Annotated in this window: 50 protein-coding genes (1 of these 50 cut by a window edge); 23 read left to right on the top strand and 27 right to left on the bottom strand. The window is 68.1% G+C overall.

Annotation, left to right across the window (positions count from 1 at the left end; genetic code table 11):
• The 10 genes from EV657_RS18140 to EV657_RS18095 form a co-directional block, all read right to left on the bottom strand.
• A protein-coding gene (locus EV657_RS18140; RefSeq protein ID WP_134079227.1) for a type I secretion system permease/ATPase crosses the window boundary here: on the bottom strand, positions 1-714 show its beginning. 1,011 nt of this gene lie to the left of the window's left edge; the window shows 714 of its 1,725 coding nt (coding positions 1-714); the start codon lies at positions 712-714; the stop codon falls past the left edge of the window.
• Complete coding sequence (locus EV657_RS18135; protein WP_134079225.1) at positions 711-1,997, bottom strand: glycosyltransferase family 4 protein; 1,287 nt, start codon at positions 1,995-1,997, stop codon at positions 711-713. The genes EV657_RS18140 and EV657_RS18135 overlap by 4 nt, the downstream gene beginning before the upstream one ends.
• Positions 1,994-4,183, bottom strand: a complete 2,190-nt coding sequence (locus EV657_RS18130; RefSeq protein ID WP_134079223.1) for a hypothetical protein — start codon at positions 4,181-4,183, stop codon at positions 1,994-1,996. The genes EV657_RS18135 and EV657_RS18130 overlap by 4 nt, the downstream gene beginning before the upstream one ends.
• Entirely contained in the window at positions 4,180-5,415 is a 1,236-nt protein-coding gene (locus EV657_RS18125) for a glycosyltransferase (protein WP_134079221.1), read from the bottom strand. Before EV657_RS18125 ends, EV657_RS18130 begins: the two co-directional genes overlap by 4 nt.
• Entirely contained in the window at positions 5,412-7,451 is a 2,040-nt protein-coding gene (locus EV657_RS18120) for a hypothetical protein (RefSeq protein WP_134079220.1), read from the bottom strand. The genes EV657_RS18125 and EV657_RS18120 overlap by 4 nt, the downstream gene beginning before the upstream one ends.
• 87 nt (positions 7,452-7,538) lie before the next feature.
• Complete coding sequence (locus EV657_RS18115) at positions 7,539-8,600, bottom strand: calcium-binding protein (RefSeq protein WP_075787021.1); 1,062 nt, start codon at positions 8,598-8,600, stop codon at positions 7,539-7,541.
• Positions 8,601-9,044: 444 nt separating this feature from the next.
• Positions 9,045-11,699 carry a calcium-binding protein gene (locus EV657_RS18110; RefSeq protein ID WP_134079218.1) on the bottom strand — a complete coding sequence of 885 codons (2,655 nt, stop codon included), beginning with the start codon at positions 11,697-11,699 and terminating at the stop codon, positions 9,045-9,047.
• 385 nt (positions 11,700-12,084) lie between these two features.
• Positions 12,085-12,555, bottom strand: coding sequence for a GNAT family N-acetyltransferase (locus tag EV657_RS18105; RefSeq protein WP_113668148.1), 471 nt, complete (start codon positions 12,553-12,555; stop codon positions 12,085-12,087).
• 157 nt (positions 12,556-12,712) lie between these two features.
• Positions 12,713-14,356, bottom strand: coding sequence for a chaperonin GroEL (gene groL, locus EV657_RS18100; RefSeq protein WP_075787018.1), 1,644 nt, complete (start codon positions 14,354-14,356; stop codon positions 12,713-12,715).
• A 44-nt stretch (positions 14,357-14,400) separates the two neighbouring features.
• Complete coding sequence (locus EV657_RS18095) at positions 14,401-14,688, bottom strand: co-chaperone GroES (protein ID WP_075787017.1); 288 nt, start codon at positions 14,686-14,688, stop codon at positions 14,401-14,403.
• 312 nt (positions 14,689-15,000) lie between these two features.
• Here EV657_RS18095 and EV657_RS18090 point away from each other — a divergent pair, with 312 nt between their 5' ends.
• The 6 genes from EV657_RS18090 to EV657_RS18065 all read left to right on the top strand — a co-directional run bounded on the left by EV657_RS18090 (position 15,001) and on the right by EV657_RS18065 (position 20,104).
• Complete coding sequence (locus EV657_RS18090) at positions 15,001-15,921, top strand: manganese-dependent inorganic pyrophosphatase (RefSeq protein ID WP_134079216.1); 921 nt, start codon at positions 15,001-15,003, stop codon at positions 15,919-15,921.
• Positions 15,922-15,983: 62 nt separating this feature from the next.
• Entirely contained in the window at positions 15,984-16,853 is an 870-nt protein-coding gene (locus EV657_RS18085) for a TIGR01459 family HAD-type hydrolase (RefSeq protein WP_075787015.1), read from the top strand.
• A gap of 268 nt (positions 16,854-17,121) precedes the next feature.
• A complete protein-coding gene (locus EV657_RS18080) occupies positions 17,122-17,565 on the top strand; it encodes a MaoC family dehydratase (RefSeq protein ID WP_075787675.1) in 444 nt (147 codons plus the stop codon).
• 31 nt (positions 17,566-17,596) lie between these two features.
• On the top strand, positions 17,597-18,559 hold the full coding sequence (locus tag EV657_RS18075) for a bifunctional riboflavin kinase/FAD synthetase (protein ID WP_134079214.1): 963 nt from the start codon (positions 17,597-17,599) through the stop codon (positions 18,557-18,559).
• A 4-nt stretch (positions 18,560-18,563) separates the two neighbouring features.
• Positions 18,564-19,043 (top strand): YcgN family cysteine cluster protein, encoded by a 480-nt coding sequence (locus tag EV657_RS18070; protein WP_256359710.1) that lies wholly within the window; start codon positions 18,564-18,566, stop codon positions 19,041-19,043.
• Between the two features lie 5 nt (positions 19,044-19,048).
• Positions 19,049-20,104: a threonine aldolase family protein gene (locus EV657_RS18065; protein ID WP_134079213.1), complete on the top strand. Its 1,056-nt coding sequence runs from the start codon at positions 19,049-19,051 to the stop codon at positions 20,102-20,104.
• A 33-nt stretch (positions 20,105-20,137) separates the two neighbouring features.
• Here EV657_RS18065 and EV657_RS18060 read toward each other — a convergent pair whose 3' ends face one another.
• Positions 20,138-20,737, bottom strand: coding sequence for a 2-hydroxychromene-2-carboxylate isomerase (locus tag EV657_RS18060; RefSeq protein WP_134079211.1), 600 nt, complete (start codon positions 20,735-20,737; stop codon positions 20,138-20,140).
• 104 nt (positions 20,738-20,841) lie between these two features.
• Between EV657_RS18060 and EV657_RS18055 the strand changes: the two genes are divergently transcribed.
• Positions 20,842-21,867: a ribose-phosphate pyrophosphokinase gene (locus tag EV657_RS18055; RefSeq protein WP_075787011.1), complete on the top strand. Its 1,026-nt coding sequence runs from the start codon at positions 20,842-20,844 to the stop codon at positions 21,865-21,867.
• A gap of 410 nt (positions 21,868-22,277) precedes the next feature.
• Here the strand turns inward: EV657_RS18055 and EV657_RS18045 are convergent, their stop codons facing one another.
• Both EV657_RS18045 and EV657_RS18040 read right to left on the bottom strand, forming a co-directional pair.
• Positions 22,278-24,260: a cation:proton antiporter domain-containing protein gene (locus EV657_RS18045; RefSeq protein WP_113668144.1), complete on the bottom strand. Its 1,983-nt coding sequence runs from the start codon at positions 24,258-24,260 to the stop codon at positions 22,278-22,280.
• 106 nt (positions 24,261-24,366) lie between these two features.
• Positions 24,367-27,111 (bottom strand): hypothetical protein, encoded by a 2,745-nt coding sequence (locus EV657_RS18040; RefSeq protein WP_134079209.1) that lies wholly within the window; start codon positions 27,109-27,111, stop codon positions 24,367-24,369.
• A 169-nt stretch (positions 27,112-27,280) separates the two neighbouring features.
• On the opposite strand from EV657_RS18040, the gene EV657_RS18035 reads away from it, so the two are divergent.
• Positions 27,281-27,967, top strand: a complete 687-nt coding sequence (locus EV657_RS18035) for an SIMPL domain-containing protein (protein ID WP_134079208.1) — start codon at positions 27,281-27,283, stop codon at positions 27,965-27,967.
• Between the two features lie 45 nt (positions 27,968-28,012).
• Here EV657_RS18035 and EV657_RS18030 read toward each other — a convergent pair whose 3' ends face one another.
• The gene (locus tag EV657_RS18030) at positions 28,013-29,299 is read right to left on the bottom strand and encodes an O-acetylhomoserine aminocarboxypropyltransferase/cysteine synthase family protein (RefSeq protein WP_134079206.1); all 1,287 of its coding nucleotides are present in this window, start codon (positions 29,297-29,299) and stop codon (positions 28,013-28,015) included.
• 201 nt (positions 29,300-29,500) lie between these two features.
• Between EV657_RS18030 and EV657_RS21675 the strand changes: the two genes are divergently transcribed.
• Positions 29,501-29,659 carry a hypothetical protein gene (locus EV657_RS21675; RefSeq protein ID WP_166673733.1) on the top strand — a complete coding sequence of 53 codons (159 nt, stop codon included), beginning with the start codon at positions 29,501-29,503 and terminating at the stop codon, positions 29,657-29,659.
• 752 nt (positions 29,660-30,411) lie between these two features.
• On the opposite strand, the gene EV657_RS18025 is transcribed toward EV657_RS21675, so the two are convergent.
• The 3 genes from EV657_RS18025 to trxB all read right to left on the bottom strand — a co-directional run bounded on the left by EV657_RS18025 (position 30,412) and on the right by trxB (position 33,850).
• Positions 30,412-32,121: a bifunctional sulfate adenylyltransferase/adenylylsulfate kinase gene (locus tag EV657_RS18025; protein WP_075787006.1), complete on the bottom strand. Its 1,710-nt coding sequence runs from the start codon at positions 32,119-32,121 to the stop codon at positions 30,412-30,414.
• A 242-nt stretch (positions 32,122-32,363) separates the two neighbouring features.
• Positions 32,364-32,849: an RES family NAD+ phosphorylase gene (locus EV657_RS18020; RefSeq protein WP_113668141.1), complete on the bottom strand. Its 486-nt coding sequence runs from the start codon at positions 32,847-32,849 to the stop codon at positions 32,364-32,366.
• Positions 32,846-33,850, bottom strand: coding sequence for a thioredoxin-disulfide reductase (gene trxB / locus EV657_RS18015; RefSeq protein ID WP_075787004.1), 1,005 nt, complete (start codon positions 33,848-33,850; stop codon positions 32,846-32,848). Before trxB ends, EV657_RS18020 begins: the two co-directional genes overlap by 4 nt.
• A 103-nt stretch (positions 33,851-33,953) precedes the next feature.
• Here trxB and EV657_RS18010 point away from each other — a divergent pair, with 103 nt between their 5' ends.
• Positions 33,954-34,343, top strand: coding sequence for a hypothetical protein (locus EV657_RS18010; RefSeq protein WP_134079204.1), 390 nt, complete (start codon positions 33,954-33,956; stop codon positions 34,341-34,343).
• Between the two features lie 117 nt (positions 34,344-34,460).
• On the opposite strand, the gene EV657_RS18005 is transcribed toward EV657_RS18010, so the two are convergent.
• Positions 34,461-35,276, bottom strand: a complete 816-nt coding sequence (locus EV657_RS18005; RefSeq protein WP_134079202.1) for a VPLPA-CTERM sorting domain-containing protein — start codon at positions 35,274-35,276, stop codon at positions 34,461-34,463.
• A 339-nt stretch (positions 35,277-35,615) separates the two neighbouring features.
• On the opposite strand from EV657_RS18005, the gene EV657_RS18000 reads away from it, so the two are divergent.
• Positions 35,616-36,116 (top strand): Lrp/AsnC family transcriptional regulator, encoded by a 501-nt coding sequence (locus tag EV657_RS18000; RefSeq protein WP_108028493.1) that lies wholly within the window; start codon positions 35,616-35,618, stop codon positions 36,114-36,116.
• 62 nt (positions 36,117-36,178) lie between these two features.
• On the opposite strand, the gene EV657_RS17995 is transcribed toward EV657_RS18000, so the two are convergent.
• On the bottom strand, positions 36,179-36,943 hold the full coding sequence (locus EV657_RS17995; RefSeq protein WP_134079200.1) for a Hint domain-containing protein: 765 nt from the start codon (positions 36,941-36,943) through the stop codon (positions 36,179-36,181).
• Positions 36,944-37,109: 166 nt separating this feature from the next.
• Positions 37,110-37,841 carry a hypothetical protein gene (locus EV657_RS17990; protein ID WP_075787000.1) on the bottom strand — a complete coding sequence of 244 codons (732 nt, stop codon included), beginning with the start codon at positions 37,839-37,841 and terminating at the stop codon, positions 37,110-37,112.
• Positions 37,842-38,093: 252 nt separating this feature from the next.
• On the opposite strand from EV657_RS17990, the gene parA reads away from it, so the two are divergent.
• A complete protein-coding gene (gene parA / locus EV657_RS17985; protein ID WP_134079198.1) occupies positions 38,094-38,729 on the top strand; it encodes a ParA family partition ATPase in 636 nt (211 codons plus the stop codon).
• Positions 38,730-38,732: 3 nt separating this feature from the next.
• Here parA and EV657_RS17980 read toward each other — a convergent pair whose 3' ends face one another.
• The gene (locus EV657_RS17980; RefSeq protein WP_134079197.1) at positions 38,733-39,206 is read right to left on the bottom strand and encodes a DUF427 domain-containing protein; all 474 of its coding nucleotides are present in this window, start codon (positions 39,204-39,206) and stop codon (positions 38,733-38,735) included.
• 102 nt (positions 39,207-39,308) lie between these two features.
• Here EV657_RS17980 and EV657_RS17975 point away from each other — a divergent pair, with 102 nt between their 5' ends.
• Entirely contained in the window at positions 39,309-39,779 is a 471-nt protein-coding gene (locus EV657_RS17975; RefSeq protein WP_134079195.1) for a YdcF family protein, read from the top strand.
• Here EV657_RS17975 and EV657_RS17970 read toward each other — a convergent pair.
• The 4 genes from EV657_RS17970 to EV657_RS17955 form a co-directional block, all read right to left on the bottom strand.
• The gene (locus tag EV657_RS17970) at positions 39,757-40,149 is read right to left on the bottom strand and encodes a hypothetical protein (RefSeq protein WP_134079193.1); all 393 of its coding nucleotides are present in this window, start codon (positions 40,147-40,149) and stop codon (positions 39,757-39,759) included. The genes EV657_RS17975 and EV657_RS17970 overlap by 23 nt on opposite strands.
• A 100-nt stretch (positions 40,150-40,249) precedes the next feature.
• Entirely contained in the window at positions 40,250-40,570 is a 321-nt protein-coding gene (locus EV657_RS17965; RefSeq protein ID WP_134079191.1) for an antibiotic biosynthesis monooxygenase family protein, read from the bottom strand.
• Positions 40,571-40,603: 33 nt separating this feature from the next.
• Positions 40,604-41,011: a universal stress protein gene (locus tag EV657_RS17960; protein ID WP_075786994.1), complete on the bottom strand. Its 408-nt coding sequence runs from the start codon at positions 41,009-41,011 to the stop codon at positions 40,604-40,606.
• Positions 41,012-41,180: 169 nt separating this feature from the next.
• Positions 41,181-42,071 (bottom strand): LysR family transcriptional regulator, encoded by an 891-nt coding sequence (locus EV657_RS17955; protein ID WP_075786993.1) that lies wholly within the window; start codon positions 42,069-42,071, stop codon positions 41,181-41,183.
• Between the two features lie 136 nt (positions 42,072-42,207).
• Here EV657_RS17955 and EV657_RS17950 point away from each other — a divergent pair, with 136 nt between their 5' ends.
• The 8 genes from EV657_RS17950 to EV657_RS17915 are packed head-to-tail and all read left to right on the top strand — an operon-like array spanning position 42,208 to position 51,249.
• Positions 42,208-43,758 carry an ABC transporter substrate-binding protein gene (locus EV657_RS17950; protein WP_075786992.1) on the top strand — a complete coding sequence of 517 codons (1,551 nt, stop codon included), beginning with the start codon at positions 42,208-42,210 and terminating at the stop codon, positions 43,756-43,758.
• Complete coding sequence (locus tag EV657_RS17945) at positions 43,755-44,654, top strand: dihydrodipicolinate synthase family protein (RefSeq protein WP_134079189.1); 900 nt, start codon at positions 43,755-43,757, stop codon at positions 44,652-44,654. The genes EV657_RS17950 and EV657_RS17945 overlap by 4 nt, the downstream gene beginning before the upstream one ends.
• Before the next feature lie 42 nt (positions 44,655-44,696).
• Positions 44,697-45,662 (top strand): nucleoside hydrolase, encoded by a 966-nt coding sequence (locus EV657_RS17940; protein WP_134079188.1) that lies wholly within the window; start codon positions 44,697-44,699, stop codon positions 45,660-45,662.
• On the top strand, positions 45,659-46,642 hold the full coding sequence (locus EV657_RS17935; RefSeq protein WP_134079186.1) for a nucleoside hydrolase: 984 nt from the start codon (positions 45,659-45,661) through the stop codon (positions 46,640-46,642). Before EV657_RS17940 ends, EV657_RS17935 begins: the two co-directional genes overlap by 4 nt.
• A complete protein-coding gene (locus EV657_RS17930; protein ID WP_113668131.1) occupies positions 46,639-47,610 on the top strand; it encodes an ABC transporter permease in 972 nt (323 codons plus the stop codon). The genes EV657_RS17935 and EV657_RS17930 overlap by 4 nt, the downstream gene beginning before the upstream one ends.
• Position 47,611: 1 nt before the next feature.
• A complete protein-coding gene (locus tag EV657_RS17925) occupies positions 47,612-48,544 on the top strand; it encodes an ABC transporter permease (RefSeq protein WP_113668130.1) in 933 nt (310 codons plus the stop codon).
• A gap of 3 nt (positions 48,545-48,547) precedes the next feature.
• Positions 48,548-50,371, top strand: a complete 1,824-nt coding sequence (locus EV657_RS17920) for an ABC transporter ATP-binding protein (protein WP_134079185.1) — start codon at positions 48,548-48,550, stop codon at positions 50,369-50,371.
• Positions 50,368-51,249: a ribokinase gene (locus tag EV657_RS17915; protein WP_134079183.1), complete on the top strand. Its 882-nt coding sequence runs from the start codon at positions 50,368-50,370 to the stop codon at positions 51,247-51,249. The genes EV657_RS17920 and EV657_RS17915 overlap by 4 nt, the downstream gene beginning before the upstream one ends.
• Before the next feature lie 49 nt (positions 51,250-51,298).
• Here EV657_RS17915 and EV657_RS17910 read toward each other — a convergent pair whose 3' ends face one another.
• Positions 51,299-51,733, bottom strand: coding sequence for a DUF1489 family protein (locus tag EV657_RS17910; RefSeq protein WP_113668127.1), 435 nt, complete (start codon positions 51,731-51,733; stop codon positions 51,299-51,301).
• A 157-nt stretch (positions 51,734-51,890) separates the two neighbouring features.
• On the opposite strand from EV657_RS17910, the gene EV657_RS17905 reads away from it, so the two are divergent.
• Both EV657_RS17905 and EV657_RS17900 read left to right on the top strand, forming a co-directional pair.
• Positions 51,891-54,155 (top strand): adenosylcobalamin-dependent ribonucleoside-diphosphate reductase, encoded by a 2,265-nt coding sequence (locus EV657_RS17905; RefSeq protein WP_134079181.1) that lies wholly within the window; start codon positions 51,891-51,893, stop codon positions 54,153-54,155.
• A gap of 316 nt (positions 54,156-54,471) precedes the next feature.
• Positions 54,472-55,569, top strand: a complete 1,098-nt coding sequence (locus EV657_RS17900; RefSeq protein ID WP_134079179.1) for an AAA family ATPase — start codon at positions 54,472-54,474, stop codon at positions 55,567-55,569.
• Positions 55,570-55,810: 241 nt separating this feature from the next.
• On the opposite strand, the gene EV657_RS17895 is transcribed toward EV657_RS17900, so the two are convergent.
• Positions 55,811-56,419: a hypothetical protein gene (locus tag EV657_RS17895; protein ID WP_208323304.1), complete on the bottom strand. Its 609-nt coding sequence runs from the start codon at positions 56,417-56,419 to the stop codon at positions 55,811-55,813.
• Between the last annotated feature and the right edge of the window lie 111 nt (positions 56,420-56,530).

The raw sequence follows: 56,530 nt of genomic DNA, 5'->3' as shown, positions 1-56,530 counted from the left end.
CGCCAGCTTCGCCCCGCGTTCGGACATCTCGATGGCGCGGTTTTGCGCCGCGCGCCAGCGCCGGGCCAGCGCGGGCAGCATGCCCATGGAAGTGATCAGTTCGGCATGGCGGATCGCCTCGGCGGTCTCGCCATTGACCCGGGCGGTGGCCTGGGTGCCCTCTTTCGAGGGGCCGCGCAGCAAGAGTTCGGTCGCGATGGCCGCGGCCGCCAGCGCCAGCGCGCCGCCAAGCCCGACAAAGCCGTAGACCGGGTGCAACAGAAACAGCGCCAGTAGAAAGACCGGCGCGAAGGCCAGATCGAGCGGCAGCGCCAGCGCCCCCCCGGCCAGGAAGGCGCGCAGTTCCGAGACGTCCTGCATCGCGCCGCTGGCGGCCTGGGGACCTTTGGTCAGGCTCGATTCGATGGCGGCTTCGAAGACCGGCTTGCCCAGCCGCGCGACCGTCCGGTTGGCGAGGATCACGAAGATTCGCTGGCGCATCACGTCCAGCAGGGTCTGGAAGGCCAGAAGCGTCAGCGCGAGGATGGCCAGCGCCGTCAGCGTCTCGACGCTGCCGCTGGACAGCACCCGGGAATAGACCTGGATCGTGAAAAGCGGCAGGCCCAGATGCAGCAGGTTGACGAAAAAGCCGACCGCGCCTGCCGCGACGCCGCCGCGCAGAAGATCGCGCAGCGTCTCGTCGAGACGCCCCGCCGGATCGGCGCGCCGCATCATTCGGCGGCCACCGGTCCGGCGCGCCGGTCGTTCTGGCGGGCCAGCAGCTTGCCGAACAGTTCGGCATGGCGGGCGCCAGCCTCGTCGGCCGTGGTCGGCGGACGGATGCCCGCATGCAGCCGGTCCCAAAGCCGGGGCTGCTGGATCGCCTGGGTCATGGTCTCGGCCAGGCTGTCGGCATTCGAGACCTTGAAATGCAGCCCGTCGACGCCGTGGCGCACCTTTTCGGCCATGCCGCCGATATCCGAAGCGATGATCGGGCGGCCGTGGAAGAAGGATTCCTGGATCACCACGGGGGCGTTTTCCCACCAGGTCGAGGGAATGATCATCCAGTCCGCATCGCGCATCAGGTCGGGCATCTCGTGGCTCTTGTAGGACCCCCGGAACCGCACCCGGCGCCCGGCCTGACGGAACAGATCCTTGACCGAGGCCTGGAAATCCTCGGGCTGGTGTTCGAGATTGCCGCCATAGACGTTGAGGATGCTGTCGCCCCAGACGGGTTCGGGGATGCGGGTGACCGCGTCGATCAGCACCTTGATGCCCTTGAACGGGTTGAGCTGCCCGAAATAGGCAAACCGGTTGCGCCGCCCGCCCGGCGCCAGCGGGCGCAGCGGTGCGGGCGTTCCGGCATCGAGCCCGTTCTCGATCATCACCAGCTTGTCCTGCGGCAGGCCCCAGTCGGCAAAGCGCGACAGCAGGAAATGCGAGGGGCTGACGAAGGCGTCGACCTCGGCGAAGAAGCTCTTGATGAAGGCCTCGCGGCGCAGCAGGTTCGCGGCCCCGATCTCGGGGAAGCACATGCCGCAATCGGAGGGCGTGGCCTTCAGGCACAGCGCATGGGTCTTGGGCTTGATCATCTGGCCGTGATGGGCGCAGATCGGCAGGTATTCGTGCAGCGTGTAGACGATGGGCACATCGCCCAGTGCCCGGCGGATCGACCGGATCGCCTGCACCCCGAAGCCCATCACATGGTGCATGTTGACGACGTCGGGCTTCAGCTCGGCCAGGAAGCGCTCGAAATGCGCCATCAGCCCGCCAACGTCCTTGGACCCCAGATGGAACCAGTCGAAATCGTTCGACCAGAACAGCGATTCATCGGGCGCGCGGTCCATCGCCATCAGCGGCGTGTCGCGATGCGGCATCACCGGGGCGCCGATGCCCGCGAGGTAATGCGAGGTCCAGCCGGGTTGCTGGCGCAGCCCGCGATGCAGGTTGTAGGAGGCCACCTGCGCCCCCCCGATCGAGAAATCGGGATGCGCATGCGAGATGATGAGGGCCTTCATGTGCGGTCTCCCTTGCTGTCGGCCTTCTGCCCGACGGGTGCCAGATGCGGGCCGCCCGCGCGGCGGCGCTGCAATGCGATCAGCGCGGCATCGACCCGGTCGACCAGCTCGCGCCGCGCCGGATCGCCCTGGGGCGGGGCGGCGTCCAGCATCCAGAATTCGGCCGAGGGGTCGCACCAGGGCCGTGCGCCCGAGCGCGCCAGCCGCAGCGTCAGGTCCTGGCCGATGAACCGGTCGCCCCAGAGCCCGCCGCGGAACCCGCCCGCCTGATCGAGCGCGGCCCGGGCGATCAGCGCGATCTCGGCCGGGATCGCGGCAGCCGGGCGGGGCGCGCCATCGGCGATGCGGTGCCGCTCGAACCCGACCAGCGCGCAGACCGCGCCGCGGGGCGGCGTCGCAGCCTCGCTGCCGCCGAAATAGACCGATCCGTCCTCGTAGCAGAGCATCGGCGAGACGACGGCCGCGCCCGGAAGCCCGGCCGCGCCCGCACGCAGCCGGTCGAGCCAGCCCGGAGATTTGGGCAGGACCGAGGTTTGCCACACCAGGATCTCGGGCGCGTCCGAGGCCGCGGCCCCGGCATCGAGCCGGCCCGCCAGCGTCTCGTGATCGGGCACCAGCACCAGCGCCCCGGTCAGCCCGAAGAAGCGGAACTGATGGTCGAGTTCCTCGGCCAGCCGGGCCGCGCCCTCACGCCCGGCGACCAGGATCAGGTCAAGCTCGGATGCCTCGGGCTGGCCCGCGAGGCAGGCCATGACCGGATGCAGATGGGCCAGATCGGTGACCGGCATGACGGCGGCGACGGTGCGCCCGGCGGGGCCGCCCGCCAGCGGCTGGACCGTCAGGCGGTTTGGCGCGCCGCGCCGGGGCAGGCTGGCGAGGAAGGGCGCCGCGTGGTCCGAGATCAGGCTGCCCAGCGCCGGATCGTGCGGCTGCAGCGCGCTGAAGACCGGATGGGCGGCGCCGGGACCGTCGCAGGGGGTCAGCTCGACCGGCAGGAAGAGGCAGCCGTCGTCCTTCATGACAAGTTCCAGATAGGCTTCGGTGCCGTCCAGCTTTTCGGCCGGGGCCGAAACCGCGCAGACGAAACCGTGCAGCCGTTCGCGCGGGTCGATCAGCCCCTGAAAGCGCGGATCGGGGGCGAAGGCGTCGTTCAGGTCGGGCCGGTCGGTACGGTGCCAGCGGTCATGCAGCGGCGCGTACAGATTGGCCGAGGTCTTCAGGATCACCCGCTCGACCCGGTCCAGCGGATCGAGCAGCCAGCCGGTGACGAAGATCCCGCCCGCGGGCGTGCGCAGGATGCGGTCGATGGCGGCGGTGGTCGGGCCGGGATGTTCGGCAAGCGTGTTCCGCCCGTCGAAGCGCGGCCGGACGATCCGCTTGAAGGGTTCGACCGAGGCGCCCGAGGCCGCCAGCCGGGGCAGCATCGCGCGGACATGCTCGGTGGCGTCGGCGCCGGTGATCGGGGCGGGCGCGTCGGGCACCAGATCGAGCCTGAGAAGCCCGCCTTCGTGTTCGACGAACAGCACCTTGCAGCCGTCGAGGCGCCCGGCCCAGTCCTTGACGAAGATGCAGAAGCCCGCGGCCGGGGCGAGGATGTCGTCGCGGCGGAAGACGGCCGCGACGGCCTCGACGCCCGCGGCCTGACCCAGAAGGCTGAGCGGCCCGGTCAGGCTGCTATGGGCCCAGCCTTGCAGGAAAAGCCCGCCGCAATCGGGGCGCACCACCAGTTCGACGAAGCCGTCGGCCTGCGAGGTCTCGCGCAGAAGATCGGTCTGGAACCGCTGCGCGGCCTCGCTGCCCGAGGCCTCGAACGCCTCGTCGAGAAACTGCACCAGCTCGGCGACCGGCGCGCCGGTCTCGCGCAGATGGGCGGCCAGGGCTGCGGCCTCGGTCGCGACCGAGGCGGGGGTGCCGACCTCTGCGACCGGGGCGCCCGAGGCATCGGTCAGCGCGAAGGGGCCAAGGGTTGCCGCGCCAAGGATGGCCAGCCCGTGCCAGCGCCCGTCCGCCTGCCAGAACCGCGCGGCCCAGGCCGGGGCCGCATCGCCCTCGGGCCGTGCCGCCTCGGGGGCGGGGGCGTCCAGATCCGAAAAGCAGTGAATCGCCAGCGCGCCGCCCGGCAGCACGATCGGCCGGGGCTGCAGGATCGCGAGCGGGGCGGCGGATATGTCTTTCAGGGCGGTCATGCGGGCAGAACCTCGGTCAGCCGGGAATAGTGGTCGAGATGCCAGCGGGCGCTGTCCTCCAGCGTCGGCGGCGGGCGCAGGTTGGCCGACAGCCGCGCCCAGAGTGCCGGATCGGCGGCCACGGCTTCCATCCGGTCGGCCAGCGCCACCGGATCGGCGCGCGGCACGTGCAGTCCGTCAATGCCGTCGCGCACCAGCTCTTTCAGCCCGCCCTGGGCGGTGCAGATCACCGGACGCCCGGCGCGCTGCGCCTCGAGCGCGACCAGCGGCGCGTTCTCGTACCAGAGCGACGGGATCACCACCCAGTCGGCCTCGGCCATCAGCCCGTGCACCTGATCGCGGTCATAGGGGCCCAGATGCCGGGCCAGTGGTGCTGCGGCGGCCAGTCCTTCGGCAAAGGCGGCCTCGGCCTCGGGCGCGGGGTGGTTCAGCCGCCCGTGCAGGGCCAGCCGCAGATCGGCGCCCCGCCCGGCCAGATCGGCGGCCGCCGCCAGCAGGACCCCCACGCCCTTGTGCGGCGCAAGATTGCCGAAATAGGCAAAGCGGTTGGGGCGCGGCCGGGCCGTGGCGGCGGGCGGCGCCAGCGGTGCGACCGCATTCGGCAGCACCGCGATCCGTTCGGCGGGCAGGCCCCAGGCGACGAAGCGGTCGCGCAGGTCGCGGCTGGGCGCCAGGATCGCGTCGATCTGATCGAGGATCGCCAGGAGCCGCGCCTTGCGCAGGGCATGCGCCCCGACCGCGATCTGCGGCAGGCACTGGCGGCAGGCATCGGCCGCGGGCCGGGTGCAGAGCCCGCCGTCGCGGCGCAGCATCAACCCGTCGGCCGGACAGATCGCCTGAAAGTCGTGCAGGGTCAGCACCAGCCGCGCGGCGGGGCGCAGCCGCCGGATCAGCGGCACGATCTCGGCGCCGATCCGGTCGAGCCCGTGCAGGTGCACGATGTCGGGTTCGACCGTCTCCAGCACCCGGGCGACCGCGCCGGTCCAGTCGGTGCCGTCCATCCGCCGCATCGAGAAGGCGTCATAGGCCCCGGTCCGCAGCAGAAGATCGCGGCCGATGCCGTGCAGGCTGCCGGGCCGGACCTCGGGATGCGTGAGCGAGGTCGAGGCGGCAAGAAACCGCGCCGAGATGCCCGGCCGAGCGTCAAGCGTGCGGCACAGGTCATGCGCGGCATGTTCGGTGCCGCCATCGGTGAAGGCGGGGTGGTCGTGGCAGATGACAAGGATCTTCACGGCTGCACCTCGGTGGACAGGATCAGGTCTTCGGCATGGCGGACTGCCTCGGGGCGCGGCAGGGGCGCGGCATGGGCGGTGGCGCAAAGCCCGGGATGAAGCGCGATCCGCGCGGCTTCGTCCTGCCGCAGCGCCGCCGCCAGAAGCGCCATGTCGGCGCCGATGCCGGGCACGCGCAGCGGGCTGGCCAGCAGCCGGGCGCGGGCGGCCGCGTTCAGGCCGAGGCAGGCCTCGGGCAGAAGCCGTGCTGGGTCGGTCCCGGCGGTGAGCCCGTCGCGCAGCGTGCCGTCATGGTTCATCAGGATCGCGCCGCCAAGTGCCGGGCCGGGCCGGTCGAGATCGGCGACCCAGTTGGCCAGCCAGTCGGCGCCCTCGGGCAGGGTGTCCTGCGCCAGCAGGATCGACACCGGCGCCGTCACGGCGGCCAGGATTGCGCGGACCCGCTCGGCCGGCAGCAGATCGCGGCGCGGCAGATCGGCGATCTCGACCCCGATCCCGTGAATCGCATGCAGATCGGCCGCGATCCGGCGCAGCGCCGGCACCGCGTCGGGGTCGCGGTGGTGCAGGATCAGGCCGGTCTCGCTGGCGTCGCCCAGGGTCGCGGCCAGCGCATGGGGATAGTCGAGCGAGCCGTCGAGCGCGACGATCAGGGCGCTGCGTTGCGGCCGCTCGGGCGCCCCGACCGGCAGCAGCTCGGCTGCGATCCGGGGCCGGGCGGGCAGCGCGTCGCCAAGGACGGACGCCAGCACCGGGGCCAGATCGGCGGCGGGCAATGCCTCGAGCACCGGGGGCAGTGTGGCGGGCAGGGCGTCGATCCGCGCGGAGCCTGCACGGGCGCGGTGGCCCGAGCGATAGAGCAGCGAAAGCGCGGCCTCTTCGCCCGGCTCGAACCCGGCGATCCCGGGCAGGAAGCCGACCTGCAACCGCCCCAGCCGGGGGTGATGCAGCGGGCGGCCCAGCGGCAGTTCGGCGGTGGCGTCGCCGCTGGCAAGCGCGATCCCGGTCAACAGCCGCCGCGGGTCGGACAGCGCGAGGATGTAGAACAGCCCATGCGGCGTCGCCATCAGTCGTTCGGCGCGGGCGGTGGGGCGATCGGCCTCGGGGCAGGCGATCTCGGCCAGCAGCGCGGCGGCGCTGTCATCGCGTTCGGACAGCCGCGCCAGCCGGTCGCGCATCCGCTGGCGCAGCCGCGGCGTGCGCCGGGCGAGCCAGGGGCCGAGCGGGCGGCCGGGCTGGCGCCGGGCGGGTCCGGCCAGCCGAAGCGGCGCGTCCGACAGCGCAACCAGCGTGCTGTCGACGGGGAGGCCCTGGGGCAGGAAGACATGCAGCAGCCGCCCGGCGGCCGCGCCGGTGCCCGAGGTCTCGACATCGATCTCGAAGCCCGACAGGCGGCGCACCCGCTGGCGGCTGACCACCACCAGATCGGTGAAGCCGTCCGCGGTCAGGCCGCGCGGCAGCAGATAGCTTGCGACCGCCGCGCTTTGTCCCACCGGGCACCAGGCGCGCAAGGGCAGGCTGGCGGGCGTCAGGCTTTCCAGAAGCTGGGCGATCACATCGCGGAAGCCGTCGACCGAGCCCTTGCCGAACAGCGACAGCCCCGTGGTCAGCAAAAGCCGCAACAGCCGCCGCCCGCCATCGGGCGAGAGCCCGGCCATCAGCGCCAGCGGATCGACCAGCGGCGATTGCAGCGCCATCGGGTCGATCTCGGCCAGCGTCTCGCCGTCGCGCAACACCCGCAGCCCGTCGCGGCAAAGCCGCCGCGCGGGCAGGCCCAGCAGCGTGACATGGCGCTGCCCGCCACCGGCGCGGGCCAGCTGGCTGGCGATCTGCGGCAGGCACAGCACGTCGTCGCCGCTGCGCGCCGAGATCGGGCCCTGGCCGTGCCGGGCGTCGTCGGGCGCGTCAGCGGGACTGTCGAAGAACGCGGCCGCGACGGCATCCGACAGCGGAACCACCTGCAGCCGGTGACGGCGGGCAGGCAGGCCGGGGCGGGGGGCGGGTTCGGCAAACTTGGGAAAGGGGGCGATGGCACTCATGGCAGGGGCGCTGGGTCCGGACGTGGGGGGGCACAGGGTCAGGCAGGGGTACGGACCGGCCCCGGGGGCCGGCCCGCGTCAGTCGGTTCAGACGACGGTAAAGAACTTCGACGGATCCGCCGCCACGTCGTCGTAGGAGACGCCGTAGAGCATCACGCTGTCGCCCTGGCCGAAGTCGATCAGGGTGTTGGCGCCGCCGATATCCATGGCGTAATCGGCCACGCTCGACGCGTCGGTCAGGGTAACGCCGCCCGGCAGCGAGGCCGAGAACTGCACAAGGTCGCCCTCGGTGAAGTCCATCACCACGTCGCCGCCGCCCGAGAAGACGAACAGGTCGTCGCCCGCCCCGCCGATCAGCACGTCGTCGCCCAGGCCGCCGCTGAGCACGTCGTTCCCGGCTTCGCCGTTCAGGACGTCGTCTCCGTCGCCGCCGAGGATCGTATCGTCCCCGTCGCCGCCCTGCAGCAGATCGCCACCGGCGCCGCCGTCGAGCAGGTCGTCGCCAGCGCCGCCATAAAGCTGGTCGCCGCCGGTGCCGCCGAAGAGCTGGTCGTCGCCCGCCCCGCCGTCGAGAACGTCATCGCCCTCGCCGCCGTAAAGCTTGTCGTCGCCAGCCTCGCCGTAGAGGTAGTCCGAACCTTCGTCGCCGTAGAGCGAGTCATTGCCGGTCCCGCCTTCGAGCAGGTCGTCGCCCTCGCCGCCGTAGAGCTTGTCGTTGCCGGCATCGCCGTGCAGCGCGTCGGCCCCTTCGCCGCCATAGAGCATGTCGTCGCCGGTGCCGCCGTAAAGCTGGTCGTCGCCGGAATCGCCGAACAGCATGTCGGTGCCGTCATTCCCGTGAAGGATGTCCGACCCCGACCCGCCCGAGACGACGTCGTCGCCCGAACCGCCCATCAGCATGTCTTCGCCGCTGCCGCCCGAGAGCTGGTCATTGCCCGAGCCCCCCATCAGCAGGTCGTTGCCCGACCCCCCGTCGAGAACGTCGTCGCCGGCGCCCCCGTTCAGGAAATCGTTGCCTTCCTCACCGAACACGGTGTCGTTCCCGTCCCCGGAAAGGGCCGTATCGTCTCCTGCGCCCGCGGCGATCAGATCCGCGGCGGACGTTCCGTAGACAAAGTCATTGAACGCACCACCTGGAATTGTGGCCATAGGTCCCTCCTTGACGTTTGTGTGCGTGTTTCGACCAAGGCCGTGTTGCCGCAATGCAGCTTACCAAATCCTTAACGGACCTCGGGCGGGGGCCGCGGGACTCGGTCAAAATGTGGTAAAAAGTGGCCGTATTTGTTACTTGTCGGGGGTAAGCCATTGACGACGCTGGGTTAGCGCGGTCACATTCCTTAATGCCCGCCGGTGGGCAGAGCGATTGTGCAATTGCAGCAATTTTCGGGATCGGTGTGGCGGCTGTTCACCTTTTGCCCATTGTCACGCCACAGAGCAGGCAAGATGTGCAACCGCTCTAAGACAACCTGCGGTAGGGGCCGATCCCGGCCCGTCCGGACCGCGCGGCGGGGCGCAGATTCTCTGTCCGCCGGACAGGCGGCCGTCGCGGTCTCGCGGCCGGGAGGGTATTTGCCCCCTCCCGCGCGGCCCCGGCTATAGCAGGAAGTCGGCCTCGGTCAGCAGATGCAGCCCGTCGAGACGGATTTCCAGATCGACCTGCCCGTTGCCGCTGATATCCCCGAGGATCACCGTCGTTCCGGGCAGCGAGACGGTATCGACCCGCAACTCGCCCGCCGTTCCGCTGAAGGCTGCCGCCCCGATCAAGGCGAAGCTCTGGTCGCCTGCCAGACCGCTATCGGCATCGACGCCCGAGAGGTCGATCAGGTCCTCGCCGCTCTGGAAATCGGCGATCACGTCGACGGACGAGCCCCGGCTGTGGCTTGCGTTATTGAAGTCGAACACGTCCGCCCCGGCCATCCCGGTCAAGATGTCGGCACCCGCGCCGCCCTCGATCAGATCGGCCCCGGCCGAACCGGTGATGGTGTCGTTGCCGCCCTTGCCGTCGATCCGGGCCACGCCGCTTAGCGCGACGGAGGAAAAATCCATGACATCGGCGCCGTTCAGCCCCACCAGCGTAAAGCCGGTATGGCCGCCCGACGAGATCGTCTCGATGTCGGTCAGCGTCTCGCCGGTGACCGTCATCGCCACCGAATTCGCGATCGCCAGGATCGTGTCCTGGCCGCTGCCGCCGCGGAAGATGTCGGTCCCGGCACCAGCCGCCACCTGGAAGATGTCGTCGCCCGCGCCGCCCTCCAGACTGTCGGCCCCCTTGCCGCCGATAATGGTATCGGCCCCCGCCGTTCCCAGGATGGTGTCGCTGCCCGATCCGCCGTCGATGGTGCCGATGCCGATCAGGGTGCTGGCCGAAAGGTCGATGAGGTTGCCGGCGGCCGAGCCCAGCAGCCGCACGCCGGTATGGCCGCCGGCATCGACGATCTCGACGCCGGTCAGCCCGGAAAGCCCGATGGTGACGTTGTCCGCCAGGGCAAGGATGCGGTCTGCCGTCCCGCTGCCGCCGTCGATCATGTCATAGCCGTTCGACCCGGCTGCATAGAGGAAGGTGTCGTCGCCCGCCTCGCCGTTCAGCACATCATCCCATGCGCCGCCGGTCAGCGTGTCGTTGCCGCTGCCACCGTAGATCAGGTCGTTGCCCGAGCCGCCGTCGATCAGGTCGTTCCCCGCGCCGCCCGACAGCGTGTCATTCGCGCCGCCGCCAGAGATATCGTCATTGCCGTCGCCGCCGAAGATCGTATCGGCTCCGGCGTTCCCCGAAAGGGTGCAGCCTAGGGCGGCGATGCTGGCGTCGATCAGATCGCTGCCGCCGGTGCCGATGACGGTGAAGAGATCCTGTTTGAGGTCGCAGGAGATCGAGGACCCGTCGCTCAGCGTGGCCGTGCTGAGATCGGCCGCAAGGTCGAACGAGACCGCGGTCGCGGTGCGGCCCGTTTCGTCGGCCTCGGAGTAGTCGAGGATCAGGTGATCGGTGCCTCCGGTTCTGGCGATCTGGGCCGAGGCGATGCCGATGCGGATGGTATCGTCGCCGTCGGCCAGCGTGATTTTGGCGAATTCGATGCCTCTGATCCCGCCGTTCTGGCTGATGTCGAGATCGTAGTCGATGCCGTAATAGGGGGCGTTGATTCTCAGGTAGTCGTATCCGGCGCCACCATCGATGTCATCCTGCCCCAGCATGGTCAGGATATAGTCATCGCCGTCGCCGCCATCGAGCAGCGGGCTGCCTTCGCCCCCGATCAGCGTATCGTTCCCCGCTCCGCCGTGAAGCTCGCCGTCGCTATCGCCCGAGTCTAGATAGTCGTCGCCGTCGTCGCCCCAGAGTTCCGAGTCCGAGTAGAGATAGCCGTAGATGCTGTCATTCCCGGCGCCGCCATGCATGATGTCGTAGTCGGAATAGCCGGTGATTTCGTCGTCTCCATCTCCGCCGTAAAGGACCGAGTGCTCGTACCCGCCCCAGATCCTGTCGTTTCCGGCACCGCCATCGACCGTGCCTCCATCGACATCTCCGAGGAATATGGAATCGTTGCCCGAAGAGCCGATGACTTCGACCTTGCGAAAGCCGTAAATCGTGGTATCCGCGACGCTGCCGTCATCCAGCGCGACGGAAATCTCGCCGTCGCTGAAGTTGATCGACGCGGCGCCGCGGCCGGTCATGTCGGTTCCGGAATAATCGACATGGACCATGCCCTGGCCGTCCATTTCGCCAAGCGCGAACCCTGCATGAACGTCGCGATCCACCCCAGAGAGGTAAAGATCGACGCGCTCGAAGCCGCTCCAGGTCACGCCGGTTCCGGCCCCGGTGGTCAGGTCGATGCTCTGGGCGCCGGACACGCCGAGATTGAGGATCAGCGTATCGGTTCCCGCGCCGCCGGTGACCACGTCACCGGTTCCGGCCCAGACTTCGTCATCGCCAGCCCCGCCGTCGATCAGGTCGGCGCCATCGCCGCCCCAAAGATAGTCGTTGCCCGCCCCGCCCAGCAGGGTGTCGTTGTCATCTCCGCCGGAAAGAAAGTCGTCGCCGGACCCGCCGATCACCATCATCCTCTCGACATTGTCGATGTCGAGATGGACGGAATTGTAGGTCGCGGACCAGCCTCCTGCCGTGAAGGAGCCGCTCAGGCCGAAGCTGAGCGCCGAGGCGTCGATGGTCACGGTGTCGATGCCGCCCAGCGCATCGAAGCTCTGGTCGCTGCCGGAGGGAACGATGGTTGCGGTGTCGTCGCCAGTGGTAAACATCGGAAGGCCCCCATGTCAGTGAAATTCTTGAAAATAAAGGAATGTGCCCATTAAAAGACGCGCTCCCCCGGGGATCGGACCGAGGACAGGCTGGACGCGGACGGACGACTCGTAAAAACAATACAATCTTGATTAAACTTAATTAAGCGCGCCCGCGCATTGCGAGTCAACCTGCAATGGGAGGGAAACGTTTTTGAAATCCGGGGCTTTCGGGCGTTAATGAATGTGAACGGAACCGGCGCCTCGGGCGGCGGCGGAAATTCCTCTTGAGGTCAGGACGATGCCCGGGGCTGCGTGGTCGCCGGGGCAGGCTGTGCGGCCGACAGGGCGGTGGGCGACGGGCGATCTGACGCAGGCGGAACGGGTGCGGATGGGGACGGGCGCGTCAGGCACCGAAGGGGGCGGCATAGACCAGCCGCGCCAGCGGCGGGCTGTCGGCCGGGGCGCGCTCGTAAAGCGCGGTCACCTCCAGCGGATAGGGCGAGACAAGGTTTGCGGCCCGGCCCACGGAAAAGCCGAAGCGCGTGTAATAGGCCGGGTCGCCCACCACCACCACCGGCCCCTCGACCACGTCGAGCGCAGCATGGATCAGCCGCCCGCCAAGGCCCAGGCCCTGCGATCCCGGCGCCACCGCGACCGGGGCGAGCGCGTACCAGCCCCTGGGTTCGACCATGTGAACCAGGGCCAGATAGGCGCGGATCTCTTCCTTGTCATTGGCCAGAACCCATTCCCGGGCCATGGCCTTGCCCAGGCGCAACGCCTCGACCAGCCGCGCCTCGTCGGGACGGGCGAAAGCGGCCTCGAGCAGCCGGGCGATTGGGCCGTAATCGGAGGCGGTGGCGGGGCGAATGGTCATGGGGGCGAACCTAGCAAATTCCGGCCCGGCGGACAGTGCCAGACCGGCCGCGCATCTTGACGCAGGCGAAACAGGCCCGTCGGGGGCCGTGGCAGAAACGGAGAAAAGGGGCCGCGCATGGCAGCCCCTTTCCGGTGACCTGACAGGGCCGGTCGGCTTACATCATGCCGCCCATGCCGCCCATGTCGGGCATGCCGCCGCCGGCGGACGCGCCCTTCGGTTCGGGCTTGTCGGCAACCATCGCCTCGGTGGTGATCAGCAGGCCGGCGATCGAGGCCGCATCTTCCAGAGCGGTCCGGGTCACCTTGGCCGGGTCGATCACGCCGAACTTGAACATGTCGCCATATTCTTCGGTCTGGGCGTTGAAGCCGAAGTGGTTGTCGTCGCTTTCGCGGATCTTGCCCGCGACCACGGCGCCGTCGACACCGGCGTTTTCGGCGATCTGACGCAGCGGCGCTTCGAGGGCCTTGCGCACGATGGCGATACCGGCGTGCTGGTCTTCGTTGGAGCCTTCGAGATCGTCGAGCACCTTGGCAGCCTGCACCAGGGCAACGCCGCCGCCGACCACGATGCCTTCCTGCACGGCCGCACGGGTCGCGTTCAGGGCGTCATCGACGCGGTCCTTGCGCTCTTTGACTTCGATTTCGGTCATGCCGCCGACGCGGATGACGGCAACGCCACCGGCCAGCTTCGCGACACGCTCCTGCAGCTTCTCGCGGTCGTAGTCGGACGAGGTTTCCTCGATCTGCTGACGGATCTGGGCCACGCGGGCTTCGATCTCGGCCTTGTCGCCATGGCCGTCGATGATCGTGGTGTCGTCCTTCTTGATCAGGATCTTCTTGGCCTGACCCAGCATGTCGAGCGTCACGTTTTCAAGCTTCATGCCCAGGTCTTCCGAGATCACCTGGCCGCCGGTCAGGATCGCGATGTCCTGCAGCATGGCCTTGCGGCGATCACCGAAGCCCGGCGCCTTGACGGCCGCGATTTTCAGGCCGCCGCGCAGCTTGTTGACCACGAGGGTCGCCAGCGCTTCGCCTTCGACGTCTTCGGCCACGATCAGCAGGGGTTTTTGCGACTGGATCACGGCCTCGAGCAGGGGCACCATCGGCTGCAGCGACGAAAGTTTCTTCTCGTGCAGCAGGATGAAGCAGTCTTCGAGTTCCGCGGTCATCTTGTCGGCGTTGGTCACGAAGTAGGGCGAAAGGTAGCCGCGGTCGAACTGCATGCCTTCGACGACTTCGACTTCGGTGTCCATGCCCTTGTTTTCTTCGACGGTGATGACGCCGTCATTGCCGACCTTCTGCATCGCGTCGGCGATGAAGCGGCCGATATTGGCTTCGCCGTTGGCCGAGATGGTGCCGACCTGGGCAACTTCGTCGGAATCGTTGACCGGACGCGAGGCGGCCTTGATCGCTTCGACGACCTTGGCGGTGGCCATGTCGATGCCACGCTTCAGGTCCATCGGGTTCATGCCGGCGGCAACCGATTTCATGCCTTCGCGCACGATCGCCTGGGCCAGAACGGTGGCGGTGGTGGTGCCGTCGCCGGCCTCGTCATTGGTACGCGAGGCGACTTCTTTCACCATTTGCGCGCCCATGTTCTCGAACTTGTCTTCCAGTTCGATTTCCTTGGCGACGGTGACGCCGTCCTTGGTGATCCGGGGCGCCCCGAAGGATTTGTCGATCACCACGTTGCGGCCTTTCGGGCCCAGGGTGACCTTGACCGCATCGGCGAGGATGTTCACGCCTTTCAGCATGCGGTTGCGAGCGTCGGTGTTGAACTTGACGTCCTTGGCAGCCATGTCGCTTGCTCCTGACTATCTGTTGGTTTCTAGGGGCGATCCGCTCAGGCGATGATGCCGAGGATATCGCTTTCCTTCATGATCAGCAGTTCTTCGCCGTCGATCGTGACTTCGGTGCCCGACCATTTGCCGAAGAGGATGCGGTCGCCAGCCTTGACGCCCATCTCGATCAGTTCGCCCGAATCCTTGCGGGCGCCTTCGCCACAGGCGATCACTTCGCCTTCGGCCGGTTTTTCCTTGGCGCTGTCGGGGATGATCAGGCCGCCCTTGGTCTTCTCATCGCTTTCGACGCGGCGAACGAGAACCCGGTCGTGCAAAGGTTTGAATGCCATGTTCGAACGCTCCTTGGTTCTGGGTGCCGAGGTTTTGTCACTCGCACCCGATGAGTGCTAACGAAGCCGGAGATAGGAAAGCCGCGACAGGCTGTCAAGCGCCACGATCCCGGAAAATCTTTGCCCGCGTGGCGGCCAGGGCGTGGATACGGTCCGGCGGCCGGCTTCGGTGGCCGACCTCGGAGGCGGGCGTCGCGACGGCGCTCCGGGAATGCCGCGGTGCAGAAAGAGCGTGCAGGCACCGGGTGACAAGCGGCACCGCCCCTTCTATAAGGGCGCCGACTTCAGACACCTGCAAATTGGGCGTATCACATGACGATCAAGGTTCTCGGCCACAAGGCCCCCGACACCGATTCCACCGGCTCGCCGCTGATCTGGGCCTGGTACCTTTCCGAGATCAAGGGCAAGGCGGCCGAGGCCAAGCTTCTGGGCGACCCCAATACCGAAGCCAAGTTCGTCCTGACCCGCTGGGGCTTCGAGCAGCCCGAGATCATCGCCGATGTTGCCCCGGGCGAGAATGTCGTCGTGGTCGATACCAACAACGTCGCCGAGCTGCCCTCGAGGATCAACGAGGCGAATGTGATCGCGATCATCGACCACCACCTGCTGCAGGGCGGGTTGAAGACCCGCTCGCCGATCGAGATCACCGTGCGCCCGGTCGCCTGCACCGCCACCATCATGTACGACCTGATGGGCGAGGACGCGGCGAAGATGCCCGACAACATCAAGGGCGCGATGCTGTCCTGCATTCTCAGCGACACGCTGGAATTCCGCTCGCCCACCACCACGCCGGTCGACAAGGCCGTGGCCGAGAAACTGGCCGCTGAACTTGGCGTTTCGATTCCCGACTATGCCGCCGAGATGTTCGCGGCCAAATCCGATGTCTCGGCCTTCTCGGATGCCGAACTGCTGCGGATGGATTCGAAGGAATACGAGATCGCCGGCAAGAAATTCCGCGTCTCGGTGCTGGAAACCACCTCGCCCAAGACCGTGCTCGACCGCAAGGACAGCCTTATGCAGGCGATGACCGGCGTGGCCGAAGAGGACGGCGCCGATCAGGTGCTGCTGTTTGTCGTCGACATCCTCAAGCAGGAAGCGACGCTTCTGGTGCCGAACGATCTGGTCAAGGCGGTGGCCGAGAAGAGCTTTGCTGCCAAGGTCTCGGGCGACACCGTGGTGCTGCCGGGCATCGTCAGCCGCAAGAAGCAGATCATCCCGAACCTGCAACTCTGAACCCCGACACGACCTCCCGGGGGCGCCGCATCCGGCGCCCTTTTGTGCAAGGATGCCCGCCCATGACCCCGATCATCGAGAGCCTCGACGAGGTCTCGTCCCGCTACAAGGCCCTGTTCGTCGACCTCTGGGGCTGCGTGCATAACGGGCGCGAGCCCTTCCCCGAGGCTGTCGCGGCGCTGCAGCGCTATCGCAGCAAGGGCGGCAAGGTGGTGCTGATCACCAATGCGCCGCGCCACCGCAAGGCGGTCGAGGGGCAGCTGGAGGAGATCGGCGTCGCCCGCGACAGCTGGGACACCATCGCCACGTCGGGCGACAGCGCCCGCGCCGCGATGTTTCGCGGTATCGTCGGCAAGCGGATCTATTACATCGGCATCGACTTCGACCTGACCTTCTTCGACCCGATCGGCATCGTCCGCGATCCCGTCGAGATCGAGCGGGTCCCGCTGGAAGAGGCCGAGGGCATCGTCTGCACCGGCCCGTTCGATTCGCATGCCGACCCTGACGAGCTGCGCCCGCAACTGCTTTACGCCAAGCAGAAGGGGCTCAAGCTGCTCTGCGCCAACCCCGATGTGGTGGTCGACCGGGGCGAGACCCGCGAATGGTGCGCAGGCGCCATCGCCGAGCTTTACACCAGAATGGGCGGCGAGAGCCTTTATTTCGGCAAGCCCCAGCCGCCGATCTACGATCTGGCCCGCCAGCGGCTGGCGGAATTCGCCGATGTGGCCGATGCCGACATCCTGTGCATCGGCGACGGCATCCGCACCGACATTGCGGGGGCCATCGGCGAAGATCTCGATTCGCTCTTCATCTCGGGCGGGCTCGCCGCGGCCGAGACCGCGACCCGGCACCAGCCGGATCCCGAGCGGCTTGAGGCCTTTCTGAAACAGCACATGGCCAGCCCGACCTACGCCATCGGCTTCCTGCGCTGACCCAAGGTCGATCCTGTCCTGCCTCTGCGCCCCGGCTCTGTCCGGGGCGCAAGTGTTTGCGGCCCTTTCCATTTCCCTTGCCTTGCCGCGCGTTCCGGCTCAGCATCGGCGGTGTGGGCAGCCCGGTTCGGGCGGACGGAGGTGAAATCGGCGGCGCAAGAAAGTTGCTATCGAACAGCGAAACGTAACGAAAAATTACCCTCCCGCATTGCAGCATGGGCGCATCTTCGTTATGCTGCAGCGCAACATGATCCACCGGGGGCCGGGAATGCTCGACAACATGCCACGCGGAACGATTTGCATCGAGGATATCGAGATCGGCATGTGCCGCCATCTGCGCAAGCAGGTGACCGACCGCGACATCGAACTGTTTGCCGAGGTCTCGACCGACTGCAACCCGGTGCATCTGGACGACGATTACGCGATGGAGACGATCTTCGAAGGCCGGATCGCCCATGGCATGCTGACCGCCAGCCTGATCTCGGCGGTGATCGGCGAACAGCTTCCGGGCCATGGCACGATCTATCTGGGCCAGAGTCTGAAATTCCTCGCCCCCGTGCGTCCCGGCGACATGGTGCTGGCCGAGGTCGAGGTCACCGGCATCGACCATTCGCGGCGCCGCGTGACCATGGATTGCCGCTGCATCGTGGACGGAAAGCCGGTTTTGAAGGGCGAGGCCGTGGTGCTGGCACCCAGCAAGAAATTCGATTGACGCGGCCCGGCCCCCGGTGCAATCGGGGGCCATGCAGACCTTTGCCTCCTGGACCGGTAACGCGACGGGCGACCGCGGCGCCGCGGCCGCTATCGGCAATTTCGACGGCGTTCATCTTGGCCACCGGGTGGTGATCGAGGGGGCGCGGACCGAGGCCGCGCGCCGCGGCGCGCCGCTGGGCATCCTGACCTTCGAGCCGCATCCGCGCGAATTCTTCGCGCCCGATGCGGCGCCCTTCCGGCTGATGAATGCCGAGGCCCGCGCCAACCGGCTGGCCAAGCTGGGGGTCGATCACCTTTACGAACTGCCGTTCGACGCGCGGCTGGCCGGGCTTTCGCCCGAGGCTTTCGCGCGGCAGGTCATCGTCGACGGTCTGGGGCTGTCGCATGTCGTCGTCGGAGAGGATTTCTGCTTTGGCAAGGGCCGCGCCGGAACCGTCGGGGACCTGGCCCGGTTCGGGGCCGAGATGGGCTTTGGCGTCACCGCCGTGCCGCTCTTGTCGAACCATGTGGGCGAGGTGTCCTCGACCTCGATCCGCCACGCCCTGACCGAGGGCCGCCCGCGCGATGCCGCCGCGATGCTGGGCCATTGGCACCGGATCGAGGGCGAGGTGCTGCATGGCGACGCGCGCGGCCGCGATCTGGGCTTTCCGACCGCCAACATGTCGATCCAGGGGCTGCACCGGCCGCGGTTCGGGGTCTATGCGGTCAGGGTCGACGTGCTGTCGGGGCCGCATCAGGGCACCTATGACGGCGCCGCCTCGATCGGCATCCGCCCGATGTTCGGCGAGAATGTCCCGAATTGCGAAAGCTACCTGTTCGATTTCGAGGGCGATCTTTACGGGACCCACCTGTCCGTCGCCCTGGTCGAGTTCCTGCGCGACGAGGCGAAGTTCGACGGGCTCGAGGCGCTGGTCGCGCAGATCGATGCCGATTGCAGGCAGGCCCGGGCGATCCTGACCGGCGACCTGCCGCTTCCCTTCGCGCGGGACTGAGACGGTGGCGCGCCCGCCTCGCAAGCCCGCCCCCGACACGCTGCGCCCGCAGTTCTGGGACCGGGTGGCCCTGAAGGACATGACCCCCGCCGAATGGGAGGCGCTGTGCGACGGCTGCGGCAAATGCTGTCTGAACAAGCTCGAGGATGCCGATACCGGCGAGGTCGTCTTTACCCGGATCGCCTGCCGGCTGCTGGATGACACTACCTGCCGCTGCGCGAATTACCCGATCCGCAAGAGCATCGTGCCCGAATGCGTGGTGCTGTCGCCGAAGACACTGGGCGAGGTCGCCTACTGGATGCCCCTGAGCTGTGCCTATCGGCGGCTCTGGGAGGGCCGCGGGCTGGCCGACTGGCATCCGCTGGTTTCGGGCGATCCCGGCAGCGTGCACGAAGCCGGGATGTCGGTTCAGGGCTGGACCATTCCCGAATTCGATGTTCCGCTTGAGGACTGGGAAGATCACGTCATCGAAGAGGAGCTGTGACAGCCATGCATTTTGCCTCGGACAACACCTCGCCCGTGCCGCCGCAGATCCTGGACGCGCTGATTGCCGCCAATCACGGCTATGCCATGCCCTATGGCGGCGATGCGATCATGGCCGAGGTTCGCACGGCGATCCGCGAGACCTTCGAGGCGCCCGAGGCCGAGGTCTATCTGGTCGCGACCGGCACCGCCGCCAATGCGCTGGCGCTGTCGGTGATCTGCCCGCCCTGGGCCACCGTCTTCTGCCACCGCAACGCCCATATCGAGGAAGACGAATGCGGCGCGCCGGAATTCTATACCGGCGGCGCCAAGCTGACCCTGGTCGAGGGCGCCGATGCCAAGCTGACCCCCGAGGCGCTGCGCGAGGCCATCGCCTTCGCCGCCCGCGGCGGGGTGCATAACGTCCAGCGCGGCGCGGTCTCGATCACCAACGCGACCGAACACGGGACGGTCTATACCGCCGCCGAGGTGTCGGCGCTGTCGGCCGTCGCCGCCGACTACGACCTGCCGGTGCACATGGACGGGGCGCGCTTTGCCAATGCGCTGGTCACGACCGGTGCCACGCCCGCCGAGATCACCTGGAAGGCCGGGATCGACGTGCTGTCCTTCGGCGGCACCAAGAACGGCTGTATGGGGGTCGAGGCGGTGGTGCTGTTCGATCCGGCCCATGCCTGGGAGTTCGAGTTGCGCCGCAAACGGGGCGCGCATCTCTTCTCGAAGCACCGCTATCTGTCGGCGCAGATGGCCGCCTATCTGAAGGACGGGCTCTGGCTGAAGCTTGCGGCGCGGGCCAATGACGCGGCGGCGCGGCTGTCGCAGGGGCTTGCCGCGCTCGACCGGGCCGAGTTGCTGCACCCGACCGAGGCCAATGCCGTCTTTGCCGCCTTCCCGCGCGAGGCGCATCGCCGCGCCCAGGCGGTCGGGGCGCAATATTACCTCTGGCCGATGGACCAGTCGCTGGAGGGCCCCGGCGACGTGCCGCTTGCGGCGCGGCTGGTCTGTTCCTGGTGCACGACCGACGAAGAGGTCGACGCGCTTCTGGCCATCGTCCGGGGCGACTGAGCCGCGCGCCCCGGTCCTTGGTCGGGTCCGGATCTAGAGCTTTCCGGACAGGTGCAGGTCGAGATCGTCAAGCCGGTCCTGACCCCAGAACCGTTCGTCGCCATCGGTGATGTAGAAGGGCGCCCCGAAGACGCCCCTGGCGGTCGCCTCTTCCAGATTGGCGGCATAGGTTTCGGCCCCTGCCAGCAGCCCCCGGTCGGCCAGCGCCGGGTCGAATCCGGCGGCGCCCAGACAGTCGCGGATGACCGCATCTTCGGCCAGATCGCGCTCTTCGGCCCAGCAGGCGCGGGTCAGGCTGTGCACAAGCCCGCCCAGATCGCCGCCGCCCGCGGCCTGTGCGGCGATGATCGCATAGGCGGCGGGCGCCGGGTTGGTCGGAAAATGCGCCGGGGTCAGGGTCAGCGGCAGCCCGGCCTTGGCGGCCTGGCGGCGCAGCTCCTGCAACCTGTAGGCTTTGCGTGCCTCGGACCGCTGGGGCAGGGGCGTGCCGCCCGTGCGGGCCAAAAGCGCCATCAGATCAACGGGTTTGTAGGTGATGGTCGCGCCGTGGCGGGCGGCGATCCCTTCCAGCCGGGTGCCGGCCAGATACGCGTAGGGCGAGATCACCGTGAAGTAATAGTCGATATGGGCCATCCTGACGCCCCCTCCCTCTCAAGGTTTTCAAGACCGTACCTCGGTGCTAAGCGCTGTCAACGTATCGTTACACGCGCGAATCGGCCGCCGCCGGAGACATCCCCATGCACAATATCCACGAACCGAAACTGATTTCGGGCAATGCCAACCGTCCGCTTGCCTCTGCCATCGCCCGGCGGATGTCGATGCATCGGGGCATCAATGTCGATCTGGTCGATGCCCGGGTCGAGCGCTTCAACGATCAGGAGATCTTCGTCGAGGTCTACGAGAATGTCCGCGGAGAGGACATGTTCGTGATCCAGCCGACCTCGAACCCGGCGAATGACAACCTGATGGAGCTGATGATCATGGCCGACGCGCTGCGCCGGTCCTCGGCCGCGCGGATCACCGCCGTGATCCCCTATTTCGGCTATGCCCGCCAGGACCGCCGCACCAAGGCCCGCACCCCGATCAGCGCCAAGCTGGTCGCGAACCTGCTGACCGAATCCGGCATCGAGCGGGTGCTGACCATGGATCTGCATGCGGCCCAGATTCAGGGCTTTTTCGACATCCCGGTCGACAACCTCTATGCCTCGCCGATCTTCGCGCTGGACATCGCGCATGAATTCAACGGTCTCGCCCCGCAGATCACCGTGGTTTCGCCCGACGTGGGTGGCGTGACCCGCGCCCGCGAGCTGGCGCAACGGATCGGGTCGGGGCTGGCCATCGTCGACAAGCGCCGGGTGCGTCCGGGCGAGGTGGCCGAGATGACCGTGATCGGCGATGTCGAGGGCCAGATCTGCTTCATCGTCGACGACATCTGCGACACCGCCGGAACGCTCTGCAAGGCCGCCGACAAGCTGATCGAGGCGGGCGCCAAGGAAGTGCATGCCTATATCACCCATGGCGTACTGTCCGGCCCCGCGGTCGAGCGGATCCGCAATTCGCAGCTGAAATCGGTGGTGGTGACGGATTCCATCCAGCCGACCGATGCCATCCTTGCGACGCCGAATATCCGTATCGTGCCGACCGCGCCGCTGTTCGCCCAGGCGATCATGAACATCTGGCAGGGCACCAGCGTGTCCTCGCTCTTCGAACACGAGACGCTTGCGCCGATCTACGAGGGGCTCTACGCGCCGCGGCGGGTCTGATCCGACGGGCCAGAGGGCCAAGGCGCCCCGACGACGGCTGGCGGCGGACGATCCGGCGCTGGTCGGCGCGCGGCATCTTATCTGCCGGAGCTTTGCCGATATGGACGGGCGCATCGCTCCGGCAAGCTCGGTGCAAAGGTCCGGCCTGGCCTCTATCGCTGCGAACTGCGCGTCGGGCGAGGGCCATGCCCGTCGGCGGGTTGGTCTGGCCGGGACACGCCTCCGGGCACTGGGTCCGCCCCGTCGGGAATTGCAGACCCGGGTCGAACTGACCGAAAACCACCGCCTCTTCGCCGGCATCGGGTTCCGGGCGGTCGGCAATCGGCGCCCATCCGGGCCATGACCGCCCGACCTCGATCACGACGCACCGGTCCGTCACCTGAGCGTCGGTCCCCGGACTGGCCGGGCGTTCAGGCCCGGTCGGCGACATCCTCGGGTGCGTCGGCCGGGGCGATCGAGCTGTCTGCCTGCGTTTCCCCTCGGGCCGGACGCTGGGTGGCCGGGTCGGTGGCGCGGCGATGGGCCGTTCGTGACAGCAGGGCGGTGTCAAGCTCGCCGTTCAGCTCGCGGGCGCGGCGCAGGTAGCCCTCGTTCTTTTCGGCGGACACGCCGGGCTGCCACAGATCGGCCAGTTCCCGCACCATCCGCCGGTCGAAGTCGTAATAGGCGCTTTCACGCTCGCGCGCCTCGGTCGTGCTGAGCCCCATCGCCTCCAGCGAATAGCGCGCGACCCGCAGCGAACTGTCGAAGAGTTCGCGCACGATCTTGTCGGCCCCGGCGCGGTACAGCTCGTAGGCATGGGCCCGGTCGCGGGCACGCGCGATGATCGTCAGATCGGGCCGCACCCGCCGGGCGAAGATCACCACCCGCGTCGTCGCCGCCGGATCGTCCAGCGCCACCACGAAGACCTGCGCGGTGCCCAGCCCGGCCGCCATCAGCGTCTCGGGGCGGGTCGGGTTGCCGAAGAAGCCCTTGATGCCGAACTTGCGCATCAGGTTGATGGTGGCCAGATCGTCGTCGAGCATGGTCGCGCGAAAGCCCGACATCTGCAGCATGCGCTGGACCACCTGCCCGAACCGGCCGATCCCGGCGATCAGGATCGGGTTGCGTTCGTCGATTTCGTCGGGGGCATGGTCGGGGCCGATCCCGGCCACCGCAAGCCGCCGCGACACCATCTCGTAGACGAAGAAAAAGAGCGGGGTCATCAGCATCGTCAGCGCGATCACCAGCAAAAGCGTCTGGGTCAGGCGTTCGGACAGCACGTCCTGCTGGACGGCGAGCCCGAGGATCACGAAGCCGAATTCGCCGGCCTGGGCCAGACCGAGGGTAAAGAGCCAGCGATCCCGCCCCTTCAGCCGGAAAAGCCGGCCCAATGCGGCCAGCACCAGCCCCTTGATCACCATCACGCCCAGCGCCAGCCCGAATATTCCCAGCGGGTCGGCCAGCAGCACCTGAAAGTCGATGCCCGCGCCGACGGTGATGAAGAACAGCCCCAGCAGCAGACCCTTGAACGGCTCGATATTGCCTTCAAGATCGTGGCGGAACTCGGAATCGGCCAGCACCACGCCCGCAAGGAAGGTGCCAAGCGCGGGCGAAAGACCGACCATCCCCATCAGGACCGCGATGCCGATCACCAGCAGCAGCGCGAGCGCCGTGTACATCTCGCGCAGATGCGCCATGCTGACGAAACGGAAGACCGGCCGGATCAGGTAATGCCCGGCCAGGATCACCACCGCGACCGCGCCCAGCGTCACCAGAGCCACGCCCCAGCCCGGCAGCCCGGCCACCAGCGACAGGTGCTCGGCGCCATGGGGCGGCTGGGCGGCCTCCAGTGCGGGGCGCACGACCGACCCGTCGGGGGCGATCCGGGCCTTGGGCGCGGCCACCAGCAGCGGCAGCGCGACCAGCATCGGGATCACCGCGATGTCCTGGGCCAGCAGCACCGAAAAGCTCGCCCGCCCGCCATTGGTCGGCATCAGCCCCTTTTCGCTCAGGGTCTGCAGCACGATGGCAGTCGAGGACAGCGCAAAGACCAGCCCCACTGCCAGCGCCTGTTCCCAGCCGAGCCCCAGCGCCGGGATGGCCGCGGCCATGATCGCCAGCGTCGTCAGCGTGACCTGCAGGCCGCCCAGCCCGACCAGCCGGGTGCGCATCCGCCAAAGCACCTTCGGTTCCAGCTCGAGTCCGATCAGGAACAGCATCAGCACCACGCCGAATTCCGCGACATGGCGGATATCCTCGACCTGGGCCCCGACCAGTGCCAGCGCCGGGCCGATGGCGATGCCGGCCGCGAGATAGCCCAACACCGATCCCAGCCCCAGCCGCGCGGCAAGGGGCACGGCGATCACCGCCGCGGCGAGGCAGATCAGGGCGGGAAGCAGGAAACTATCCATTTCTGGAGGGGTCCGGGCGTCAGAAGGGCGATGTCGTCAAAGCATAGGGGGCAGGTGTGCATCCCCCAAGCGGGGTTTGCCCCAGGGATCGCGGAAATCGCGTGGATCAGCCGCCCGGCAGGTCCAGCACGATGTTGCGGCCGTGCTTGACATAGCGCAGCTGGGTTTCGCCGATGGCGGCGACCTGTCCGCCGTCGATGCTGTCGCCGACCTTGACCTTGACGAATCGGCCGGACGGCAGCCGCAGCAGGGCGCGGCGGTCGGCCGACGAGCCGAAGACGCCGATCAGGTTCAGATCGCGCAGGTTGATCGCGTCGGGCAGGGTGGCCTGCTTGGCGACCGAGGCGGTGGTGGGTACCGAAGGGGCGACAGCGGCCGCCGCCGGGACGGCGGGCGCCGCGGCAACGGCGCGCTCTTCGAAATCCGACGGCCGCGAGGCCGGACGCAACGAGGCGACCAGCGCGTTCTCCGGCAGGTCGGCCGAGGCCTCGGCCTCGCCTTCGCCATCGGCAAGATCCTCGAGCGCGGCGGTGACAGCGGCATCGGTGTCGAGCGAGGGCGCATCCGGGACCGGCGCCAGATCGCCGGGCCGGGCACGCGGATGAAGGCCCGGCGCCTCTGCCTCTGCGGGGGGCTCTGTCCGGGCCAGAAGCGTCTCTGGACGGGCGCGGGGAAGCCGTCCGGCCAGCCGCGCGGCCGCCGCCGGATCGGCCGGAATCACGGAAGGCGTCGCCTCCGCGGGCGGCGCGGCCGCCGGGGCAGCATCTGTGCCCGGGCGCGCTGGCGGGCGCGGCGTCGGGGACCCGGCAGAAACGGCGATCTCGACCTCGGGTGCCGTCTCGGCGGTCTGGGGGATGGCGGCGTCGCGGTCGGCCTCGGACGCCTGATCCGAGAGCGCCTCCCCTGGGGCGGCGGCGTCCGGGGCCGGGGTGTCGGGAGCCGTATCGGGACCGGTCTCGGGCGCTGCGTCGGCGGGACGGCCAGGCGGCGTGACCTCGGGGCGCGCGTCATAGACCGGCACCCCTTCGGTGGTGATCTCGGCGCCTGCGGCGGTATCGCCGGGCGCGGGCACCGCGACCGGTTCGGGATCCGGCACCAGCCCGTCGGGACGGGCGGGCGGCACCACGACGGGCGCCCCGGCATGCACGGTGACGCCTTCGGGGGTCAGCGCGCCTTCGGGCGTCGCCTCGACAAGTCCGCGCTCGTCCAGTTCGAAGGTCTGGTCGGGTCCCGGCGGGTCGGATTGCATCGGCAGCGCCTGATCGACCGCCCGCGCGATCTGCGGATCGGGCAGGTCTTCGGCTTCGGGCGGGCGGGGCGCCGGGTCGATCCCGGCGACGAAAAGATCCTCGATCCGGTCCTGCGAGGGGGCGCCCAACGGATCGGGCGCGCGCTGCCAGATCCCGGTGCTGGCATAGGCCTCGAGCGCCTCGGCGGCCGTCAGCGGCGCCGGAACCAGCGACTCGGTCGGCGGCGGCGCCTCGGGTGGGGCGGCGGGCGCAGCGGTGGCTTCATCGGCTGTTCCGGCCGTGTCGGGGGAAGGGGCCGCGCCCGCATCGGTATCGCGCAGGCCTTCCGGGACGGGCTCGAGCCCGTCGTCCGGCGAGAAGCTGTCATCCTCGTCCGCACCGATATCGGGACCGGTACCATCCGGCGCCTGCGATGCCGCCCTGCCGCCGTCGGGTCCGGTCGGCAGGGTCTCGGAGACGGGCGACAGTTCGGGCGTGGAGGGCGGCGCATTCTCGCCACGGGTCAGGAACAAAGCGCCGAGGCCCAGCGTCGCCACCAGCGCCAGCCCGGCGCCGCCCAGCTTGAGCATCTGTCCCAGCTCCGGCCCGGTGGACGGGCGCTCGGCCGCGCGCAGGTCAAGCCCGCTGACCGGCCGAGGTGCCGCTGCGCCCGGCGCCGCAACGCGCCTTTGGGGGGGGGGCCGAAACGCGGGCGCCGGGGATTCCGGACGTTGTGCGGGGGCCGTGACAATGGGGCTTGCAGCGGCGGGAGGCGCTACTGCCGGGGCCGTGATCCCGGGTGCCGGGCGCCGGTCCGGCGCGGGGAGCCGGACATCGGCATGGACCGGTGCGGCCGGGACCGGCGGCGACGCGGGTGCCGCGTTTGGCGACTTGGGGGCTGGGGGGCGCTCGGCTGTTTCGGCCGCTGCTGGGAGGTCGGGCCCAATCGCGGCCGCCGCGGCTTCGGTCCGCGCGGGGGCGGCGGCGAGAGCCGTCGGGACTATCGCCGACTGGGGCGCCCTTGCGGGCTTTTCTGCTTCGACGGGCGGGGGCGCCTTGCGGCGCGGCGCGGTCTCGGCCTTCGGAGCCTTCTGGGGCGCGCGTTCGGGTTCGGCGCGCTCGCCCCCGGCCAGCAGCGAGGCGGCTGCGGCGGTCGGCCCGAAGAAGGCCTCGCCCTCGAATTTCGAGGCGGGCGGTCGGGCGACGAAACAGACCGGGTCGAACTGATGCGCCCGGGCAAAGGCCTCGGCCTCGGCCAGGGTCTCGCGCGCGACCACGGCCAGCCGCGCGCTGCCTGCCGTCTCCTGCCAGTCGAAGATCAGGTCGGTCACCGCATAGGGGGTCAGCCCGTCCAGCCCGCGTAGCAGGCTCGCGCGCTTCTCGGCGCGGCTGTCGCCCTCCAGAGCAAGCGTCGTGTACAGCACCTGACTGTCGGGCAGCACCAGCTTGACCAGCGGCCGCCCGTCGGCAAGGTTTCCGGCCGTGGCGCGCAGCAGCCGCAGCGTCTCGGCCAGCCCCGGGTCGTGCAGGGACACTTCGCCAAGCGACCGCCAGCCGCCCTTGGCCCGGTGCTGAAGTCCGATCCCGTCCTCGGAGAGCGTCAGCGCGAAATCTGGTTTCATTGCGGCTCTCTACACCGGTTATGCCCCGGGTCCATAGCTCGATCCCGCGGACTATAGCAGGAAACCGCCGACTGGCAGAAGGGGGGACGGCACAGCGTGACCGCCTGCGACTTGCCGCAGTCCGGCCAAGCGCCACCTAAGGACGACCGAAAGAACAAGGAGAGTTTTCATGCGTCTTGCCCCCCTTGCCCTGCTGGTCGCGGTGCTGGCGGTCCCGGTGGCCTCTGCTGCCGCGCCCGAACTGCGCGTGACCGGCACCGGCACCGCCACCGCAGCGCCCGATATGGCGACGATCCGGCTGGGCGTGAGCCATGAGGCCCGCACCGCGTCCGAGGCGATGGACCGGGTGTCGGCCGATCTGACCGACGTGCTGTCCGGACTGCGCGCGGCCGGGCTTGAAGACCGCGACATCCAGACCTCGGGGCTCAGCCTTTCGCCGGTCTGGACCGACTATTCCAGCGGGTCCGACCGCAAGATTACCGGCTACAGCGCCTCGAACGGCGTCACCGTGCGGGTGCGGGCGCTGGACGGGCTCGGGCCGCTGCTCGACACGGTGATCGGCCAGGGCGCCAACACGCTCGACAGCCTCAGCTTCGGGTTGCAGGAGCCCGGCCCGGTTCTCGATGAGGCTCGCCGCGCCGCGGTGGCCGAGGCGATGCGCAAGGCCCGGCTGTTCGCCGAGGCCTCGGGGCAGGGGCTCGGCCCGCTGGTTTCGCTGAGCGAGGAGGGCGCCGAGGCGCCGGTGCCGATGAAGATGGCGGCGCGGGCGCTGGGCGAGTCGATGCCGATGGCCGCGGGCGAACTGGAGCTGGATGCCACTGTCACCATGGTCTTCGAGCTGACCGACGCCGAATAGGCCCATGCAACAAGGCCGCGCCCCCGTGGGGATGCGGCCCATTCGTCAGATCTGCGCCAGCGCCTGGTCGAGATCGGCGATCAGGTCGTCGGCATCCTCGATCCCGATCGAGACGCGCACCACATCGGGATTGGCGCCTGCGGCGATCTGCTGCTCTTCGGTCAGCTGCGCGTGGGTGGTCGAGGCCGAATGGATCACCAGCGACCGGGTATCGCCCAGGTTCGCCACATGGCTGAACAGCCGCACCGAATCGACGAACCTGACGCAGGCGTCATAGCCGTCCTTCAGCGCGAAGGTGAACAGCCCGCCGGTGCCCTTGGGACAGATCCGTTTCGCACGCTGGGCATAGGGCGAGGACGGCAGCCCGGCATAGGTGACGCGGGCCACCTTGGGATGGTTTTCCAGCCAGCCCGCGACCTTGACCGCGTTGGCGCAGTGCCGCTCCATCCGCAGGCTGAGGGTCTCGATGCCCATCAGCGTGTAATGCGCGCCCTGCGGGTTCATCGTCATCCCCAGATCGCGCAGACCGATGGCGATCGAATGGAAGGTGAAGGCCGCGGGGCCGAAGGTTTCGTGGAATTTCAGGCCGTGATAGGCGGGCTCGGGCTGGGAGAGCGACGGGAACTTGTCGCTGGCCGACCAGTCGAACTTGCCGGAATCGACCACCACGCCGCCGGTCACGGTACCGTTGCCGGTCAGATACTTGGTGGCCGAATGCACGACCAGTGTCGCGCCATGTTCGATCGGGCGGCAGAGATAGGGCGTGGCCGAGGTATTGTCGACGATCAGCGGAACCCCGGCCGCGTCGGCAACCTTGGCCACGGCGTCAAGATCGGTGACATAGCCGCCCGGATTGGCGACCGACTCGCAGAAAACCGCACGGGTGTCGTCGTCGATGGCGGCCTTGACCGCGTCGAGATCGTCGAAATCGACGAATTTCGCCGACCAGCCGAACCGCTTGATGGTCTGGCTGAACTGGGTGACCGTTCCGCCGTAAAGCCGGGTCGACGCGACCACGTTCCGCCCCGGCCCCATCAGCGGGAAAAGCGCCATGATCTGCGCCGCATGGCCCGAAGAACAGCAGACCGCGCCCGCGCCGCCTTCCAGCGCTGCCACCCGTTCGGCCAGAACCTGCACCGTGGGGTTGGTCAGCCGCGAATAGATGAAGCCCACCTCCTTCAGCCCGAACAGCGCCGCCGCATGCGCGGCATCGCGAAAGACATAGGAGGTGGTCTGATAGATCGGCACCTGGCGTGCGCCGGTGGCCGGGTCGGGCTTGGCCCCGGCATGGATCTGCAACGTGTCGAACCCGTACGGACGTTCTTGGCTCATCGGATCGGAACTCCCCTGTTCCCGGTTTTTCGAAGCATTAGGCCATCGCCTTGCACCGGGCAACACGAGCCGCCTGAAAAGAACACCCGTCCCGCGCGTATCCGTGCCCGGCGAACGCCCTTCCCGCGGGCCTTGCCCGCGCGCACCCCCGTCCTTCTTCCTGGCCCAAATACCCCGGCGCTGTCCTCACGACGCGCCAGGATGCCGAAGCCGCTCGCTCAGGTCGCGCTCGGCCGGACCCAGCACGCCTGCGGCGCGACCGGCGCGCCGTCCTCGGATTCCCTGCAGCGCCAGCGCCGCCATGGCCGGGTCGCTTTGCCGCGCAGGGAAATGGGGGCCGCGGCTGCCAACACCAGGTGACATCGCCGTCGAGCCCGTTCCGCCGGGACCCGGGCCGCCCGCCGTCCTCGGCATGGACCGCCGACGGCAAGGCGACCTGATTGCGCCGGGGGGCGAGCGGCTGGAAGACCAGATCGTGCAGGCGGCGAAGAACCGGCCCGTTTTGAAACAGAGAGAGCGCCGCAAGTGATCGACAGGCCGGTCAATGCCGAGCGAACGGCCGAAGTCGCGCCCGCAGCGCGCATGAAGCGTTCGCCAGATCGCTTGGGAGCCTGGGCCGTAAAGCGAGGGCACCGGCCAGATCCCCTTGCGCTACTGCGATGGCGAGGGCCGCGCGACATCGTTGGTCAGCGACAAGCGCACGCTCCTGACCAGCGGGGCGCTCTTGGCGAAGAGGGTCGGCTCGCCTTCGGGCAGCGCCGGCAACGCCTCGATCGTGTCGCCTTGCGGACAGGCGGTGCCGAAGACGCAGGCCTGAAGAGGGGGGGAGCAATCCTCGGATCCTCGGCCCAAGCGGGCCGGGGGGCGGTTCTGCCACGAACGGCCGCCCGGCAAAGCCCGGATCCGCGGTGCGCAACGGGGCCGCGAACAGCAGGGCTTTGCAAGTCAGCGGCCCGGCCAGGCCCAGCACGGCGATATTGACCGCGGGCAGCCTTCGCCTCGGTCAGGCCGTCCCCCGGCGCGATGCCGGCATGGGGCGCGGCGGGGCGGGCCGAAACGGAAACGCGCCGCCCGTGACGGGGCGGCGCGTCTGTCTTGCGTTCTGCCGGGCCTCAGCGACCGGCGATCAGGCCCATCTGTTCGAGCTTGAGGATCACCTGCTGGGCGCAATTGTCGACGTCGATCCCGGTGGTGTCGACCCGAAGCTCGGGCGTCTCGGGCGCCTCGTAAGGGTCCGAGATACCGGTGAATTCCTTGATCTTGCCTTCGCGGGCGAGCTTGTAGAGCCCCTTGCGGTCGCGCTTCTCGCATTCCTCCAGCGGGGTGGCCACATGCACCTCGCAGAAGGCGCCATAGGCCTCGATCATCTCGCGCACCCCGCGCCGGGTCGCCGAATAGGGCGCGATCGGCGCGCAGATGGCGATGCCGCCATTCTTGGTGATCTCGGAGGCGACATAGCCGATCCGGCGGATGTTGATGTCGCGATGTTCCTTCGAGAAGCCCAGTTCCGAGGACAGGTGCTTGCGCACCACGTCGCCATCCAGAAGCGTCACCGGACGGCCGCCCATCTCCATCAGCTTGACCATCACCGCGTTGGCGATGGTCGACTTGCCGGACCCCGAAAGCCCGGTGAAGAACACGGTAAAGCCCTGTTTCGACCGCGCGGGGCGGGTCTTGCGCAGCTCGGACACCACTTCGGGGAAGGAGAACCATTCCGGGATCTCAAGCCCCTCGGCCAGACGGCGGCGGAGTTCCGTGCCCGAGATGTTGAGAACGGTCACGCCCTCTTCGATCTCGTCGGCGGGTTCGTACTGGGCGCGTTCCTGCACATAGACCATGTGACGGAAATCGACCATCTCGATGCCGATCTCGTCCTGGTGCTGGCGGAACAGCTCCTGCGCGTCATAGGGGCCGTAGAAATCCTCGCCGGCCGAGTTCTTGCCCGGGCCGGCATGGTCGCGGCCGACGATGAAATGGGTGCAGCCGTGGTTCTTGCGGATCAGCCCGTGCCAGACCGCCTCGCGCGGACCGGCCATCCGCATCGCGAGGTTCAGAAGGCTCATCGTGGTGGTGGCCTGCGGGTACTTGTCCAGCACCGCCTCGTAGCAGCGGACCCGGGTGAAGTGATCGACATCGCCGGGTTTCGTCATGCCGACGACCGGATGGATCAGCAGGTTCGCCTGGGCCTCGCGGGCGGCGCGGAAGGTCAGTTCCTGGTGGGCGCGGTGCAGCGGGTTCCGGGTCTGGAACGCCACGATCCGGCGCCAGCCCAGCTTGCGGAAATAGGCGCGCAGCTCGTTCGGGGTGTCGCGGCGGGCGCGGAAATCGTAATGCACGGGCGGCTGGATGCCGGTGACCGGGCCGCCCAGATAGATCCGGCCCGCGGTATGGTGCAGGTAATAGACCGCCGGATGCGCCAGATCGTCGGCGCCGAAGACCTTTTCGGCCTCGCGATGCTTGTCGGGTTCCCAGCGCGAGGTCACGGTCATGGTACCGAGGATCACGCCTTCCTGGTCGCGCAGCGCTATGTCCTGCCCGATCTCGATCTTGTCGGCGAACTCGGTCGAGACGTCGAGCGTGATCGGCATCGGCCAGAGCGTGCCGTCCTCGAGCCGCATCCGTTCGACCACGCTGTCGTAATCGGCCTGATCGAGAAAGCCCTTCAGCGGGTTGAACCCGCCATTCATCAGAAGTTCCAGATCGCAGATCTGGCGCGGCGTCAGATCCCAGCTGGGCAGGTCGCCCGCTTCGACCTTCAGCTTCTGGGCGCTTTCATACGAGACATAAAGTTCGGGGATCGGAGCGAGATTTGAAATCGACATAACTGGACCTGGAGAATCATGCGGAATGCGCGGCAGGGCGGGCCGTGGCCCGGGTCGGGTGCGGCTTATCCCGCAACCCGCGCGCGTTGCAAGCCATTGCCCCGGGAATCTCCCAAAAAGGTCAGGCACGCCGCATTTTCGACAGTATATGCGTTTTTTTCCGCAGATTGGCAGTGCCCGGGAAACAGGGTCTTGTCGGCGCCGCCCATCGCGGAACAGTCGTGCCGGGACGGCGTGGCGGTTCAGGGCTCGGTCGACAGTTCGGGCATCCGTTCGGGCCAGGGGCGCGCCTCTCCTGCGGGCGCCACCAGAGGGGGCGCCGGGTCGAACAGCACCAGATGGGTCAGCTCGGGTCGGCTGCGCGACGGGTACAGCATGCCCTGAGCGTTGCGGGCGCGCGCGGCGTCGGAAAAGGCCCAGGTGGGCGAGGGGCTGCCAAGGGCGCGGATATCCTGCCACACGACCGAGGCCCGGGTCGGATCGGGCAGGGCGCGCAAATCGACCAGCCGCTCGGCCGAGACCGAAAGCGGCTGGATCATCCGCGCGGCGGCACCGGGCCCAAGATAGCGGGCGATGGCCACGCCCGCGCCCTCGGGCGTAAGCGAGGCGTAAAGCACGGCCTGACCCGAATGGTGGAAGCGGCCCTCGGGGCTCTGGACCGGGGCGCAGGGCGCGGCCGCCCGCTCGGCGGGCAGGATCCGCCAGACGATACCCTTGAACGCGATCACGCCTCCTGCGGAACCTCCGCGCCATGGCCAAGCGGCAGGGTCATGTCCTTGCCCTCGTCGAGCCCGGCTTCGGCAAGGAAGCGTTCGGCCTCCAGCGCCGCCATGCAGCCCATGCCAGCCGAGGTCACCGCCTGACGGTACTTGTGGTCGGTCAGATCGCCCGCGGCGAAGACGCCCGGGATCGAGGTGGCGGTCGAGTCGGGCCTGGTCACCACATAGCCGCCCATGTGGGTTTCAAGCTGATCCTTCACCAGCTCGGAGGCAGGGGCGTGGCCGATGGCGATGAAGACGCCCTTGCAGGCGATCTCGCGGGTCTCGCCGGTCTCGACATGTCTGACCCGGATGCCCTCGACGCCCAGCGGCGTCTCGCTGCCCAGAACCTCGTCGAGATTGTGGTCCCACAGGACCTCGACCTTGGGATTGTTGAACAGCCGTTTCTGCAGCACCTTTTCGGCGCGCAGCGAGTCGCGGCGGTGGATCAGCGTGACTTTCGAGGCGAAATTGGTCAGGAACAGCGCCTCTTCCACGGCCGCATTGCCGCCGCCGATCACCGCAACCTCCTGGCCGCGATAGAAGAAACCGTCGCAGGTGGCGCAGGCCGAGACGCCGAAGCCCTTGAATTTCTCTTCGGAGGGCAGGCCCAGCCATTTCGCCTGGGCGCCGGTCGCGAGGATCACCGCGTCGCAGGTGTAGGTGGTGCCGCTGTCGGCAAAGGCGGTGAAGGGCCGTTTCGACAGATCGAGCCGCGAGATGTAGTCGGACACGATCTCGGCGCCCATGGCGCGGGCATGGGCTTCCATCTTGACCATCAGATCGGGGCCCTGGATCTCGGTCTCGCCGGGCCAGTTCTCGACCTCGGTGGTGATGGTCAGTTGGCCGCCGGGCTGGATGCCCTGGATCAGCACCGGGTCCAGCATTGCGCGCGAGGCATAGACGGCGGCGGTATAGCCCGCCGGGCCCGACCCGATGATCAGCACGCGGACATGTCTTTGCTTGGTCACTTGCAGATACCTTTCTGATGCCCGGACGTTTATAAATGGGGCCATGGGGGATGGCAAACGTGGCTTCAAGCCGGGCTTTGCGCAAGTGGGGGAAGGATTTTCGATGGATCGAGTTATTCTGGCGGTCGCCCTGGCATTGGCCGCGGCACCTGCGGCACGGGCTCAGGACGCCGCGGGCGGGGATACCGGGGATACCGCTCAACAGACCGTTTCCGTGACGATGCCCGAGCATTGCGCGGTTCTGGACAGTTCCCGGATCATCTCGGTGGTGGTCTGCGACGGTCCGCGCGACGAGGCCACCTTTGCCGAGGCGGGCCGGGCAGCCTGCGGCGCGCGGCGGCCCTGCGGGGCCTGGATCTGGCCCTCGCGCGATGTCGCTCCGGCAACGGCGCCAGCCAACCATGACGGGCTGACCCAGGCCGAGGTGGTGTCGTCCCAAGGCGTCTGGGTCGCCGAGCGCGAGCTTTTCGTCCGGATCGAACGGGCCGAGTGACGGTCGCCTGCGGACCGGATCGAAGAAAGGAAAGGCCCGCGCGGTGACGCGGGCCTTCCGATGTTGCGTTCAGGCCGTTCGGCCCCGCCCCGGTTGCGGGACGGGCCGACGGCTGTCTCAGGCCGCGGCGCCGCGGCGGCGGAGGAAGCCGAAGGCGCCGAGTCCGGCCAGCAGCATCGGCATCGCCGCCGGCAGCGGAACCACGCCGGTATTGCCGCCGGTATCGTCGATCACCTGACCGATCTTCGCCTCGATCGCCGCGCCATAGGCGGTGAAATTGGCGACCGGGATCACGAAGCCCGTCGTCGTCGCGTTCGGCAGGTTGTCGAGATCGTTCGCGATCACCCCGGCATCCGCGTCACCGCTGGTGCCAAGCCCTGCGATCCGCGCCATGTCCCCTTGCGCGGACGAACTGCTGACGCCGCTGCCGACCGCCTCGAAGCTGATCCCGTCGATGCCCGCCACATTCGCGGCCAGCGCGGCGGCTTCGGTGGCGGATTGCGAGTTCGGAGACCCGTCCGTGGTAATGTTGATCAGGCTGGTGGCGCCCAGCCCGCCGTCGTTGGTGAAGAGATTGGTGATGTAGGTGATGGCCCCGGCGGTGTCGGTGCCGCCGCTGTCCTTGTAGGCCGTCAGCACCTGGGCCTGGATCGAGCCGATGTTGGAGGCGGTCACGATCGTCGGCGGCACAGCCGTATAGGACCCGTAGCCGTAAGAGGTCACCGCCACGCGGTACTGGTTCTCGCCGCTTGTCGGGATTTGCGACAGAGCGGCCGACAGGGCCGAAGCCGCGCTGCTGAAGTCCGAGGAGCTCACGCTGCCCGACCCGTCCAGCACAAAGCCGAGGTCGATGACGGCAGCGCTGGAGGCGCCGGCGCCGAACAGAATGCAGATGGCCGTGGTTGCCCCCTTGAGGGCGCTTTTCGTGCTCATAATGATGTTCCTTCCTACAAAAATGGAAGGGACTGCAAAGATAACAATTTTCCCAAAACGGGATGTACCCCCCTAGCATACCCCTACGGCAAGCTTTGCCGAATGATCTCGTTGCGGCAAGCGATTCGAGCCTGTTCGACCGGTTTTCGGTATTGCCGCCCGGTCCGGCTGGCGCTACGGGTGCCGATGCGGTCCCGTCGGCCCTGCCGGCCCGCGGATCGCGGTCTGCGTTGCGGGTCAGGCCCGGGAAGTTTAGAAATCTTGCGCGGCCGGGAAATATTATTGCGCGGAGTGGCGTGCAGGCATATGATCCGCGAAAAAAGAACCGAAGGAGCAGCCATGCCCGGCAGCCGACTTGACGCCATCGACCGCAAGATTCTTGCCGAGCTGCAGGCCGACGGGCGGATGACCAATGTCGAACTGGCCCGACGGGTCGGGATTTCGGCGCCGCCCTGCCTGCGCCGTGTGCGCACCCTGGAAGAGGCCGGGTTCATTCGCGGCTATCATGCCGATATCAACACCCGTGAGCTTGGCTTCGAGGTTCAGGTCTTCGCCATGGTCGGTCTGCAAAGCCAGGCCGAGGCCGATCTGTCCCGATTCGAGGCGCGCTGCCGCGCCTGGCCGCTGGTCCGCGAATGTCACATGCTGAACGGTGAGGTCGATTTCATCCTGAAATGCGTGGCGCCCGACCTCTCGACCTTCCAGAGCTTCCTGACCGAGGAACTGACCGCCGCCGAGAACGTGGCCAGCGTCAAGACCTCGCTGGTGATCCGCTGCGCCAAGGATGAACCGGGCGTGCCCTTCGACGTGCTCGAGGCACGGCTGAGCAAGAGCGCCTGAGCAAGGTCGCTTTGACAAGGGGGCCCGGGCCGACGGTCGGCCCGTTCCTGCGGCGGCAAGGCTCAGGCGGCGTTCAGCCCGTCCAGTTCGAAGGCGTTCAGGCGCGGCACCGGCATCGCGCCGAATCCCGAGAATCCGCTGACATGCGGAAAGAGCGACAGGAACCGCATCCGGTTGCCATTGTCGATCAGGAGGCTGGCGTTCTCGCCGGGGTGATAGCTTTCCACCTCGACCCCGTTGGCCAGCAGCACCTGCTGGCCGCTCAGCGCAAGATGGAAGACGCGGGTCGGCCGCACGACGCGCAGCGCGATCAGCGCCATGCCGTCGACAAAGCCGGTGGCGGGGGCGAAGGCCGCCTCGGCCCCGGTCAGGGCGCGGCAGCCCGGATGGCGCACCAGCATCCGCGCCCGGGGCCCCAGCACCAGATCGGGCATCGGCCGCCCCAACCCCAGGCTGTCGGCGGTGATCCGGGTCAGAACCGGGATCTCGCCGCGCCGGTCGGTCGGCGGGGCCAGCATGGTCGACCCGACCCAAAGCAGGGGCTGCGGCCCGGCCCCGGCGGTCTCGACGGTCATGCCGGGCGCCAGATCCTCGACCGCGACCGGGCCTTGCGGGGTGGCGATCAGGGTGCCGTGTGCAAAGGCGCAGAATGCCTCGTCGACATGCGGGTCGGCGGGCATGGCGCGGGCAAAGTCCTGCGGGGTCCCGTCCGGGGTCATCCCCCGCACCTCGTAGCGGCGCATCGCCGGTTGCAGCGCGGCGGCAAAAGACGCGGCCAGGGCCTGCGGCGGGACAAAGCTGAAGCTGCCACCGTAGTGGGTTCCCATGCGATCGTTCCTTTCGGTCCGGTCACATCTGCCATGGCCCCCACCAAGACGCAGATAGACAAGGTCAGTTTGCCAGAGCGCCGGAGGGGCGTCAAAGCCCTCGCGCGATTGCCCTTGATGCCGGAGACAGCGACCGCCGAAGGGCGCGCACTGTTGCCAGAAGCGGTTAGAATTCGATCCGGCTGCCGATCACCACGCCGACCGATGGGTCGTTATGGATCCCGACGATTCCCCCCAGCCGCAGCCAGGTGCCCTTGCCGATCCGGCGCGAGACGGCGGGCGACAGCTTTACCGTCCGCGGTTCGGTGGCGGTGTCCTCGCCCCACAGTTCCAGCGTCAGCTGGGTGCGCGGGTTGGGCATGACGCCCAGCGTGATGTCGAGCTTGTAATCGACCAGCGCGCTTTGCGGGCGGGTATCGGTGCGGGCGTCCAGATTGATCCAGCCGCTGCCATCGGCGGTCGTGAAGCCGGTGCCCCAGCTCAGGCCCGTCCGGATCACCGGCTCGGTCAGCCCGCCCGGCGCCCCCGCCGCCCCGGCGCCGAATTCGGTCGCGAGCCGCCCCGGCAGCCAGCCGATCCCGGACCGGAACCGCAGGAACAGGATGGCTTTCCAGTCGTCGGCGTCATCGCCCTGGCCCGCGTCGAGCCCCAGCGTCAGCTTGGGCGTCAGCCCGTATTCGCCATAAAGCGATCCATAGCCCCATTGGCTGCCATAGGTCCGGTCGCGATCCGCCTCGTAGGAAAAGGACAGAAGCCCCGCACCCTTCTCCTTCAGCCAGGCCCCGGCCGAGGCCGGTTGCGGGTCGGCAAGAGTGAGGACGACGGCTGCCGCAAGGGCCGCCGGGGCGATCCGGGCGCCGTGCTGCGGGCGGGACGCAGGGGGGAGGCCGGGGCACATCGCGGGCTCCTTTCGCCGCAAGCTTCGGTCAAGCATGGTTAACCCAGGGTTAAGCGCAAGCCTGACGCGAGCCTAGCACGGGGCGACCGACCCCGCGCCCGGCCTGACGCCGGGGCATGCGGCGTGTCCGCCGTTGTGGCCGGGGCGGCACAGAAAGGCCCTTTCGGGTGGACCTGCTCCGCGCGGATTGGGGCTGTGCATCCTTGCGCGCTGCGGTATTCTGCGCCGCGGCATGGCAGACGGGGGGAGCACATGGCGGGCACGATCATCACCATCGCCCAGCAGAAGGGCGGGTCGGGCAAGACCACGCTTGCGGCCAATCTCGCCGTGGCGTTCCGGCGCCGGGGCATGGCCGTTGCGCTGATCGACACCGATCCGCAGGGCAGCCTTGGCCGGTGGTTCATGGCCCGGCTGGAAGGGCGCGAGGCGCCCGACATGGAATTCTCGACCGCCTCGGCCTGGGGCGTCGGCTACGAGACCGCCAAGCTGGCCCGCGCCCATGACGTGGTGCTGATCGACACGCCGCCCAAGGCCGACAGCGATCTGCGCCCGGCGCTCCGTGCCGCCGATCTGGTGCTGGTGCCGGTCGCGGCGTCGCATGTCGATCTGTGGGCGACCGAGGGCGTGCTGGATCTGGCCCGGCGCGAGGACAAGCCTGCGATCGTGGTGCTGAACCGGCTGAAGGCCAACACCCGGCTTGCCGCCGAGGTGGCCGAGACGGCGGGCGGCATGGATGCGGGGCTGGCGGCCGTGCGGCTGGCCAACCGCGTGACCTATGCCGAAACGCTGGGTCGGGGCCTCGGCGTGCAGGAGGCGGCCCGCAAGGGCCCCGCCTCGGACGAGATCGACGCGCTGGCCCTGGAAGTTCTGGCCGCGCTGGCCGACTGAGGGCTACCAGCCCTCGGTGCCGGGGCCGCCTTTGACGATGCCCGAAAGGTTCGGCGTCACCCAGCCACCATAGAAGCTGCCGGGTTGCGGTGTCGCGACCACTCCGCCGACCCGGCAGGCCTCGACCCGCCCGGCATAGAAGGCGACATGGTCCCTGAGTGCCGCGAAGGCGGGCGTCGGGTCGGGATAGCCCCAGGCCGCACCCGGCGCGGTGGAACCGCCTGCCGTCAGGTCGAAATAGGCGGCGCGGCCCTTCCATTCGCAAAAGCTGCGCCCCGCACCCGGCCGCAGCACCCCGGGCGCCACGTCTTCGGGCGGAAAGTAATAGGTCGGCGCGTGATGGGTTTCGAGCACCCGCAGACCGCGCCGGGTCCGCGCGACAAGCGCGCCGCCGAACACGACCTCAAGCGTCTCGCCAACGGGTTCGAGCGCGGGCGGACGGGGATAGGCGCGGACATCCTCGGGCAGCAGGACCATGGTTGGCAAATAGCCCGGCGCGCCGGGGCCGCAAGCCGTCTGGCCCGGCCCGGGACCGGCGCGCGAATTGACGGCGCCGCCCTGGCGCGGCAGGCTCGGGGCATGACCAGAGCCTTTCTCGTTCTCGGGGCGGCGATGCGGGCGCCCGGCCAGCCGGGTCCGGCGCTGATCCGCCGGGCCGAGCATGCGGCGGCCCTGTGGCGCGCGGCCCCCGAGGCGCTGATCCTGGCCTCGGGCGCGGGCGGCGAGGCCGAGGCGATCGTGGCGATCTGCCGGGCGGCGGGGGTGCCGCCCGACCGGCTGATCTGCGAGAGCCGGGCGCGGACCACCGCCGAGAACCTGGCTTTCTGCCGCCCGATCCTCGCGGCGCGGGGCATCGCGCGGGTGACGCTGGTCACCGATGGCTATCACGCGCCCCGGGCGCTGTTTCTGGCGCGGCGGGCCGGGATCGAGGCCGAGGCCGACAGCCCCGCGCGCCCGGCGGGGCCACCCGGCCGTCACGCCATGCGGCTGCTGCGCGAGGCGGCGGCGGTCGCCAAGGCGCTGGCGATCAGCGCGACACGCCGACCGTGACGCGATCGCCGCGCCCGTTCTGGCCCCAGATGCGCACCACCACGGTGGCGCCCCCGGCCATCAGATCGCGTGCGGCGGCCGGGTCGATGCTGCCGCGCATCACCATCTGTTCCATGGCACCGCGGTTCTCGGCGCTGGCGAAGAAGCGGTCGCCCCGGTCGCCGGGGTCGCGTCGCCCGAAACGGTGGAAATTGGCGCGGTCCTGTCGCAGCACCTGCCAGGGCGCGGTCAGCCGCGCCCCCTTGGAATTGTAAAGATCCTGAGGGCCGATAATGGCCACGTATTCTTCCAGAAGATCCTGAGCCCGGGTCGCGCCCGGCGACAGGCACAGCGCCAGAGCCGCCGCAGCGGCGGGAAGGACGGGTGTCATGGCAACATCCCCTTTTGCCTCACACGGTTATGCGCGTCTCAGGCTTCAGGCTTGACCCCAAAGCGTTAGCGGAAGGTTGACCGCCGCTGGCGCCGCGGCGTCAGTCGTAGCTGGCGGCGACCTCGTACATCACCGGCTCGAAGCTCTTGCACAGGTCGGCAAAGCGCCGGGTGCGCACCCGCATCTCGGCGCTGCGCAGCATCGCCTGGAAATCCTCGCGCCGCCGCCATTGCGAATAATTCGCGATCCGGGTCTGGGCGTCGTTCACATGCAGCGCCGCGCCGATGAAGCCCGGCTGCTTCGAGATGAACTCGGCCAGCGCCGCCTGCAACTCGTCCAGCAGGTCCTGACAGGTGCCGGGCGTCACGTCGAAGGTGGTGATGATGGTTTGCAGCTCTGCCTGGGGGGTGATCTGGGGCATGGTCGTCTCCGATCTTCCTGGGTCTGGGGGCGCTCAGCGCACGACGTGAACGGCGCAGTGCGCGTGGCGCACCACGCGGGCGGCGGTCGAGCCGAGGAAATAGTCCTTCAGTTCGGGCCGGTGCGAATGCATCACGATGCAATCGACGCCATGGCGTTCGGCATAGTCGACGATGGTCATCCCGGCATGGCCGGTCACCACCCGGATCTCGACATCGCCGACGCCCGCCAGCGCGCCGGTCAGTTCCGTCCTGATCGCCGCGCGGGTCTCTTCTTCCTGCCCTTCGGGCAGATATTGCGCCATGTAGGGCGGGATCGCCTCGGCCACGGTCAAGACCGTGATCGTCCCGTCCGTGGCACGCAGCCGCCGCGCAATCTCCAGCACATCGGCCAGATCGGGCGCATGGTCCACCGCCACGGGAACAAGAATATTGGCATACATCGCTTCGGCACCTCTCCGCCTGACGCCGAGCATCGCAGCGCTCTGGCCCGCGATCCTTGACGCAAATCATGTGCTTGCAGCCTAGTGATGTCGGACGGCGGAGGGAACCGGTTTCGCGCGACCCAGCGCCCCAGTCTGTGCCCCCAGTCTGTGCCGTCAATCTGTGCCGTCAGTCATTGGCGGGCGCGGCCAGTTGGCCCTGCACATGCCGCACGATGGCGTCGAGAATGGCAATGCGATGCGCCCCCGGCGGACGGATCGCGTAATAGCCGACGCCGATTTCCGGCAGGAAAGGAATGCCGACCAGGGCGACTCCGGCCGCGCGAATCGAGATTTCGTCGACGATCGCAATGCCCATTCCGTCGGCCGCGAAATGGCAGCAGTTCAGCATCGAGCTTTCGACGAGACTTGCCGGCGCGGCGGTGGCCTGGGCCAGCGCGGTGTCGAGTGCAAGCCTGACCGGCGAGTTCCGTCCCGGAATCAGCAGCCTCTCGCCCGCGAGATCGTCGGGGACGCAGACTGCGCGTCCGGCCAGCGGATGGCCGGGCGGCACCGCCGCGACCGCCGTCATCTGGCGCAGGCGCTGGGCGCGGGGATCCATGCGCTGGCGGCGATAGACGAAACCGATATCGTATTGCGCATTCTCGACCATGTCCCAGATGTGGCGGCTGTTCTCGACATCGATCACCAGCGGCACGTCGCGGCGGTCGCCGATCACCTCGCGGATGGCGCGCTGCAGGTAGGGACGCACCAGCGAGGTGACGGTGCCGATCCGGATCACGACGTTCTTGTGGTCGCGGATGTCCTCGGCGGCTTGGGCGATCTGGTCGAGCCCGAGGTAAAGCCGTTCGACCTCGCGATACAGCAGCGTCGCCTCGGGCGTCGGGTCGAGCCGGGCGCCGCGCCGCTGAAAGAGCGAAAGCCCGATGGTGTCCTCGAGGTCGCGGATCAGCCGACTCACCGCGGGTTGGGTGACGTGCATCGCCGTGGCGGCCGAGGTGATGCCGCCGGTCATCATCACGCTTCGGAAGGCCTCGATCTGCCTGTGCCGCAATCGCATGATCTTGCTCCTGTATAACATTAGGGCATGATGAAGACACTAAATACAATTTCATGCCGATTCACGAAATCGCTAATTTTTGGTCGGCCCGGCGTGGAGGATGCAGGGCGCCCTTGTGAATCGGAGGAGTTCCCGGATGAAACGCGTTGCCTCGGCGGCCATCCTCGCGGCCTGCGCCACCCTCGCGCCCAGCCTCGTTTCGGCGCAGGCGCTGACCATCGGTCTGGCGGCTTCGACCACTTCGATGGACCCGCAATTCTATGTCGTCGGCCCGAACAGCGCGATGGCGCGGAACATCTTCGACGGGCTGGTGAACCAGGACGACAAGCAGCAGATCCAGCCCGCGCTGGCGGTGTCCTGGCGGGTGATCGACGACACCACCTGGGAATTCAGCCTGCGCGAGGGCGTGACCTTCCACGATGGCAGCGCTTTCACCGCCGAGGACGTGGTGGCCAGCCTCAACCGGGTGCCCATGGCCTCGAGGAACAGCCCGAGTTCCTTCATGCCCTATGTCAAGGCGATCACCTCGGTCGCGGCGGTCGACCCGCTGACCGTGCGCATCACCACGGCCGAACCGACCCCGCTCTTGCCGAACGATCTCAGCCGGATAGCGATGCTGCCCGCCGAGGATGCCGAGGTCACGACCGAAGAGATGAACGCGGGCAAGGGCGTGATCGGCACCGGGCCGTTCAAGTTCGTGTCCTGGGTGCCGGACAGCGAGGTGAAGGTCGCCCGCAACGACGCGTACTGGGCCGGTCCCGCCGCTTGGGAAGACGTGACCTTCAAGATCTTCAAGAACAACAGCGCCCGGGTCGCGGCGATGCTGTCGGGCGATGTCGACATGATCGAGAGCATCCCGACCGCCGATACCCGCCGCCTGAAAACTTCCGACGATCTCAGGGTGGTCTCGGTCGCGGGCAACCGGGTGATGTATCTGCACATGGATCAGGGCCGCGAGGTCTCGCCCTTTGCCACGGGGCCCGACGGCAAGAACCCCCTTCGCGACGAACGGGTCCGCCGCGCGCTGTCGCTGTCGCTGAACCGAGAGGCCATCGTCGACCGGATCATGGACGGCCAGGGCGTGCCCGCGGGCCAGCTCGTGCCCGAGGGCTATTTCGGCTACGATCCGTCGATCGCGGTCGATCCCTACGATCCGGCAAAGGCGAAGGAGCTGCTGGCCGAGGCCGGCTATCCGGACGGCTTCAAGCTGACCTTCCACGCCTCGAACGACCGCTATCCCAATGACAGCCGCGTGGCCCAGGCCATCGGCCAGTTCTTCAGCCGGATCGGCATCGACACCTCGGTCGAGACGCTCCCCGCCAGCGTCTATTTCTCGCGCGCCTCGAACCTCGAATTCAGCTTCATCATGGGCGGGGCCGCGGTCGAGACCGGCGAGGCCTCGGGCGTGCTGGGGCCGCTTCTGGAAACCTATGGCGACAGCGCCGGGCGCGGCAATCGCGGCCGCTATTCGAACCCCGAGTTCGACGCGACCTTGCAGCAGGCGCGCCAGACCCTCGACGATGACGCCCGCCGCGAGCTGCTGCAGAAGGCGACCCGCATCGCGATGACCGATCTCGGGGTGATCCCGGTCTTCTACCTCGCCAATACCTGGGCGCTGGAAAACGGGCTGAGCTATCCTGGCCGCTCCGACGGCTATACGCTGGCCTATGAGGTCCGTCCGGAATGAGCGCGGATGCGGGCCGGGCCTTTCGCGGCGTCTTTCCCTATCTGGTCTCCCCGCTCGACGCCACGGGCGGGATCCGGGAGGACGTTCTGGCCGCGCTTGTCGAGCGACTGATCGCGGCGGGCGTTCATGGGCTCGCGCCGCTCGGCAGCACCGGCGAGTTCGCCTATATCTCGAACGATCAGCGGCTTGCCGTCGCGACGGCCACGATCCGCGCGGCGAAGGGCCGGGTGCCGGTGGTGCCGGGCGTGGCGTCCACCTCGACGGCAGATGCGGTGGCGCAGACCCGGGCCATGGTCGCCGCCGGGGCCGATGGCATCCTGGCGATCCTCGAGGCCTATTTCCCGGTCGGCGAGGCGGGCGTCGAGGCCTATTTCACCGCCATCGCCGAAGCCGCCCGGGGCCTGCCGGTGGTGCTTTACACCAATCCGAACTTCCAGCGTTCCGATCTGACGTTGCCGGTGATCGACCGCCTGAGCCGGGTGCCGAACATCCGCTACATCAAGGATGCCTCGTCCAATACCGGGCGGCTTCTGTCGATCCTGAACCGCTGCGGCGACCGGATCGAGGTCTTCGCCGCCTCGGCCCATATCCCGGCCTGCGTGATGCTGATTGGCGGCGTCGGCTGGATGGCGGGTCCGGCCTGCATCGTGCCCGAGCAGAGCATCGCGCTGTACGACGCGGCCCGCGCGGGCGACTGGGCGCGGGCGATGGAGGTGCAGCGTTCGCTCTGGCGCATCAACGAGCTTTTCGCCCGCCATTCGCTGGCGGCCTGCATCAAGGCCGCGCTGCAGTTGCAGGGGTTCGACGTGGGCGACCCGGTTGCCCCGCAGGCGCCGCTCGACGCGGCGGCCCGCGACGATCTGGCCGAGGCGCTGGGCGCCATCGGCGCGCTGTAGACCGGCCCGGCCGGGACGCACTTTCCAATGGACGACACGACCATGACGGCTTCTCTTCCAGTCATCTTCGACTGCGATCCCGGAATCGACGACAGCATCGCGCTTTTGGGTGCCTTCGTCGCGCCCGAGCTCGATATTCGCGCGATCCTGACCGTCTGCGGCAACCAGCCGCTGGAGCGGACGCTGCGCAATGCGCTGCAGATCTGCGAACTGGCGGGACGGGACGGTATTCCGGTGCATCCGGGCGCCCCAAGGCCGCTGTGCCGAGAGCCGATCCACGGGCTTTTTCATGGCGAGACCGGGCTTGGCGCGGCGCGGCTGCCCGAGCCGCAGAAGCGGCCCGAGCCGACCGGCGCGGTCGAGGCGCTGATCGATCATCTGGGCCGCGCGGTGCGGGAGGGGGGGCCCAGGATCACGCTGTGCTGTCTGGGGCCGCTGACCAACCTGGCACTGGCGCTGCGGATCGCGCCCGACATCGCCGGAGGCATCGAGCGGGTCGTGATGATGGGCGGGGCGTTCCATGCGCCCGGCAACCGGTCGCTGACCTCCGAATTCAACATGCTGGCCGATCCGCATGCGGCCGCGGTCGTGTTTGCCGCCGGGCTGCCGATGACCGTGCTTGGGCTGGATGCCACCCATCAGGTGATCCTGCGCCCCGAGCATGTGGCCCGGTTCGTGGGGGCCAGCGGACGGATTTCGGCGGCGATGGCGGGGCTGATGGCGTCCTGGGACCGCAACGACCCGAAGCGTTACGGCACGCGCGGGGGGCCGCTGCACGACCCGCTGGTCACCGCCTTCCTGCTGCGTCCCGACCTGTTCGAGACCCGTCCCGCCCGGATCTTCGTCGAAACCGAAAGCCCGCTTTGCCTCGGCCAGACCGTGGCCGACTGGTACGGCCAGTCGGGCGCGCCCGCCAATGCAGATATCGTCCTCAAGGTGGATGCCGAGGGCGTCATCGATCTCTATCTGGGGCTTCTGACACAGTACGAGATGCGTGGCGCCGCATGAGCCCCACCCGGATCATCATCGACTGCGATCCGGGTGTCGATGACGCAGCGGCGATCCTGATGGCGCTGGGCTCGCCCGAGCTCGATGTGCTTGGGGTCACGACGGTTGCGGGCAATGTCACGCTGTCGGCGACGCTGACCAATGCCTGCCGGATCGTCGGGCTGGCGAGGCGCCCGGACGTTCCGGTGATGGCCGGGGCGCGGGCGCCGCTTCTGCGCGATCAGATCTTCGGCAAGTATGCCGAGATAGGCGCCTTTCCGGCCCACCTGGTCGGGATGGGCCGGGTCGAGCCCGCGGCCGAGAATGCCGTGCGCTTCATTGCGCGCATGGCCTGGGCGGCGGCGCGGACCCAGTCCCCGCTGACGATCTGTGCCATCGGGCCGCTGACCAATATCGCGCTGGCGCTGCGGCTGCATCCGGAAGTGGCGCGGGGCATCCGCCGGATCGTCTGCATGGGGGGAACCTTCCAGGCGCCGGGCCATGCCAGCCGCTGGGCCGAGTTCAACATGCTGGCCGACCCGCATGCGGCCGCAATCGTCTTCGATTCGGGCGTGCCGCTGGTGCTGTTCCCGCTGGACGTGACCACCAAGGCCCTTTTCACCGAACGCCATGTCGCGGCCTTCCGCGCCAGCGGCAGCGAGGGCGGGCGGGCGCTGGCCAATCTCTTGACCGAATACGACCGCAGCGACCCGGCCCGGTATGGCCGTCTGGGCGGGCCGCTGCACGACGCGATGACCGTGGCCTGGCTGCTGCGGCCGGGGCTGTTCACCGGGCGTCCGGCCCGGGTCGAGGTTCAGCTGACCGGCCCGGCCAACGGTCAGACCTTCGCAGATTTCGCCGCGCCGTCGCCGCGCGTGGCGGTCATGACCGGGGTGGACGAGCCGGGCTATATCGCGCTGGTATCCGAGAGGATCGCCGCGGCGGGCCGGGCCGGACATCGCGGGCCGGGCGCGGGGACGCAGAAAGGGAAGGCGGAATGAGCGGATATCTCTTCAGCCGGCTGCTGCAGACGCTGGTGACGCTGTTCGTCATGTCGGTGCTGGTCTTCGGCGGTCTGCACATGGTGGGCAACCCGGTCGACGTGCTGCTGAGCCCCACGGCGACCCCCGCCGAGCGGCTGGAGGTGATCCGGTCCTTCGGGCTCGATCAGCCGGTCTGGGTGCAATACGGGATTTTCCTCAGGAACGCGCTGTCGGGCGATCTGGGAAATTCCTTCGTCTACAACCAGCCCGCGCTGCACCTGATCCTGCAACGGATGCCCGCGACGCTGGAACTGGCGGCAGCGGCCCTGGTCATGGCGCTGGCGCTCGGGCTGCCGCTGGGGATCTATGCCGGGCTCAGGCCGAACGGGGGACTTGCGAAGGCGATCATGGCCTTCTCGATCCTCGGCTTCTCGCTGCCGACCTTCTGGATCGGGCTGGTGATGATCATGGTCTTCGCGGTCCAGCTGGGCTGGCTGCCCTCGTCAGGACGCGGCGACACGGTCGACGTGTTCGGTGTGCCGCTGAGCCTGTTCACCCTCGACGGGCTGGCCCATATCGCACTGCCTGCCTTCAATCTCGCGCTGTTCAAGATCTCGCTGGTGATCCGCATCACCCGGGCGGGCGTGCTCGAGACCCTGCAGCTCGATTTCGTGCGCTTCGCCCGCGCCAAGGGCCTGCCCGAAGCACGCATCGTGCTTGTCCATGTGCTGAAGAACACGCTTATTCCGCTGATCACGGTGATCGGGCTGGAGCTTGGATCGCTGATCGCCTTCGCGGTGGTGACGGAAACGATCTTTGCCTGGCCCGGCATGGGCAAGCTGATCATCGATTCGATCGCCGTGCTCGACCGGCCGGTGATCCTGGCCTACCTGATGATCACGGTCGTGATGTTCAGCGTCATCAACCTCGCCGTCGACATCCTGTATTCCATCGTCGATCCGCGCGTCCGGCTGGAGGGCAACTGACATGACCGAGGCATCCGAACCCGCATCTTGGGCCCGTCGCGGCGCCGAGGCAGCGCCGCCGTCGGCGTCGCCCTTCCGGCAGACACTGGGCGCGCTTCTGCGCGACCCGCTGGCGCTGATCGGCATCGTCATCGTCGCCCTTCTGGTGATCGGCGCGGTCGCCGCGCCGCAGATCGCGCCGCAGGACCCCTATGATCTCGCCCAGCTCGACATCATGGATGGGCGGCTCGCGCCTGGATCGCAAAGCATGACCGGCATGGTCTACCTGCTGGGGACCGACGATCAGGGCCGCGATCTGTTCAGCGCGATCCTGTTCGGGCTGAGGACCAGCCTTCTGGTGGGGATCGCGAGTGCCGCCATCGCGCTGGCCATCGGCGCCTCGGTGGGGCTGTTCAGCGCCTATGCGGGCGGGCGGACCGACGCCTTCCTGATGCGGATCGTCGACATCCAGCTCAGCTTTCCGGCGATCCTGATCGCGCTGATCTTCCTCGCGATCCTCGGGCAGGGCGTCGACAAGATCATCCTCGCGCTCGTCGTCACCCAATGGGCCTATTACGCGCGCACCGTCCGCGGCTCGGCGCTGGTGGAACGCAAGCGCGCCTATGTCGATGCCGCCCGCTCGATGGCGCTGCCCGACCGGCGGATCCTCTTTCGCCATATCCTGCCGAACTGCCTGCCGCCGCTGATCGTCGTGGCCACCATGCGCGTGGCCTATGCGATCATGCTGGAAGCCACGCTGAGCTTTCTGGGCATCGGGCTGCCGGTGACCGAGCCCTCGCTGGGGCTGCTGGTCTCGAACGGCTACGAATACCTGCTGTCGGGCGATTACTGGATCAGCTTCTATCCCGGCCTCGCGCTTCTCATCCTGATCGTCTCGATCAACCTCATCGGCGACTCGCTGCGCGACATCCTCAATCCCCGCAGGGAGGGCTGACCCTTGGCGGACCCCGTTCTTTCGGTTCAGGACCTGACCACCTCCTTCCGCGTCGACGGCCAGTGGCGAAGCGTCGTGCGCAATGCAAGCTTCGACATCGGTCCGAAGGAAACCGTGGCTGTGGTGGGCGAGTCGGGCTCTGGCAAAAGCGTGACCGCGATGTCGATCATGCGCCTGCTGCCGCCCGGCAATGCGCGCTGCACCGGCCGGATCGCGTTCGAGGGCGAGGACCTTCTGGCCGGGCCGCTCGACCGGATGCAGGCGATCCGCGGCAACCGGATCGGCATGATCTTCCAGGAGCCGATGACCTCGCTGAACCCAGTGCTGAAGATCGGCAGCCAGATCACCGAGGTGCTGCGCCAGCATCGCGGGCTGGACGGCGCCGAAGCCGAGGCCGAGGCGGTGCGGCTTCTGGACCGGGTGCGCATCCCTTCGGCGAAACAGCGGCTGGGCGAGTATCCGATGAACTTCTCGGGCGGCATGCGTCAGCGGGTGGTGATCGCCATCGCGCTGGCCTGTTCGCCGAAGCTGCTGATCGCGGACGAGCCGACCACCGCGCTTGACGTGACGATCCAGGCGCAGATCCTCGAACTGATCAAGACGCTGCAGGAAGAAGAGGGCATGTCGGTCCTCTTCATCACCCATGACATGGGCGTGGTGGCCGAGATCTCGGACCGGACCGTTGTCATGTATCGCGGAGAGGTGGTCGAGAAGGCCACGACCGAGGCGATCTTCCGCGAGGCCAGACACCCCTATTCCCGCGCGCTCCTGTCCGCGGTGCCGCAGCTGGGCGCGATGGCGGGCCAGGACCGGCCGCTGCGCTTTCCACGGGTCGACATGGCGACGGGCGAGATCGCGCCGCCGCCGCCCACCGCCGATACCGTGCGTGCCGATGCGCCGCCGGTGCTGAAGGTCGAGAACCTCGTCACGCGCTTTCCGGTCCGCAAGGGGCTGCTGCGCCGGGTCGTGGGCCGGATCCATGCGGTCGAGGACATCTCGTTCGAGCTGCGCCAGGGCGAGACCCTGTCGCTGGTGGGCGAAAGCGGCTGCGGCAAGTCGACCACCGGCCGGTCGCTGATCCGGCTGGAAGAGCCGTCGGGCGGCACTGTCGGGATGGACGGGCATGACGTGCGCGGGGCCGGGCATTCGGAGCTGACGAAGATCCGCCGCGACGTGCAGATGATCTTTCAGGACCCGTTTGAAAGCCTCAATCCCCGCATCCGTATCGGCGAGGCCATTGCCGAACCGATGATCGTGCACGGGCTCGTCTCGCATCGCGAGGCGCCCGCGCGGGTGGCCGACCTGCTGGAGCGGGTCGGGCTGTCGGGCGAGATGATGCAGCGGTTTCCGCATGAATTCTCGGGCGGCCAGCGTCAGCGGATCTGCATTGCCCGGGCGCTGGCGCTGGAGCCGAAACTGATCGTCGCCGATGAATCCGTCTCGGCGCTGGACGTGTCGGTGAAGGCGCAGGTCATCAACCTGATGCTCGATCTGCAAGAAAACTACGGGCTGGGATACCTGTTCATCAGCCATGACATGGCGGTCGTGGAACGGATCAGCCACCGGGTCGCGGTGATGTATCTGGGTGAGATCGTCGAGATCGGCCCGCGCGCGGCCGTGTTCGAGACCCCCCGGCACCCCTATACCCGCAAGCTGATCGCGGCCGTTCCGGTGGCCGACCCGTCGCGCCGCCGCCGCCGGGTGGTGGCGGGCGACGAGATCCGCAGCCCCTATCGCCCGGCCGATTATGTCGCCCCGAAACGGCTTTACCGCGAAGTCGGAGAGGGGCATTTCGTGCAGATCCACGAAAGCGAGGCCGCCGCATGATCGTCACCTTCGGATCGCTGAACGCCGACCTGATCTTTTCGGTCGAGACGCTGCCGCAGCCGGGCCAGACCCTGATGGCGCAGGGCTTCACCACCGAGGCAGGCGGCAAGGGCGCCAATCAGGCGCTGGCCGCGGCGCTGGACGGTGCCGAGGTGGCGCTGGCGGGGGCGGTCGGGCAGGACGCGTTGGCCGAGGTCGCGCTGGCCGGGCTGGCGGGCCGGGTCGATCTGACGCGCGTGGCCCGGCTGGAGGCGCCCACCGGCTGTGCCGCGATCCATCGCGATCCCGAGGGCCGGAACGAGATCGTGGTCGCGGGCGGGGCCAATCTGGCAGCCTCGTCGGGCAGCGTCGAGGATGCTCTGCTGGACCGCGCCTCGGTCCTGCTTTTGCAGATGGAGAACGATCCGGCCGAAATCGCCCGGCTGATCCGGCGCTGTCGCCCGGCGCGGGCGCTGTCGATCCTGAACCTCGCCCCGGCCTATCGGCTCGATCCCGAGGTGCTGGGGCTTTGCGATCTGATCGTGGTCAACGAGGACGAGGCGGCGGCGATGGCGGGCTGGCTTGGCTGCACGCCCGATCCCCGGTCGTTGGCCGAAGCCTCGGGCGCGGGCATCCTGCGGACCTTGGGCGGCGAGGGGGCCGAACTGTGCTGGCAGGGGCAGGAGATCGCGATCCCCGCGATGCCCTGCACACCGAAGGACACGACCGCTGCCGGGGACTGTTTCGTCGGAGTCTTCGCCGCCGCGCTCGACCGGGGCGAGACGCCCGGGGCGGCGCTGCGACGTGCCGCCGCCGCCGCCGCCATCGCCTGTACCCGGATCGGCAGCCAGTCGAGCCTGCCCGAGGCCCGCGACACAGATGCGCTGCTGGGGCACTGATCGCGCCGGACCCGGTCCCGTCGCATCCGACGAGCCCGGGGGCATGGCTTTACCGCACGCCGATTTCGGCCAGCGCTGCCATCAGTTGCGGCGGCAGGTCATCCTCGTCCGGGCGGGTGGCGGGAAGATCGCGCGGCGCGTCGCCGGCCTCGAGATAGCGCCAGCCCTGGAACGGGCGGCGTGGCACCGCCTCGGTGCGGATCACCTCGGGGTCGAGCACGATGGCGCAGCGCGCAATCCCGTCCTCGCCGGTGAGCTCGTCGAGCCTGAGAACGCGCTGGCGCGCGAGGATCGCGCCCTTGAAGACCCAGTAAAGCGAGCCGCCGTCGAGCAGGTCGGCCGCGCGTTTCGGCCACATCCGGGTGACATGCCGGGGCAGGCCGTCGGGCAGGGCGGCACGGCGTGCGGTCTGCCAGTCGATCAGGTCCTCGACCCGGTCCGCACCGACGCAGAGCTTCACCAGATTGACATGGCCCCCGGCCATCCTGTTCCCACCAGATTCTGTTAACGAAAACCCAACCTAAGCTAGCCGTAGCGGAGTTCAAGCAGTTCCGGCGCATATACGGGCAGTGGAGCGGTTGCACTGCCGGGGCTCAGCCCCTATGCTGGTCTACCTCTCCGCGCACCCGAGGATTCCCCGCATGAGCCGTTTCGCAGCCCCCATCGCCGAGCAGATCTGGGACATGAAGTACCGCCTGAAGGACGCCGAGGGCGCACCAGCCGATGGGACGGTCGAAGACACCTGGCGCCGGATCGCCCGCGCCCTGGCCCAGGCCGAAGCCGACCCCGCGAAATGGGAAGAGGTGTTCTTCGGGGCGCTGGAGGATTTCAAGTTCCTGCCCGCGGGCCGGATCACCGCGGGCGCCGGGACCGGCCGGGCGGTGACGCTGTTCAACTGCTTCGTGATGGGCACGATCCCCGACAGCATGGCCGGCATCTTCGACATGCTGAAAGAGGCCGCGCTGACCATGCAGCAGGGCGGCGGCATCGGCTATGATTTCTCGACCATCCGGCCCAAGGGCGCGGATGTGAAGGGCGTGGCGGCGGACGCCTCGGGGCCGCTGTCCTTCATGGATGTCTGGGACGCGATGTGCCGCACGATCATGTCGGCAGGCTCGCGCCGGGGTGCGATGATGGCCACCATGCGCTGCGACCACCCCGATATCGAGCAGTTCATCATCGCCAAGCAGGACCCGGCGCGGCTGAGAAACTTCAACCTCTCTGTGCTGGTGACCGACGCCTTCATGGAGGCGGTGAAGGCGGGCGGCACCTGGGAGCTGCAATTCGACGGCAAGGTCTATCACACCGTCGAGGCGCGCGATCTGTGGAACCGGATCATGCGCGCGACTTACGATTACGCCGAGCCGGGCGTGATCTTCATCGACCGCATCAACCAGATGAACAACCTTGCCTATTGCGAGACCATCGCGGCGACGAACCCCTGCGGCGAGCAGCCCCTGCCGCCCTATGGCGCCTGTCTGCTGGGGTCGATCAACCTCGCGCGGCTGGTGGCGGAGCCCTTCGAGGCGGGCGCCGCGCTGGACGAGGCGGCGCTTGAGACGCTGGTCGCGACCGCGGTGCGGATGATGGACAACGTGGTCGACATCTCGCGCTTTGCGCTCGACGCGCAGCGCCACGAGGCGCAGGCCAAGCGGCGGATCGGGCTGGGCGTGACCGGGCTTGCCGATGCGCTGCTGATGGTGGGCCTGCGTTACGGGTCCGAGGAGGCGGCGCGTCAGACCTCGCGCTGGTTGCACCGGATCGCCCGCGCCGCGTATCTGGCCTCGGTGCAATTGGCGAAGGAGAAGGGGGCCTTCCCGCTCTTTGACGCCGAGAAGTATCTGGACAGCGGGGCCTTGGCGCATATGGATGCCGATGTCCGTGCCGCCATTGCAGAGCACGGCATCCGCAACGCCCTGCTGACCTCGATCGCGCCGACCGGCACCATCAGCCTTTATGCGGGCAATGTGTCCTCGGGGATCGAGCCGGTCTTTGCCTACAGCTACAAGCGCAAGGTGCTGCAGCGCGACGGCAGCCGGACCGAGGAAGAGGTCGTGGATTACGCCGTCCAGCTTTGGCGCGACAAGTTCGGCCAGGCCGATCTGCCCGACTATTTCGTGAATGCCCAGACGCTGTCGCCTTCGGAACATGTGCGGATGCAGGCGGCGGCCCAGACCTGGGTCGATTCCTCGATTTCGAAGACCATCAACTGCCCCGAGGATATCGCCTTCGACGCCTTCAAGGACGTCTACATGCAGGCCTACGAAACCGGCTGCAAGGGCTGCACCACCTACCGGCCGAACGATGTCACCGGGTCGGTCCTGACGGTCTCGGAAAGCTCGGACGAGACGCCCGAGGCCGAAACCGGCGCCGATGTGGTCTATCTGTCCGACCCGCTGGACCGGCCGCATGCGCTGGAGGGCAACACCTACAAGCTGAAATGGCCTGACAGCGAACACGCCATCTACATCACCATCAACGATATCGTCATCGCGGGCCGCCGCCGTCCCTTCGAGGTCTTCATCAACTCGAAGAACATGGAGCATTTCGCCTGGACCGTGGCGCTGACGCGGATGATTTCGGCGGTGTTCCGGCGCGGTGGCGATGTGAGTTTCGTGGTCGAGGAACTGAAGGCCGTCTTCGACCCGCGCGGCGGGGCCTGGATGCAGGGCAAGTACATCCCCTCGATCCTGGCGGCGATCGGCGGCGTCATCGAGCGGCACCTCGTCGCCATTGGTTTTATCGAAGCTGAAGGCAAGGGGCTGAAGGCCGATCCGAAGTATCAGGCGATGGCCGTCGGTGACACCGCCCGCGGCCCTGCCTGCCCCAGTTGCGGGACGTTCGGAATGCACATGGTCGAGGGCTGCATGACCTGCGTGAGCTGCGGGTATTCCAAATGCGGCTAGCGGTCACATCCCGCGTTGTAGTGTGAGACCCAACATATCTTGTCCATTTCCGGGGTAATTTGACCATTCCGGCACAGGATTAATGACCATCGGCTGCGCTGCAGTCGGTGGTTTCTTTTTATATCAATGGCTTGCGCGACTGGCGGATTTGCGGCCTTCGGTGCTCCGCCGGAGCGCTCCGTCCTGGTGGGCGACGTTGACGGCTAGCGGCGCTTTCGGCATCCCTCAGGGCCAATCCGGCCGGGTTCTTTCCAACCTCCCCCTCGTGCAGAGCGTCTGCCCGAGGGCATGGCGCCATGCGCCTGAAAGGACCTCCATGACGAAGATCAAGTTCATTGATGCCCGCTTCGCCGATGCCGACGAGAACGAGTTCGCCCTAAAGCGCCGCTTCGAGTGGCATCTGCGCAAGCTCCGTGCCCTTCATGACGGGGTGTCCCCAAAGGTTCCGGGAGACTTTGAGGATGAGTTGCGCTGGAACGAGGACCTCCTCGCCATGCCGCTCTCGGAAAAGGACCGCAACAAGGTGCTGCGCCGTGCGCGCCGGGTAATGGGCGCGCGTGCCAAGGCTTCCGGGCTCAGCCATCTCAGCGCGGATGACCGGCGCGCGCTCGAGGTGTTCCGCGGCGGGGCCGATCTGGTCGGCATTGGCAGCGAACACCGCGCTGATGAGATCGCCGCGGCCATTCATGCCGAGATGCCCTGGATGGCGGCCGCCACTGACTTCCTCTGGAAGGCAATGCGCCGCTCGGTGCGGGTGGGGGAGCCTGGATTCCGTCTGCCGCCCGTGCTGCTCGACGGCCCGCCGGGGATTGGCAAAAGCGTGTGGTCACGCGAGCTCGGGCGCCACCTCAGGGTGCCGCGTTGTGGCATCGAGGGGACCGCTGAGCAGGCCTCTTTCGTCGTCAACGGCTCGCAACGCGGCTGGGGCTCTGCCTTCCCGGGACGGCCCCTGCAGACCATCGTGCAGAGCCTCTGCGCGAACCCGATCGTGGTGGTCGACGAGATCGAGAAGGCCGGGACGCCGACCTCGACCAAGGGGCAGGCCTACGGCTTGGCCGAAGGACTGCTGCCGCTGCTGGAACGCTCGTCTGCTGCCGTCTGGAAATGCCCCTACTACCAGGTCGGGTTCGACATGTCCTGGATCAGCTGGGTCCTGACCGCAAACAGCCTGAGGACGCTTCCGGCCCCGTTCCTGAGCCGCCTGGAAATCCTGCGCCTCGCCGGCCCCGGCAAGGGAGACCTCATCTCCTTCGCGGAGCGCGAGAGCTCACGACGAGGGCTGTCCGATGCTGCCCTGGGCGCTATCTGCGAGGTGATCGATCACGTTGCCGGGGAGCATGATCTCAATCTACGCCATGTGTCCAGGATGCTGGAGAGGGCAGAGGCCATGGCAAGCAGCCCACTGTCGCATTGAGCGGTGGATGTGCGCGCCTTCGGTCGGCTCGGGCCATGGCTGCCGTCCGGGCTGCAGGCCACAAATGGTGGGTGGCAGCCCGAATTGGTGTCACGCCCGCGCTGTGCGGCCGACCCAAAGTTGCCTGCACGTTAGGGTTGTTTGATGCTCTGCTCGAAACTAAGGGCGGAGAGCTGATTTGCGGCGGTGTGGTATTATTGTTGCGGCGCTCATGTCCGAGTGACCGTTCACGGGCATGATTTTATTCGTATGGCAACTCACCGAACAGACCGATCATCAAATCACCGTCGTAGAGCGAGAAGGGAATCTCGACATAGTGGTCATGGTGGCGCGGAAGCGCTCGTCCATCGTTGGGCCCGTTCCTGGTGTGACCGCGAACCTGCTCGCCGTTCTCCTTTATATAGGGCAAGACCACCAGGCGGCCGTGGTTGGTGGACAGGATCGTGCCTTCCCTCCAAATCGTAGCACCATCGGATTCGCGTGTCGCCGAAGTTGCCTTGATTTGCCACCCTAAACCGTCATCTTCGTACCAGAAGACGATGCCGTTCGAGACCAGCACGCGTTCGCCGCGTGCCAAGGCTTCAGCGAGCAGTCGCTGGACGCTGGCGAGCTGGAGCAGTTGGTTGGCGCGCGGAAGAAGGATCTGGCGAATCCTAGCCTTAGCTTTCCCCCAATGGATGTTGGCGCTGAGGTCAAAGCCGTTGGCGATCTTGGCATGCTCAGCGGTCAAAGCCGCTTTAGCTCCCGCATGATAGGGTTTTGACCAGACGCCATCGATTCCGAGATATAGGAGAGATTGGCTCCAGCGGCTATTCGAGCGGCCGACCTTTGCAACCTGGAGATAGGGCATAATAGCCAGTTGCTCCGTAAACGGTGTCGCCACCCCACATTGCCGACGGGATCAGCCATTGCGAGTTGATACGCATCCAAAGAAAAGGAGTGCGTTTCGCAATGTTCGCAA

The organism is Rhodovulum visakhapatnamense (genome assembly GCF_004365965.1).
In the GTDB taxonomy this organism is placed as follows: domain Bacteria; phylum Pseudomonadota; class Alphaproteobacteria; order Rhodobacterales; family Rhodobacteraceae; genus Rhodovulum; species Rhodovulum visakhapatnamense.
The sequence above is the reverse complement of the archived record's forward strand: the minus strand, read 5'-3'. Positions and strand labels throughout refer to the sequence as shown.

What these genes read in the sequence shown, in the direction of transcription:
- EV657_RS18130 (WP_134079223.1), bottom strand. Translation starts at nt 4,183, where the DNA reads ATGACCGCCCTGAAAGACATATCCGCCGCCCCGCTCGCGATCCTGCAG.
- EV657_RS18105 (WP_113668148.1), bottom strand. Translation starts at nt 12,555, where the DNA reads ATGACCATTCGCCCCGCCACCGCCTCCGATTACGGCCCAATCGCCCGG.
- EV657_RS18080 (WP_075787675.1), top strand. Translation starts at nt 17,122, where the DNA reads ATGCTCGACAACATGCCACGCGGAACGATTTGCATCGAGGATATCGAG.
- EV657_RS18040 (WP_134079209.1), bottom strand. Translation starts at nt 27,111, where the DNA reads ATGAAACCAGATTTCGCGCTGACGCTCTCCGAGGACGGGATCGGACTT.
- EV657_RS17935 (WP_134079186.1), top strand. Translation starts at nt 45,659, where the DNA reads ATGAGCCCCACCCGGATCATCATCGACTGCGATCCGGGTGTCGATGAC.
- EV657_RS17955 (WP_075786993.1), bottom strand. Translation starts at nt 42,071, where the DNA reads ATGCGATTGCGGCACAGGCAGATCGAGGCCTTCCGAAGCGTGATGATG.
- EV657_RS17990 (WP_075787000.1), bottom strand. Translation starts at nt 37,841, where the DNA reads ATGTGCCCCGGCCTCCCCCCTGCGTCCCGCCCGCAGCACGGCGCCCGG.
- EV657_RS17950 (WP_075786992.1), top strand. Translation starts at nt 42,208, where the DNA reads ATGAAACGCGTTGCCTCGGCGGCCATCCTCGCGGCCTGCGCCACCCTC.
- EV657_RS18110 (WP_134079218.1), bottom strand. Translation starts at nt 11,699, where the DNA reads ATGTTTACCACTGGCGACGACACCGCAACCATCGTTCCCTCCGGCAGC.
- EV657_RS18035 (WP_134079208.1), top strand. Translation starts at nt 27,281, where the DNA reads ATGCGTCTTGCCCCCCTTGCCCTGCTGGTCGCGGTGCTGGCGGTCCCG.
- EV657_RS17925 (WP_113668130.1), top strand. Translation starts at nt 47,612, where the DNA reads ATGACCGAGGCATCCGAACCCGCATCTTGGGCCCGTCGCGGCGCCGAG.
- EV657_RS17995 (WP_134079200.1), bottom strand. Translation starts at nt 36,943, where the DNA reads ATGGGAACCCACTACGGTGGCAGCTTCAGCTTTGTCCCGCCGCAGGCC.
- EV657_RS18075 (WP_134079214.1), top strand. Translation starts at nt 17,597, where the DNA reads ATGCAGACCTTTGCCTCCTGGACCGGTAACGCGACGGGCGACCGCGGC.
- EV657_RS18055 (WP_075787011.1), top strand. Translation starts at nt 20,842, where the DNA reads ATGCACAATATCCACGAACCGAAACTGATTTCGGGCAATGCCAACCGT.
- EV657_RS21675 (WP_166673733.1), top strand. Translation starts at nt 29,501, where the DNA reads ATGCCGAAGCCGCTCGCTCAGGTCGCGCTCGGCCGGACCCAGCACGCC.
- EV657_RS17895 (WP_208323304.1), bottom strand. Translation starts at nt 56,419, where the DNA reads ATGCCCTATCTCCAGGTTGCAAAGGTCGGCCGCTCGAATAGCCGCTGG.
- EV657_RS18060 (WP_134079211.1), bottom strand. Translation starts at nt 20,737, where the DNA reads ATGGCCCATATCGACTATTACTTCACGGTGATCTCGCCCTACGCGTAT.
- EV657_RS17960 (WP_075786994.1), bottom strand. Translation starts at nt 41,011, where the DNA reads ATGTATGCCAATATTCTTGTTCCCGTGGCGGTGGACCATGCGCCCGAT.
- EV657_RS18120 (WP_134079220.1), bottom strand. Translation starts at nt 7,451, where the DNA reads ATGAGTGCCATCGCCCCCTTTCCCAAGTTTGCCGAACCCGCCCCCCGC.
- EV657_RS18045 (WP_113668144.1), bottom strand. Translation starts at nt 24,260, where the DNA reads ATGGATAGTTTCCTGCTTCCCGCCCTGATCTGCCTCGCCGCGGCGGTG.
- EV657_RS17965 (WP_134079191.1), bottom strand. Translation starts at nt 40,570, where the DNA reads ATGCCCCAGATCACCCCCCAGGCAGAGCTGCAAACCATCATCACCACC.
- EV657_RS18030 (WP_134079206.1), bottom strand. Translation starts at nt 29,299, where the DNA reads ATGAGCCAAGAACGTCCGTACGGGTTCGACACGTTGCAGATCCATGCC.
- EV657_RS17930 (WP_113668131.1), top strand. Translation starts at nt 46,639, where the DNA reads ATGAGCGGATATCTCTTCAGCCGGCTGCTGCAGACGCTGGTGACGCTG.
- EV657_RS18000 (WP_108028493.1), top strand. Translation starts at nt 35,616, where the DNA reads ATGCCCGGCAGCCGACTTGACGCCATCGACCGCAAGATTCTTGCCGAG.
- EV657_RS17945 (WP_134079189.1), top strand. Translation starts at nt 43,755, where the DNA reads ATGAGCGCGGATGCGGGCCGGGCCTTTCGCGGCGTCTTTCCCTATCTG.
- EV657_RS17900 (WP_134079179.1), top strand. Translation starts at nt 54,472, where the DNA reads ATGACGAAGATCAAGTTCATTGATGCCCGCTTCGCCGATGCCGACGAG.
- EV657_RS18085 (WP_075787015.1), top strand. Translation starts at nt 15,984, where the DNA reads ATGACCCCGATCATCGAGAGCCTCGACGAGGTCTCGTCCCGCTACAAG.
- EV657_RS18095 (WP_075787017.1), bottom strand. Translation starts at nt 14,688, where the DNA reads ATGGCATTCAAACCTTTGCACGACCGGGTTCTCGTTCGCCGCGTCGAA.
- EV657_RS18025 (WP_075787006.1), bottom strand. Translation starts at nt 32,121, where the DNA reads ATGTCGATTTCAAATCTCGCTCCGATCCCCGAACTTTATGTCTCGTAT.
- EV657_RS17970 (WP_134079193.1), bottom strand. Translation starts at nt 40,149, where the DNA reads ATGACACCCGTCCTTCCCGCCGCTGCGGCGGCTCTGGCGCTGTGCCTG.
- EV657_RS17940 (WP_134079188.1), top strand. Translation starts at nt 44,697, where the DNA reads ATGACGGCTTCTCTTCCAGTCATCTTCGACTGCGATCCCGGAATCGAC.
- EV657_RS18115 (WP_075787021.1), bottom strand. Translation starts at nt 8,600, where the DNA reads ATGGCCACAATTCCAGGTGGTGCGTTCAATGACTTTGTCTACGGAACG.
- EV657_RS18065 (WP_134079213.1), top strand. Translation starts at nt 19,049, where the DNA reads ATGCATTTTGCCTCGGACAACACCTCGCCCGTGCCGCCGCAGATCCTG.
- EV657_RS18005 (WP_134079202.1), bottom strand. Translation starts at nt 35,276, where the DNA reads ATGAGCACGAAAAGCGCCCTCAAGGGGGCAACCACGGCCATCTGCATT.
- EV657_RS17975 (WP_134079195.1), top strand. Translation starts at nt 39,309, where the DNA reads ATGACCAGAGCCTTTCTCGTTCTCGGGGCGGCGATGCGGGCGCCCGGC.
- EV657_RS18090 (WP_134079216.1), top strand. Translation starts at nt 15,001, where the DNA reads ATGACGATCAAGGTTCTCGGCCACAAGGCCCCCGACACCGATTCCACC.
- EV657_RS17980 (WP_134079197.1), bottom strand. Translation starts at nt 39,206, where the DNA reads ATGGTCCTGCTGCCCGAGGATGTCCGCGCCTATCCCCGTCCGCCCGCG.
- EV657_RS18135 (WP_134079225.1), bottom strand. Translation starts at nt 1,997, where the DNA reads ATGAAGGCCCTCATCATCTCGCATGCGCATCCCGATTTCTCGATCGGG.
- EV657_RS18010 (WP_134079204.1), top strand. Translation starts at nt 33,954, where the DNA reads ATGGATCGAGTTATTCTGGCGGTCGCCCTGGCATTGGCCGCGGCACCT.
- EV657_RS17910 (WP_113668127.1), bottom strand. Translation starts at nt 51,733, where the DNA reads ATGGCCGGGGGCCATGTCAATCTGGTGAAGCTCTGCGTCGGTGCGGAC.
- groL (WP_075787018.1), bottom strand. Translation starts at nt 14,356, where the DNA reads ATGGCTGCCAAGGACGTCAAGTTCAACACCGACGCTCGCAACCGCATG.
- parA (WP_134079198.1), top strand. Translation starts at nt 38,094, where the DNA reads ATGGCGGGCACGATCATCACCATCGCCCAGCAGAAGGGCGGGTCGGGC.
- EV657_RS17915 (WP_134079183.1), top strand. Translation starts at nt 50,368, where the DNA reads ATGATCGTCACCTTCGGATCGCTGAACGCCGACCTGATCTTTTCGGTC.
- EV657_RS17905 (WP_134079181.1), top strand. Translation starts at nt 51,891, where the DNA reads ATGAGCCGTTTCGCAGCCCCCATCGCCGAGCAGATCTGGGACATGAAG.